The sequence below is a fragment of the Kitasatospora sp. NPDC001132 genome, from assembly GCF_053598415.1.
The window spans coordinates 113,056-169,169 of the sequence record NZ_JBSFKF010000012.1 but is presented as its reverse complement, the minus strand read 5'-3'; the positions used below and the strand labels follow the sequence as shown (position 1 = coordinate 169,169).

Here is a 56,114-nt window from a genome sequence, read left to right as displayed (position 1 = left end):
GCGCCGGCCGGGAGCGCCCTCACCAACCGCCGGGGTGCCGCGAGAGCCAGTCGGCATGCCGCTCCTTCAGCCGGTCGCGCTCCTCCGCCGTGGTCAGGTAGACGTCCGCGCCGCCGTCGTACGGGTGGTAGAGCCGCCGCATGCCGGTGTCGGTGACGATCACCCCGCCCTCCCGCTCGTCGGCGACCCGGCGCAGCAGCCGGTCCAGCTCGCCGCGCCGCCACCGGCGCCGCTCCACGAACACGTGGCAATAGGTGCGGAACTCCGGCGCCGGGTCGTCCGCCTGGAGCCACGTGCGCCAGTGCTTCGCGTCCCGGCGCATCCGGGGCACGCTCGTCCGGCCGCTCCACCGCGGTGTGAGGACGTACACCTCGGAACCGGCGAACAGCTCGTCCAGCACGGTGTTGTGGCGCTCCAGGACGATCGCGTACTCGCGCTCGTCGTCGGGGTACCGCTTGGACTGCGGCAGGCTGTGGAAGCGCACCCAGACGTCCCGCGTCCGGGTGCCGATCTCGTACCCGACGGGCTCCACTCCGGGCCACCGCCGCTCCCAGAGCGCCGTCAGTTCCTCGCGGTCCACCCGGTTGCTGCCCCGTTTCACCGGGCGAGTGTGCCACATCCGCCCCAGCGGTCCCGGCCTGGTGAAATTCCCTCGTCACGACCGCCCGGCTCCCGTAGCGTGGTTCGGTGGATCTTGAGGACAGAACGGGGCACCACACCATGAAGCAGCACCACGGCTGGGCCGACGAGCGCTTCGGCGCCGTCGCGGACGTCTTCGCCGCCAACTTCGCCGAGTTCCCCGAACTGGGCGCCGCCGTCACCGTGTTCGCGGGTGGCCGGAAGGTGGTCGAGTTGTGGGGCGGCACGGCCGACGACCGCACCGGCCGGGCCTGGACGCAGGACACCGTCGTCCCGGTGTTCTCCTGCGCCAAGGGCCCGGTGAGCATCTGCGCGCACCTGCTCGCCCAGCAGGGCCGGCTCGACCTGGACGCGCCGGTCGCCCGCTACTGGCCGGAGTTCGCCCGCCACGGCAAGGAGGCCGTCACCACCCGGATGATCCTCGGCCACCGCGCCGGCCTCCCGGCGCTGGACGCGGTGCTCTCCTTCGAGGAGGTCGCCGCCTGGGATCCGGTGATCCGGGCGGTCGAGGCGCAGCAGCCGCTCTGGGAGCCGGGCACGACCCATGAGTACCACGGCCACGTGTTCGGCTTCGCGGTCGGCGAGGTGATCCGCCGGATCACCGGGCTGACGCCGGGCGCGTTCCTGCGCAAGGAGATCGCCGAGCCGCTCGGGCTGCCCGTCTGGATCGGCCTTCCGGAGAGCGAACTCCCGCGCCTGGCCCGGCTGGTGGAGGCCGAGGGCCGCCGCCCGATGCCCGGCCCCGAGCACCTGCTCACCCGGATCGTCACCATGAACGGCGCGCTGGTCTTCCCCGGCCTGGACGTGCCGCACGGCTGGAACGACCCGGCCCTGCACGCGATCGAGCTGCCCGGCGCGGGCGCCGTCGCCTCCGCCACCGGCCTGGCGGGCCTCTACGCGGCGGCGGCCACCGGCCTGGACGGCTCGCCCCGCCTGCTCGCGCACGACACCGTGTCCGACGCGGTGCGCGAAGTCTCCTCCGGCGCGGGCTTCCTGGGCTTCGACATGGGTGCCCGCTGGGGCTCCGGCCTGCTGCTCGACTCCCCCGCCTTCCGCCCGCTGCTCGGGGCGCGCAGCTTCGGCAACGACGGCGCCGGCGGCCAGTTCGCCTTCGGGGACGACGAGTTCGGCGTCGGCTTCGGCTACGTCGCCAACCGGATGATCGGTCACGGCGACGCCCGGGCGAACCGCCTGATCGAGGCGGTGCGCGGGTGCCTGGGCTGACCGGCTTCCTCCCGCTCGTCACCGCTCTGGCCACCACCGGCGGCCTCGGCGAGCTGCGCTACGGCGCCTCGCTGCCCGAACTCGCCGCCCGCTACGGCGATCCGTGGGACGGCGGCGGCATCCACCGCGGCGACCGCTGGCCGCACGCCTTCGGCTGGGGCGACGTCCAGACGGTGTTCTGCCGCTGCCGCCGGCTCCGCTCGCTGTCCCTGCCGGTCTGGCACGGCGAGCTCGACCTCCCGCTGCCGGACGGCGGTTCGGTGACGCTCGACACCCACGTCGGCGAGGCCGACCTGATGGCGGCGCTGACCGCCACCGGCCACGGCTGGCGGACGGTGACGTACGAGAACCTCCCGGGCCAGCGGAACCTGGAGTTCTCGCCGGCCGAGGAGGTCCGGGTGGAGCTGGTGCTCACCGACCGCGACGGCTACGACCAGCCGCCGCTTCCGGAGTGGGTGCTGTACAAGGCGGTGCTGTGGGGCTTCGAGCACGTCGACTGCCCCGAGCCGGACCGCTCGCTCCCCGACGACGGCTGGGGCGCCGCCGGACGGTAGGGCCGGTCCTCGAACCGGCGGCGGGCCGCTCTTCGGGCTCGCGGCGGCGGGCCGTTCCGTCCCCTGTGCGGAACGGCCCTCCGTCCGGGTGCCCGCTACTTCAGCAGGAAGTCGTACACCGCCTGCCGTCCGGCCGGGTTCGCCGCCCGGTTCTGCACGGAGTGCGCCGCCCCCGGGACGATCACGATCTGCGGGTCGTGCGTCAGCTCCGCCTGCTGGTAGAGCCACTCGTTGGGCGTGGAGAGGTCCCGGTCGCCGCCGAGCAGCAGCACCGGCACGTTCGGCAGCTTGCGGTGCGCCGGCGGGGACGGCGGTACGGGCTCGCGCGGCCAGTCCAGGCAGACCAGTTGGCTGCCGAGCCCGGTCGCGGTCGCCGGGTCGTACGGCCAGGTCTGCACGGCCGTCAGCCGCTGCCGGGTGCGCTCCAGCGCGGCCGCCCGCCCCTCGACCGGGGTGTCCGTGGTGCCCCACGGGAAGTGCGAGTCGGCGCAGAGGGTGGCGGCGTGCAGGCCCTGGCTGAGCGCCTCGGCCGGGGCGGCGTCGCCCTGGTGGACGGCCTTGACGAAGGCCTGGAGCTTGGCCGGCTGCCCGGCGGCGGCCTCGTGCAGCACCTCGGGAACCCCGCCGTAGTTCGGGTCGGTGAACTCGTAGCTGGTGAGGGCGTCCAGGATCTGCGCCCCGCCGCCGTACCGCCGCACGACGGTGGCGAGGTCGGCGGCCGGGTCGGTGCTGCAGCCGGTGGCCTGGCAGGCGGCCCGCAGGACCCGGGCGGTGGCGGGCAGCGCGGCCAGGTCGAGGGGGTCGTCCCCCTGCTGCGGCACCACCGAGTCGAGCACCAGCCGGGCCACGTGCGAGGGGTGGGCGAGCGCGTACCGCTCGGCGACGAAGGTGCCGTAGGAGACGCCGTCCAGGGTGAGGCGCCGGTCGCCGAGGGCGCGGCGCAGCAGGTCGATGTCGGCGACGGTGTCCGCGGTGCTGTAGAACCGGGCCTCGGGGCCGAGGGCGGCGGCGCAGTCGGCGATCGACTGCCTGCGCGGCACGGCGAGGTCGGAGGAGCCCATGTCCTCCTGGAGGCCCGGGCACTGGAGCGCGTGGGCGCCGGTGCCGCGCTGGTCGTACATCACCAGGCGGTAGTCCTTGAGGACGGGCTCCAGCTTGCCGGCGATCCGTTTCATCAGCGGGACGCCGGGCTGGCCGGGGCCGCCGGTGAGGAACAGCAGGTCGCCCTTGGGCGCCGTGGTGTTGCCGGCGACGGCCACCGCGAGGTCGAGGCTCCCGGGGGTGGCGCCGCTGTGGTCGAGCGGGACGGTGAGGGTCCCGCAGGTGAACTCGGGCGCGTTCGGGCAGGGTGCCTGTCCGGCGATGCCGCCGCCGGGGCGGGCCTGGTCCGCCGGGGCGGCGAAGCCGACCGAGGGGGTGGCCAGGGTGGTGCCGGCGACCACCGCGACGGCGCCCAGCAGGGCGGCGACGCGGGCGCGCGTGCTCGTCATGTTCGTCCTTCCGCTCGCACCGCGTCCGGGCTGACACGGTCATGGAAGCAGCCTGCGCCCCGGGCGACTTCCAACGCGAGCGGTCATCGACGGATTCGCCCGGGAGCGAATCCCCGGAGCGGGAATGCACACCGATGGAGGACGGAAGGCGGCCTCCTCAGCCCAGCGCCCGCGGCAGCACCACCCGCACCCACTCCTCCGGTTGCGCCAGGTGCGGGGCGTGCCCCGCGCCCTGGTACAGATGGCGTTCCGCCTTGGGCAGGGCGAGGTCGATCAGGTCCAGGACCTCGCCGAACATCGGTGGGCTGTCGTCGCTCTGGGTCAGCAGCGCCGGTTCGCCGAACCGGGAGAGCCCGGCGAGGTCGAGGTCCAACGCGTCCGGGTCGCGCAACTCGTCGAGGTAGGTGGCCGCGTTGCGGACGTACGTGTGCCGCACCGGCGCGGGCAGCTGTTCCCAGGCGCCGGGGCCGAAGGCGAGGCTGTCCACGTACAGTTCGGCGGCGGCGGCCGACTCGGCCTGCTCCAGCAGCTCCCGGACGGCGGCGATCCGGCCGGAGAAGTCGGTGCCGATCGGTCGCAGGTCCGGGTCGGCGAGCAGGATGCCGGTGCCCGGCGGCTCGTGCACGGCGATCCCGCGCAGCAGGTCGGGCCGGGCCGCGGCGAGCCGCAGGGTGACCAGTGCGCCGTAGGAGTCGCCGTAGACGAAGGCCGGCGCGAGGCCCAACCCCTGGATCAGCCCGGCCAGGTCGGCCGCGTCCTCGTGCACCGACCCCTGGGTGAGCAGGTCCTCGCTGCGGCTGTGCCCCCGGCGGTCGTAGACGACCGCGGTGGTGGACTCGGCCAGGCCCGGCAGCACCCGTGCCCAGGAGTCCGCGTCGCTCCAGGAACCGTGCACCAGGACGACGCCGGGGCCCGCGCCATGGGCCTCGTAGTACAGCGCCACCCCGTTCACCCTGATCTCGGCCATCACGAGCCTCCCGGTCTCGGCGGTACTCCCCCACCAGCCTGACACAACCGTCCGGAAGGCTCCGGTCCTGCGCCCGTCGCGGTCACCCCGCGTCACCGGCCGCCTGGTGCGACTGCGTACGGCCCCGTACGGTCCCGTACGGTCCTGTGCGCCCCGTGCGCCCCGTGCGGCCGCGGTGCGGCTCCGCGCAGCTCCGTACGGCTCCGGTGCGGTGACCGCCCGTCGCGTGGCCCCGTCAGCTCATCGCCCGCACCGGCGGCTCGTCCCGCGTCCCGTCCTCCGCGACCACCGTGAACCGCTCCGGGCCGGACACCGACAGGTCCACCGGGTAGAGCGACGCGGTGTCGTTGACGTCCAGCACGGCGCTCTGCCGCCCGGTCGCCGCCTCCACCCTGGTCATCCGGCCCCGGGTCATCGCCCACACCGAGCCGCCGTCCACCACCAGACCGGTCACCTGGTCGTCCAGCCCGGCCGTCCACCGCTTGCCGCCGTCCGTGAGCGAGTACGCCAGCAGCCGTCCGGTGGCGGTCCGGCTCGGGTGCGGGCCGCCGCTGATGCCGATGTCGCCGGGCTTCTCCCCCGGCACGACGAACAGGTCCCCCACCACCACCCCGCCGAACAGCGGGCGGGCACTGAACTCGTCGAAGGCGTGCAGCCCGCCCAGCATCACGTCCAGGTCGTACTCGTCCCCGGCGACCGGTATCGCCGCCCGCTGCCGGCCGGTCCGGTCGTAGCTGAGCACCGCGTGGGTGCCGCGCTCGGCCTGGGCGTCCACCCAGACCGCGAGCGGGTCGACCGACACCACGGCGAGGTTCTTCAGCCCGCCCGCCGCGGGCAGCGCGATCCGCTGCTGCTCCCGGCCGTCCGCCGGGGCCAGCGAGCGCAGCACGGGCGCGGCGTCGCCGCACTGCGCGACGGTGACGGCGTCCGCGGGCCCGCCCGCGACCTGCAGCGGGGTGCAGCCGGGGTCGGCGGCGCCGCGCCAGAGGTCCCGGCCGTCCGCCAGCCGTACGGCGCGCCAGCCGGCCTTCTCCTGGAGGAGGGCCTGCTGCCCGGCCACCGCGACCACGTCCGGCGCCGCGTCGTCCCCGTCACGGGCGGGCGCGTCCACGGCGGCGGTCCAGCCCTGCCGGCCGTCGGCGAGGTCGAGGGCGGTGACGTCGGAGCACGGCTTGTCGTGCGGCGCGTGGCCGATCAGGCCGAGGGCGCCGCCGCGGCCCGCCCCGTCGGGCCCGGTGCCCCGGCTCATCGCGCACACCGTGTCCTCCCCGGGCGGGGCCCAGTGCCAGGCGACGGCCCCGGTGGCGCGGCGGTACGCCACCACCAGGTCCGGCCGGACCCGCACCACCAGGTCCCCGCTGGTCCAGCTGCCCACCGCGCGGATCGTGGACGGCCGGTCGAGCGGCGCCTTCCAGGAGTCGTTGAGGCCGTCACCGGCGAAGCCGACGAAGATCCCGATCCCCAACAGCGCGCCGACGGCGGCCGAGGGGAACCCGGCCCTGGGGTGGATCAGCGCCCAGACGAAGCCCGCGCCGCAGGGCATCAGCCCGAGGATGCTGATGATCCCCATGAACGCGAGGCTGTCGCCGCCGAACCCGTTCGCCGGGCCGAACAGCACCGCCAGGCCCATGCTCGCGAACATCGCCCCCAGCACCCCGCCGGAGACCACCATCCAGGTCTCCTTGTCCCAGGCGAACCTGGCTCTCCTCCTCGCCCGGACGACACTGTCCTCGGGCCGAACGGCCATGCCGGTCTCTCCCCTGCGACGCGCCGCCCACCGCGTCGGGGCGACGATCATCGGATCGTCGCAGAGCGCGCCATGATCCTGAACAAAGAGCAGGGAAAACCCAGGTTATGACCGGCACGTACCAGGTCCGACCGCCAGGATCGCGACGCATCCCCGGGGCCGAACCGAACACCACTCCTGGGCGCCGCCCGGCCGGGATCCGGGCGACGGCCGCTCGAACATCACGCGGCAGCAGCCGGGATCGGCGACCGCCCGCTCCCGGCAGGCGCGGCCGAGCCCGGTGAGGTACGCCGACAGGTCACTCCCGCGCGGAACCTGCAACGGACCGAACGGGCGGGCCGGCGCGCCAGCCGTCCGCCACGGCACGCCAACCCTTCGCCACGGAGCGACAGTTGGCCCGGGCGGCCGAAGCACCCGATCTCCGCGTCGGGCTGAGCCGACCGGGTAGACCTCGGCCCCGGACAGTACGCGCACGCCCGGTCGGCTCGTTCTGCCGTACATGCCGTCCTCGATCCCGACGCCATCGCCCTTGCCCGCGTTCGACACCAACCGGAGGTTCCCGTGGCAGTGATCGGCCGTGCGACGGCCGCCGTGGTCGCGCTCGGCATCCTGCTCGTCCCGGCGGCCGTCACGGCGGGCACCGACCTGCCGCCCGAGCCCGGTGCGGGCTGGTGGGAGGTGTCGGCCACCGCCGCCAACGTCCGGGTCGACCACTTCGGCGAGGAGACCGTCGTCGGACTCGCCCGTTCGGGTGACCGGGTCGAGGTGGTGGACACCTGGACCTCGCCGCTCGGCGCCCGCTGGGCGAAGGTCATGGTGGTGCGCAGCCGAATCTCCGGCTGGGTGCTGTGGTCCTTACTGGCGCACAGTGACCCGTCCTCGCAACCGTAGAATCCGCCTGTACACATCAGGAGGGATTTCGCGTGTTCCGAGCGCAGCGTCCGCGCACCGCAGAGCTGACCCCGTGGCAGGGAGAGGGGCCGGTCAACGGCGTCGCCCTGCTGCTGCCGGGAGGGTTCATCCGCAGCCGGCGCGCACCACTGAAGGTCGCCGAGCTCGGCCTGCGGGACCTCGCCACGGAGCTCACCGACCGCGGCCGGGCGCACGGGCTCGCGGTGCACCTGCTGCGCTACCGCCACGGCGGCTGGAACGGCGCCGACGCCGACACCGCCGTCGACACCCGCTGGGCGCTCGACGAACTCGCCCGGCTGCATCCGGGCGCACCCGTCGTGCTGATCGGCAACTCGCTGGGCGGGCGGGCCGCGTTCTGGTGCGCCGGGCACCCGTCGGTGGTCGGCGTCGCCGGGATCGCGCCCTGGCTGCCCAGCGGCGACCCGGTCGACCAGCTGGCCGGCCGGCGAGTGCTGATCGTCCACGGCACCGGGGACCACAGCTCCGCCGGCGCCACCCAGTCCCTGGAGTACGCGCTGCGCGCCCGGCCGGTCGTGCCGGACCTCGCGCGGTACGAAGCCCCCGGCGCCAACCACCTCCTGATCCGCGAGTCCCGCGACATCAGCGCTCTGACCACCGCCTTCACCCTCGCCACCCTGGGCGCCGAGCCCGCCCCCCTGATGGCGGGGGCGGTCTGCACCCGGCTCCCGGCGCGGGTGTAGCCCCTCCCCTTGCCCACTCCCCGGGCCTCCCCTGCCGATCGGCAGGGGAGGCCCGGCCGTCTTCCGGCAGGATTCTGCCGATCGGCACATGCGCGAACCGGGCCCCGACGACCAGTCTTGGAGGCACCACGACGGCGGCCATCCGGGCCACCGCGAAAGGAGGCCCCCACCATGTTCCGCGAGCGCACTCTCCACCTCCGCACCACCGAGCCGCACCTGAACAATCGCCAACCAAGGGCTACGCAGGGGACAGGGCCTACGACGGCGGCACCCTGCTCAAGGTCCACGCCCTGACGCTGCTCGGCTCGACGGACCTGCGCCGCACGGCCCTCCGTGCACTCGACGTCTTCGCCGAAGCCGCCGAGCTCGACCGCGAACGCACCCGCCGCTGGGCCCAACTCCACGCCGTCCAGGCCGCCTTCCAGGGCCAGCGCAGCGGCTTCCGGCGTGCCCGGGGCGGCCCCGAACTCGACCGGCTCATCCGCTACGCGGACGGGCTCGCCGAAGCCCTCACCCCGAGCTGAGAGCCCGCCCCGACCTGACCAGCCCGCGACGGCCCTCCGTCCCGACAGTGAAAGGAGCCGACTCCGACAGCACCGCGACCTCGTCCGCCGCCGCGCCTCCGGCTGCGCAGGCCCCGGCCCCGGAATCGTGTTGGCGGTCGGCGGCCCGTAGTGCCTATGGTCGGGGGATGACCACTCGAACCTTCCGCATCATGGTGCGCGGCGTCTTCGACGGCCTCACCGACGAACAGCGCGCCGAACTGCTCGCCGCCGCCCCCGAGCACGACGTGCTGCGGGCCGCCTTCACCCGCGAGGGCCACCTGAGCTACGACCTCTCCGCGCGGGCCGCCTTCACCTTCCGCTTCCTCGACGAGGGCGAGGCCGAGGAGGACATCCTGGAAGCCACCGAGCGGGCCGAGCAGTCGGCGCAGCAGTGGCTCGACGAACACGGCTACGGCTACAAGAACCTCCGCTCCCAGGCCGAGGACCTCTCCCAGGCGCCGCTCGGCAAGCGTCAGCGCCGCGCCGCCGGCACCGCGCACTGACCCGACCCCCTCCCCCTGCGCCACCTCCTTGACGGCTCCCCCTCGCGATATACTTGAGCAGTCAAGGAGGTGGCAATGACAGATCACTCGTACCGGACCGAGCAGACCGAGCCCGCCCGCACCACAACGGCCCCCGGCCCCGATCCGCTGGACACCGCCCTGCGGCTCGTCCGCGCCCAGACCGCCGTGGTCAAGCGCTTCGACGCGAGTCTCAGCGGCCTGCACGGCGTCAGCCTGGCCGACTTCACCATGCTGCTCCACCTCTCCCAGGCCCCCGGCGGCCGGATGCGCCGGGTCGACCTCGCCGAGGCCCTCGGGCTCACCGCCTCCGGCGTGACCCGTGGCCTCGCGCCGCTGGAGCGGATCAGCCTGGTCAGCCGCGAGGCCGCTGCCCGTGACGCCCGGGTCGCCTACGCCGCGCTCACCCCGACCGGCCGTGAGCGGCTCGCCGAGATGCTGCACACCGCCCGCCAAGTGGCCGCCGACCACTTCGCGGCCGAACAGTGGAGCGCCGAGGACCTCGGTCTGCTGTCCGCCCTGCTCACCCGCCTCGGCGGCACCGCCCCCGGCCAGCGCCTCGGCTGACCCGCCGATCCGCCCGCCCCACCGCGGGCCCGCACCGGCTACCCCTGCCCCACCCACCGCGCACCCCCACGTCCTAGGCTGGTCCCGCACCACCTGCACCGGTGGCACCACCCGCACCACCCGCACCGGTGGCACCACCCAAACCACCCCACCCCGCGAAGGGCGGCACCATGACCGACACCCCCGGCACCGGGCCCGGCCTGGAGCGCGGCCTCGCCGAGGCCCAACGCGACCACTGGCAGCGGACCTACAGCGCCAACCCGGGAATGTACGGCGAGCAGCCCTCCGCCCCGGCCGAGTACGCGGCCGAGGTGTTCACCGCCGCCGGGGCGCGGGACGTGCTGGAACTCGGCGCCGGCCACGGACGCGACGCACTGCACTTCGCCCGGGCGGGCTTCCGCGTGGCGGCCGCCGACTTCAGCCCGACCGGCCTGCGGCAACTGCGTTCCGCCGCGGCGGAGCAGGGCCTGGCCGACCGGCTCTCGGTCCTCACCCACGACGTCCGCGACCCGCTGCCCCTCCCCGATGCCTCCGTCGACGGGGTCTTCGCCCACATGCTGCTCTGCATGGCCCTCTCCACCGAGGAGATCGAGGCGCTCGTCGCCGAGGTCCGCCGGGTTCTGCGCCCGGGCGGCACCTTCGTCTACACCGTCCGTCACACCGGCGACGCCCACTACGGCGCCGGTACCGGCCACGGGGACGACGTCTGGGAGCACGGCGGCTTCGCCGTCCACTTCTTCCCCCGCGAGCTGGTCGACTCGCTCGCCGGCGAGGGCTGGAGCCTGACCGAGGTCCACCCCTTCGAGGAGGGCGACCTGCCCCGCCGCCTCTGGCGCGTCACCCAGGAGACCTCTCGATGAGCGCACCCGACACCGCCGCCCCCGACCTCACCGTCGACGGCACCGGCCTGCTCTGCGTCCAGCTCCTGCTCCGGCTGCGCGCCCGGATCGCGCACCTCCCCGCCGGCGCGGTGGTCCACATCCACACCACCGACCCCGCCGCCCCGCTCGACCTCCCCGCCTGGTGTCACCTGACCGGCCACGAGTACCTCGGCCGGGTCCCGTACGAGGCCACCGACCGCGAGGTGTACGCGCTGCGCCTCACGTCCGCCCCGGTCCGGACCCGCCCCGACCGCCCCTGGCACCCGGCCCCCGCAGCCGACTGACCGGCCTGCCCGTCCCCGTCGGCGGGCCTCACCGCCCGTCCCCGTCGCCCGGAAAACCCCGCGCGCCCGACGCCGCCACCGGGACAGACTGCGCCCATGCCCGCAGCCAGCCCCGCTCCCGTACCCCCGCCCCCACTCACCACCGCCAACCACCTCCTCGGCCACCCGCCCGAAGCCCGTCTCCTGCTGCTCAACTGCGACGACCTCGGCCTGGACGAGTCCGTCAACCTCGCCGTGATCGACGCCGTCCGGAACGGCATTGCCGCCTCGTGCAGCCTGATGACGCCCTGCGCCGCCGCGCCGCACGCGCTCGGGCTGCTGCGCCGGCACCCGGAGGTTCCCTTCGGCATCCACCTCACGCTGGTCTGCGAGTCCCCGGACCGCCGATGGGGCCCGCTCGCCGCCCGCGACCGAGTGCCCTCCCTCCTCGACGCCTCCGGCGAGTTCTTCGCCCCCACCCCCGCCGGGCGCGCCGCACTGCTCGCCCGGGCCCGGATCGACGACGTGGAGCGCGAGTTCCGCGCCCAGATCGACGCGGTGGCGGCGGCCGGCCTCGCCCCGACCCACCTCGACTTCCACTGCCTGGCCGACGGCGGCCGCGAGGACGTCCTCGACCTCACCCTCTCCCTCGGCGCCGAGTACGGCCTGGCGGTCCGGGTCTGGCTGCCGCCCGCGCCGGCCCGGATGCGCGAGCGCGGGCTGCCGGTGGTGGACCACGGTTTCCTCGACAGCTTCACCGTCCCCCTGGACGACAAGCCCGCCCACTTCGCCCGCCTGCTCGCCGCCCTCCCACCGGGCCTCACCGAGTGGGCCCTGCACCCCGCCCTACGCCCCGCGCCGCACCCCGGCCCGCGCCCCGCCCCGCACCCCGTCCCGGACGACGGTCGGCGCGTGCGGCACACCGACCACGCGTTCCTCGTCTCCCCCGAGGCACGCCGGCTGCTCACCGAGCACGGCATCACCGTCCTCGGCTACCGCACGCTCCAGGAGGCCTGGCAGCGAGCCCGGGAACGGCTCACGGCCGAGCCCCCCGGGCCGCCCGGTGTGCCACGATGAGGAGACCCGAACACCCCAGCGCCACAGGGAGGTTGACCGCCGTGGACCCGATCATCAGCTGCCGCTGGCAGGACCGGAACGGCGAGTGGGCCCTGACCGTCGGCCACAACGGCGACGGCTGGGAACTGCTCGCCTCGGCCCCCTACTGGTCCGAGTCGATCCCCTTCGCGAACCCGGACGAGGTCCGCCGACTCGCCCAGGCCCTGCTGGACCTGCCCGCCGAGCCCGAGCCGTACGAGTTCGAGTGGCAGCTCTCCCGCCCCGGTTCGACCGCCGCCCGGGGCGAGCAGCAGCCCCACTTCGCGACCTTCGCCGTCGGCCTCGACCCCACCGACGACCACCGCCCGTACCTCGCCTACCAGTCCTACTACGACCTGGGCCGGGCCACCGGACTCGGCCTGGAGGTGATCTGCGAGGACCCGCCGATCGACCACCTCCGCGCCCAGGCCCACGCCTTCCTGACCACCTACCCCGGCCCCGCCCGCCGGTAGGCCGCACCGCCGCTGCCGTCCCCCGCAGCCCCACGGCCGCGCACACCCCCGCGCACCGGCTCACCCCACGGCGCGCACCGCCCAGTCCACCTCAGCCGCCCAACTCTCGGGCACAGCCCAACCGTTGGCGACCGTCAGCAGCTCCAGGTACCGCTCCCGCCGAGGATCGGCCATCGCCCTCAGCCGCTCCGCCAACCGGTCGCGCGCCGCCCCGGCGTCCGTCGGCACCGCCCCCGCGCACCACTGTCCGTACCGCTCCACCAGCGCCACGACGACCGCCGCCGCCTCCGCCGACCCCGGCTCCACCCCGGCCGCGACCGCCGCTCCGGCCGACTCCCGCACCACCACCGCCAGCCCTGGCTCCGGCAGCCCCGTACCGCCCGCCGCCTCCGCAGAAGTCGCCTCCGCGGCCTCCGCCTCGGCGAGCCCCCGCAGCAGCGCCCGGAACCCCGCGTCCTCCGCCATCCGGGCCAACTCGACCCAGGCCTCGACCTGTTCGAGCGACGGGTCCTCCGGCAGCTCCGGCGTCAACGAGCGCGCCACAGAGGCGAACCACCCACCACGGCCCACCCCTCCGCCCTCGCCACCTCCGCCATCGCCCCGTACGGCGTCGCCCCCTCGGTCGTCGATCCCTCGGTCGTCGCCCCCTCGGTCGTCGATCCCGTCGAACACCGCCGCCAGGAACTCCCCGGCCAGGCGCCCCCGTTCGTCCTCCGTGAGCCGGGCCAACCGGTGCACGCGCGTCAACTCCTCAGGTGTCGACCCGAGCCTGGCCACCCCGAGCACCGTCCGCCGCAGCCGCAGCACCCGGATCTGGAGGTCGATCGCCTCCGCCTGCACGGCGGCGGCGTCGGCCGGCGTCAGTTCGCGCTCCACCACCCGCCGGATCGCGGGCAGTCCGAGACCGAGTTCCCGCAGGGTGCGGACCAGTTCCAGGCGCGCGACGGCGTCGGCGCCTTACCGCCGGTGGCCGGCCGGGTTGCGGCCGGTCGGCGACACGGTCCCCCGGCCCGAGTAGAAGCGGACGGTCTTGACCGTCAGCCCCGTCCGCCGGGCCAACTCACCGATGGTGTACGCCGTGTCGCCGTTCATGGCCACCACCCTGCTACCTCCCCCTACGGAAGGCGCAAGCCCCGGCCGGAGGCGACCCCGGCCGGGGCTGCGACACCCGAAGGACTTCAGGCAGTACGCCGCAGCAGCGCCAGGTACATCGCGTCCGTCCCGTGGAGGTGCGGCCACAGCTGCACGTCCGGCCCCTCGCCGAGCGCCGGGACGCCGGGCAGCAGCGGCCGCGCGTCGATCCACTCGACCCGGCCGCCCTCGCCCCGCAGCACGTCGTCCACGACCGCGCGGGTCTCCGCCAGGTGCGGCGAGCAGGTCGCGTAGCCGACCACGCCGCCGACCCGGGTGGCCTCGATCGCCGAGCGCAGCAGGTCCCGCTGGAGCGGGCCGAAGGCGGCGACGTCGGCGGGCCGGCGCCGCCAGCGCGCCTCCGGGCGGCGGCGCAGCGCACCGAGGCCGGAGCACGGCACGTCGACCAGCACCCGGTCGAAGCCACCGGACCGCCAGGCCGGGCGCGTCCCGTCCGCCGCGATCACGGTGTACGGGCCGGGGTTGCCGTCCAGGGCCCGCGCCACCAGCCGGGCGCGGTGCGGCTGCTTCTCGCTCGCCACCAGCCCCGCACCCCGCTCGGCGGCCAGCGCGCCGAGCAGCGCGGCCTTGCCGCCGGGGCCCGCGCAGCCGTCCAGCCAGAGCCGGTCCGGCCCCTCCAGCGGCGCGGTGGCCAGCGCCAGCGCGACCAGCTGGCTGCCCTCGTCCTGCACGCCCGCCCGGTTCTCCTGCACCGCCGTGACCGAACCCGGGTCGCCGCCCTCGGCGAGCCGCAGCGCGAACGGGGACCAGCGGCCCGGCTGGGCCTCCGGCAGCGCGTCGGCCAGCTCGCCGACGGTGGCCCGGCCGGGGCGGGCCACCAGCGTGACCTCGGGCCGCTCGTTGTCGGCCCGCAGCAGGTCCTCCATCGCGGTGCGCCCGGAGGCGTCCGGCTGCCAGCGGCCGAGCGAGTCCCAGAGCGCGGAGACCACCCAGCGCGGGTGCGAGTGCACGACCGCCAGGTGGTCCTCGGCGTCCTTGTCGTACGGCGGGGCGACCTGCTCGATCCAGGTGTCCAGGTCGTGGGCGCTGATCCGGCGCAGCACGGCGTTGACGAACTTGGCCTTGCCGTCGCCGAGCACCACCCGGGCCAGCTCGACGGTCGCCGAGACGGCCGCGTGGCTGGGGATGCGGGTGGTGAGCAGCTGGTGCGCGCCTAGCGAGAGCACGTCCAGCACCGGCGGGTCGACCTTGCCGAGCGGCCGGTCGATGCAGGCGGCGATGATCGCGTCGTAGGTGCCCTGCAGGCGCAGGGTGCCGTAGACCAGTTCGGTGGCGAGGGCGGCGTCGCGCCGGTCCATGCCCTTCTGCTCGGCCTCGCGCAGCAGCGAGGGCAGGATCAGGTTGGCGTACGCGTCGCGCTCGTCGACGGCGCGCAGCGCGCGGAACGCGACGATCCGGGCCGGGTCCTTCTTCGGACGGCGGTGCGGGCGGGGGGCGCGCTTGGCGCTGGGGGTGGTCACAGGTGCCTCAAGGTGCTGCGGTACTCAAACGAATCAGGTACACGAACGGATCAGGTACACGAACGGATCAGGTACACGAACGATCAAACGAACAGTACGGATCAAACGAACAGTAACGCCAAACCGGAGCGTCAGCCCCCGAAGCGCTCCCCCGCCTCCAGCCGCGCGCCGCGGGCCCAGTCGGCGGCCCGCATCTCCTTCTTCCCCTGCGGCCGCACCTCCCCGAGCTCGACGTCGTGGCTGCCGGTGCCGACCCGGACGCTGTTCTTGCCCACCATCGCGACCTCGCCCGGCGCCAGCTCGGTGGAGTCCGGCAGCAGCCTGACCGGGCCGGTGACCTTCAGCCGCTCGCCCCGGAACTCCGTCCAGGCGCCCGGCGCCGGCGCGCAGCCGCGCACCACCCGGTCGACCCGCAGCGCGGGGTGGTTCCAGTCGATCCGCGCGTCCTCGACGGTGATCTTCGGCGCGAGCGTGACGCCCTCGGCCGGCTGCGGCACGGCGTGCAGGGAGCCGTCCTCGATGCCGTCCATGGTGGCCGCGAGCAGCCGCGCGCCGGAGTGCGAGAGCCGGGTGAGCAGCTCGCCGCTGGTGTCGGCGGGGCGGATCTCCTCGGTGATCACGCCGTAGACCGGGCCGGAGTCCAGGCCCTGCTCGATCAGGAAGGTGGACGCGCCGGTGACCTCGTCGCCGGCCAGCACGGCGTGCTGGACCGGGGCCGCGCCGCGCCAGGCGGGCAGCAGCGAGAAGTGCAGGTTGACCCAGCCGTGCCTGGGGATCTCCAGGGTGCCGGGGCGCAGCAGCGCGCCGTAGGCGACCACCGGGCAGCAGTCGGGGGCGAGCTCGGTGAGCCGGGCGACGAAGTCGGGGTCGCTGGGCTTCGCCGGCTTGAGGACCTCGATCCCGGCCTCCTCGGCGCGCTGGGCGACGGGGCTGGCGACCAGCTTGCGCCCACGCCCGGCCGGGGCGTCGGGGCGGGTGACCACCGCGACGACCTCGTGCCGGTCCGAGGCGAGCAGGGCGTCCAGGGCGGGAACGGCGACCTCGGGGGTGCCGGCGAAAACGAGACGCATCAAGTGCCTTTCTGCGAACGGAAGTCGAAACGGAGGAGCGGACGAACAGAGAAGCCGAACGGCCTCAGCGGGCGGAGCCGAAGGTGCTGTGCGGCGAGACCTTGACCACCGGGGCCGGCCCGCCGCCCCAGTCCGTCTCCCGGATCGCCTTCAGCGCGGCCTTGCGCTGTTCGCGGTCGAGCCGGTCGATGAAGACGATTCCGTCCAGGTGGTCGGTCTCGTGCTGTATGCACCGGGCGAGCAGCTGGGTGCCCTCGACCGTCACCGGATCGCCGTACATGTTGAAGCCCTTGGCCACCACGCCGTAGGCGCGCTTGGTGTCGTAGCGCAGCCCAGGCAGCGACAGGCAGCCCTCGGGGCCGTCCTGCTCCTCCTCGCTCAGCGACAGGTCCGGGTTGATCAGGTGCCCGGTGACACCGTCCACGTGGTACGTGAACACCCGCAGGGAGACGCCGAGTTGGGGAGCGGCAAGACCGGCACCGGGGGCGCCCAGCATGGTGTCGGTGAGGTCGCGGACCAGCTTGCGCAGTTCCTTGTCGAAGGTGGTCACCGGCTGGGCGGTGGACCGCAGGACGGGGTCTCCGAAGAGACGGATCGGCTGGATCGCCACGGGGTACGGGCTCCTGTCCGTAGGGGCGCGGGCTGCGGTCGGCCGCTGGTTCACCCGCCAGTCTATGCAACCCGCGCGGCCGCCCGCCGGGGGCTTCCCCGGGCCCGGATCGGCGGCCGGCACGGCCGACTGTGCCGAGCCGCGTTACCCCGGCCCCCGCTTCGGCGTTGGTCAAGAGAGATTGACCGTGGCCGGGCACACGGGACACCGCGTCCCGGCCGAGCGAACCGTACGGAAGGTGGCACGTAGGCCATGGCCGAGCAGATCAACCACGACGCCCGGGCGCGGGCGAGCCTGCACCTGCTGGTGCGGGACATCGAGCGGGTGAGGCGGCAGGTCGACGCGCTGCGGACGCTCACCGCCCAGTTGGGCAACGTCTACCGTCCGCGCCGACCGAGCACCTCGGCCGGCTTCGTGGTGTACGGGCGGGCGCCGGCGCCGACCGTGCGCCTGGCGCAGGAGCTGCGTGAGAGCGTGGAGACGCTGGTGGCGGCGGCGGTCGAGTTCGACCGGGCGCTGGGCTTCTCCTGGGACTCGGTGGGCTCCGCCCTGGGGGTCACCAAGCAGGCGGTGCACCGGCGCTACGGGATGCGCCGCCCGACCAGCGAACTCCTGGCCGCGAGCGGCGCCGTCCCGGGCCAGAGCCGCCCGGACCGCTCCGAGGAACTGCCCGCCGGCGCCGAGCGCACCGGGCTGGCCGCGACCGTCCCGGCGGCCCGCCAGGGCGGCCTGGACCGCAGCAGCCTGGAGCGCGGCAGCCTCGACCGCGGAGCCCTGGAGCGGACAGCGATCGACCGGACCGCCATCGACCGCACCGCGATGGACCGCGGCACGACCGACCGCGGCACCCCCGTCGACCACCCCCAGCCGGACCGCCCCGGCATCCCGCTGCGCGGCTGACCGAACCGCCCGACCCGACCGAACCGACCAACCCGACCGAACCGACCAACCCGACCGACCCGCCGCACCAGGGCCGGGTGCCGAACCCGGGGCCGAACCGGGGCGGGGTGGCCCACTCACCCCGCCCCACCCGGCGCTATCCGATCTCGGTCGGATCGATCCGCACGTCCAGACTCGCGGGCCCCCGCACGGCGGTCCGGGTGATCTGCGCGGCCTTGAGGGCCGCGGCCAGCGCGGCGCCCTGCCCGGGCGAGACCCGCAGCAGCGCTCTCTCCCGGTCCTCCCCCCGCACCTGCGGCAGCGGCACCGGGCCGAGCACATCGGCGCCCTCCGGCAGCTTGACGATGTCCAGCAGGTCCGCCACGGCCTTCGGACTCCCCACCACCGAGGCCATCCGGGACACCGGCGGGAAGTGCAGCTGGGCACGTTCGTCCAGTTCCATGCCCGCGTGCCCGAACGGGTCCCAGCGCACCAGTGCCTGTACCGGACGGACGGTCGGTTCGGCGACGACCACCACCGTGCCGCCCTCCGCACCGGACCGCACCAGCGCGGCCGCCGTCAGCCAGCGGTGCAGCGCGTGCTCCCCCGCCCGCAGATCGGGGAACGTGAGGAGCGACCACCCGTCCAGCAGCAGGGCCGCTGCGTACCCGGGACCGTCCTCCACCACGGGCTCGGCCCCCGGAGTCGAGATGACCAGGGACGGTTCGTTCGGCACGGTGGCGAGCAGCGTGTCCCGTCCGGAGACCCGTACCGGCACCCCGGGGAAGGCCCTGCCCAGTTCCTCGGCCGTCCGGCGCGCCCCCACCACCTGCGCCCGGAGCCGGAACGAGCCGCACTCGGGGCAGTGCCAGTCCGTCTCGTCCCTCCCGCACCAGCCGCAGTGCAGCGGAGCGTCCGCCGAGACCGCTTCCAGCGGCCCCTCGCACTGCCGGCAGCGGGCGGGTTCACGACAGCGGTTGCAGGCCAGCCGGGGCACGTAACCCCGCCGGGGCACCTGGATCAGGACCGGACCGCCGGCGGCGAGCCCGTCCCGCGCGGCCTGCCACGCCACGGACGGCAGTCGCGCGGCCTGCGCCGCCGCGTCCCTGGCCTCGTCGCGGTCGGTGACCGTACGCACCGCGGGTGCCGTCTCCCGCACCGTCTCGCGATCCGCCACGATCGACCTGGCCCAGCCGCTGCTGACCAGTTGGGCACCCTCCACCGTCACCGAGTGGCCGCCGAGGAGCACCGCCGCGCCCGCCTCCGTCGCCCGGAGCAGCGCGACGTCCCGGGCGTGGGGATAGGGCGCGTGCCCGTCGCTGTGGCTGCTGTCGCCGTCCGACCAGACCACCACGAGGCCGAGGTCGCGGACCGGTGCGAACATCGTCGCCCGGGTCCCGATCGCGGCGTGTACGGACCCGCGGCTCACGGCCAGCCATCGCGTGTACCGCTCGCGGGGGCCGAGATCGGCGGCGAGAACGGCGTGCCGGCCCTCACCCAGCAGTTCGGTGAGCGCCCGGTCCACCCGGGCGGTGGCCCGCCCGTCGGGCAGCACGACCAGTGCGCCCCGGCCGCTCGCCAGGGTGGCCGCCACGGCCCGGGCGATCTCGTAGGGCCATCCGCGCCCGGGCAGCGCCGCCCAGACGGCCCGCGGCGAGCCCCCGTTCGCGAGTGCGGCCAGGAAGTCCGGCCCCGCGGGGTACCGGGACCAGCCGCCCGGGGCCGGCGGGTCCGGCCTGGGACGGGACGGCGGCGAGGGCTCCGCCTCCGCCTCGCCGTGCCGGGGCGGTACGGCGAGCTGGAGGACGTCGGCCAGGGTGCCCGCGTACCGGTCGGCGACCGTACGGCACAGGTTCAGCAGTTCGGGCGAGAGCACCGGCTCGGGCGAGATGACCTGCGCGATCGGCGCCAGGGCGTACGGGTAGTCGGTCTTCGCGAGCCGCTCGACGATGAACCCGTCGTGGAGCGTCCCGCCCTGCCGTTCCCCGTTGACCAGTCGGGCCCCGAAGCGGACCCGGACCCGGACTCCGGGTTGCGCGGCCTCGTCCATGACCGCCGGAACCTCGTAGTCGAAGAACTGGTCGATGCTCAGGACGCCCTTGTCGACCACGACCCGGGCGATCGGATTGTGTTCCGCCCGCTTGGCACCGCGCCACGTCCTGGGCTTGGCCCGCTTGACCGTCTCGCGGATGAACGCCAGCTGCTCTGGCTCCCCTGTGCTGCTCATCACTTCCCAGTACTACCAGGTCACACCGACAACGCACGAGGCGGCGCCCACCCCCGGACGGGGGCGGGCGCCGCCTCACTCAAGCTGTGCGTCAGTCCTGCACGGCCGCCTTCAGCTGCTCCACCCGGTCGGTGCGCTCCCAGGTGAAGTCCGGCAGCTCACGGCCGAAGTGGCCGTACGCCGCGGTCTGGGCGTAGATCGGGCGCAGCAGGTCCAGGTCGCGGATGATCGCGGCCGGACGCAGGTCGAAGACCTCGGAGACGGCCTTCTGGATGGCGAGGACCGGGACGGTCTCGGTGCCGAAGGTCTCCACGAACAGGCCGACCGGCTCGGCCTTGCCGATCGCGTACGCGACCTGCACCTCGGCGCGGCGGGCGAGGCCGGCGGCGACGATGTTCTTCGCCACCCAGCGCATCGCGTACGCGGCCGAGCGGTCCACCTTGGACGGGTCCTTGCCGGAGAAGGCGCCGCCGCCGTGGCGGGCCATGCCGCCGTAGGTGTCGATGATGATCTTGCGGCCGGTGAGGCCGGCGTCGCCCATCGGGCCGCCGATCTCGAAGCGGCCGGTCGGGTTGACCAGCAGGCGGTAGCCCTCGGTGGTCAGCTTGATGCCCTGCTCGGCCAGCGCCTTCAGCTCCGGCTCGACCACGAACTCGCGGATGTCCGGGGTGAGCAGCGACTCCAGGTCGATGTCGCTGGCGTGCTGGGTGGAGACGACCACGGTGTCGAGGCGGACGGCCTTGTCGCCGTCGTACTCGATGGTGACCTGGGTCTTGCCGTCGGGGCGCAGGTACGGGATGGTCCCGTTCTTGCGCACCTCGGTCAGGCGGCGGGAGAGGCGGTGCGCCAGGGTGATCGGCAGCGGCATGAGCTCGGGCGTCTCGTCGGACGCGTAGCCGAACATCAGGCCCTGGTCGCCGGCGCCCTGCTTGTCCAGGTCGTCCGTGTCGTCCCCCTGGGAGGCACCCTCGACGCGCGCCTCGTACGCGGTGTCGACGCCCTGCGCGATGTCGGGCGACTGGGCACCGATGGACACCGAGACACCGCAGGAGGCGCCGTCGAAGCCCTTCTTGGAGCTGTCGTAGCCGATCTCCAGGATCTTGTCCCGGACGAGCTGGGCGATCGGCGCGTACGCCTTGGTGGTCACCTCGCCGGCCACGTGCACCTGGCCGGTGGTGATGAGCGTCTCCACGGCGACCCGGGACGTCGGGTCCTCCCGCAGGAGAGCGTCAAGGATGGTGTCGCTGATCTGGTCAGCGATCTTGTCGGGGTGTCCCTCGGTCACGGACTCCGAGGTGAACAGGCGGCGAGACACAGCGCTCCCTGGGGTTGCAGCGGCTGCTGACTGAAGTTCCCCGGGGCGACCCGGGGAACTCCGGAAAGACTTGATTCCTGGAGTCTAACCGTCTGCTTCCGTCGAACGTCACCCGCTTCAGAATTTCTCGAGCGGCGCGCGACCGGTTCCGATCAGTTGCCGCCCGTTTCCAGCCGCTTTGCCACCAGGTCCCAGACCACGTCCGCCAGGGCCTCCTTCGGGCCCACCGGAACGGCCGTCTCACTGCCGTCCGAACCCAGGACCACGGCCTCGTTGACGTCCGTACCGAAGGCCTTGCCGTTGCCCACCTCGTTCACGACGAGCAGGTCACAGCCCTTGCGGGCGAGCTTGGCGCGGCCGTTGGCGAGCACGTCGTCGGTCTCCGCCGCGAAACCCACGACCAGTTGACCCGAACGGGCCCGGTGAGCCGACAGCTCGGCCAGGATGTCGGGGTTGCGGACCAGCACGACGGGCGGCTGTTCGACCCCCTCGACCTTCTTGATCTTGCCGGTCGCGTATTCGGCGGGCCGGAAGTCCGCCACCGCCGCGGCCATGACCACGGCGTCCGCGTCCCGGACCGCCTCCAGCGCCGCCTCCCGAAGCTCCAGCGCGGTCGAGACGTGCACCACGTCCACCCCGGCCGGGTCCGGCAGCTCGGCATTGGCCGAGAGCAACGTCACCCTGGCGCCACGCGCCGCGGCCGTCGCGGCGAGCGCGTAGCCCTGCTTGCCGGAGGAGCGGTTGCCCAGGTAGCGCACCGGGTCCAGCGGCTCCCGGGTGCCGCCGGCCGAGACCACCACGTGCCGGCCGGCCAGGTCGGTCGGCACCGGCCCGCCGCGGCGCAGCACGGCCCGGCAGGCGTCGAAGATCGCGGACGGCTCGGGCAGCCGGCCCTTGCCGGTGTCCTTGCCGGTCAGCCGTCCGACGGCCGGCTCCAGCACGATCACGCCCCGGCGGCGCAGCGTGGCCACGTTCTCCCGGGTGGCCGGGTGCTCCCACATCTCGGTGTGCATGGCGGGCGCCACCACGACCGGGCAGCGGGCGGTGAGCAGCGTGTTGGTCAGCAGGTCGTCGGCGAGGCCGTGGGCGGCCTTGGCGATCAGGTCCGCGGTGGCCGGGGCGACCACCACCAGGTCGGCCTGCTGCCCGATCCGCACGTGCGGCACCTCGTGCACGCGCTCCCAGGTCTCGGTGGCGGCCGGGCGCCCGGACAGCGCCGCCCAGGTCGCCTCGCCGACGAAGTGCAGCGCGGCCGCGGTCGGCACCACGGTGACCTGGTGGCCGGACTCGGTGAAGCGGCGCAGCAGTTCGCACGCCTTGTAGGCGGCGATCCCGCCGCTCACGCCGAGGACCACACGGGGGGCGTCCACAGTCACCTTCCAACCCTTCGTCCGAACAGGAACGCGCCCACCCTACGGCCCCTCGGCGATCACCCGCACCGTGGTGCCGCCCACAACGCCGAAGGGCCCGGCGGAAACGATTCCGCCGGGCCCTTCCGGAAATTCAGCGACCGCCTCAGGCAGCCTCGACCGCCTCGGCGGTCAGCATGCCCGCGTTGATCTCGCGCAGCGCGATCGACAGCGGCTTCTCGTGCACGTGGGTGTCGACCAGCGGGCCGACGTACTCCAGCAGGCCCTCGCCGAGCTGGGAGTAGTACGCGTTGATCTGGCGCGCGCGCTTGGCGGCGTAGATCACGAGGCTGTACTTGGAATCGGTGGCCTCGAGCAGCTCGTCGATCGGCGGGTTGATGATGCCCTCGGGCGCGGTCATGGAAGAGGACACGCTAAAACCTTCCGAAAGGGTGGAAAAGACAGACAGGTCAGGCTACACCGAGCAAGGCTAGCAGTTCGGCCGCTACCTGCTCGACGGAGGTGTTGACAAGGGTCGTGTCGAACTCGGTCTCGGCCGCGAGCTCGACCTTGGCCGCCTCCAGCCGCCGCTCGATCACGTCCTGCGACTCGGTGCCCCGGCCGGTCAGCCGGCGGACCAGCTCGTCCCAGCTCGGCGGGGCCAGGAAGACCAGCTGCGCCTCGGGCATCGACTCGCGCACCTGGCGGGCGCCCTGGAGGTCGATCTCCAGCAGCACCGGCTCGCCGCGCTCCAGCTTCTCCAGCACGGCCGCGCGCGGGGTCCCGTAACGGTTCCCGGCGAACTCGGCCCACTCCAGCAACTCGCCGTTGGCGACCAGCTTGTCGAACTCGTCGTTGTCGACGAAGTGGTACTGGACCCCGTTCTTCTCGCCGGGCCTCGGGTGGCGGGTCGTCGCCGACACCGAGAGCCAGACCTCGGGGTACATCTTCCTCATATGAGCGACGACCGTGCTCTTGCCGACCCCCGAGGGGCCGGAGAGCACGGTCAGCCGCGGACGCTCACTCATGCACCGATTATCCCGGATCGCGGGGGATCCTGGGACCACGGGGGCACGGTCAGGCGGCGCCACCGCCGAACTCCCGCTCCAGGGAAGCGATCTGGTTCGTACCGAGGCCGCGGACGCGGCGGCTCTCGCTGATGCCGAGGCGCTCCATGATCTGCTTGGCGCGGACCTTGCCGACGCCCGGAAGGGACTCCAGCAGGGCCGAGACCTTCATCTTGCCGATGACGTCGTTGTCGGCCTTGCCGGCCTTGATGACCTCGTGCAGGGAGGCGCCGGAGTGCTTGAGCCGGTTCTTGACCTCGGCGCGCTCCCGGCGAGCCTCGGCGGCCTTGGCGAGCGCGGCGGTGCGCTGTTCAGGGGTAAGGGGCGGAAGGGCCACGCCGTTCACCTCAGGGTGTGGATGGATGGATTGAGCTAGGACTGGTTCGGTACCGAGGACACCGTCCGCAAGGGGAACCACAAGGCCCTGACCTGCGGGAGCCACGGAAATCGCGGCTCGCCGATGACCTATCGCCGGACACTACCCGGATTGCGGCGCCACGTCAGGAAAAGAACACGAAAAGTCCTGGTCAGCCAAGGCCGACCAGGACTTTCCAGGGCAAAATGACCGCGATTGCGAGGCTTTGGCGGTGCCGATGTGACGGCGCTCACGTCGGCTCCGCGGCCACCGCGCGGTCCTGCGGACACTCCGCAGGGTCACCGCGCGGCTACCTGAACGACGGGTTCCGCTACTTGACGGCCGACTTGACGGCCGACCCGACCGCCGACCCGACCGCCTACGCGGTGGTCTACTCGGCGCCCTACCCGACGGCGTCCGCGAACTCCCCGACGAAGCGCTCCGCCGCCTCCCGCAGCGCCGGCACCGAGGGCCCGTGCTTGAGCACGTCCCGGCTGACGCTCGGCACCACGTTGATCACCGAACCGCCGAACACCCGCGGCAGGTCCGCCATGGTCGCGCCCTGGGCGCCGATCCCGGGCGCCAGCAGCGGGCCGTTGATGGCCAGTTCCACGCCCGCGTCGGCCAGCGTCGCGCCGACGACCGCGCCGAAGGAGCCGAGCGGCGCGGCGCCCTCGTTCTCGGCCGCCAGCTGGCGCAGCACCGAGGCCGCGACCGGCTCGCCGTCCGCGCCCACCGCGCGCTGCACCTCGGCGCCCTCCGGGTTGGAGGTGAGCGCCAGCGCGAACACGCCGCAGCCCTGCTCCCGGGCCAGGTCCAGGGCCGGGCGCAGCGAGCCGAAGCCCAGGTACGGGCTGACCGTCACCGCGTCCGAGAACAGCGGGCTCGCCGGCGACAGGAAGGCCTCGGCGTACGCGGCCATGGTGGAGCCGATGTCGCCGCGCTTGGCGTCCATCAGGACCAGCGCGCCGGCCGCCCTGGCCTCCTCGACGGTCTTCTCCAGCACCGCGACGCCCTTGCTGCCGAAGCGCTCGAAGAAGGCGGCCTGCGGCTTGAGCACGGCCACCCGGTCCGCCAGCGCCTCGACCACGGTGCGGCTGAAGGTCTCCAGCCCGGCGAGGTCGTCGCCGAGCCCCCACGCGGCGAGCAGGGAGGCGTGCGGGTCGATGCCGACGCAGAGCTGGCCGCGGGTGTCGAGGGCCTGGCGCAGCCGGGCGCCGAACGGGGCGAGGGTCATGTCGTCCTTTCCAGAACCGATGGGGGTGTTCACGCGCCGCGGACGGCGCTGCCGACGGCCTCGGCCAGGCTGCGGAAGCCGCCCGCGCGGACCTTGGCGGACAGGCCCTTGTGGATCTTCCGGCACCAGAACGGGCCCTCGTAGATGAAGGCGCTGTAGCCCTGGACCAGGTCGGCGCCGTGGACGATCCGCTGCCAGGCGTCCTCGGCGGTCTCGATGCCGCCGACCGAGACCAGGGTCAGCCGGCCCTCGGTGCGGGCGCGCAGCCGCTGGAGCACCTCCAGGGCACGGGCCTTGAGCGGGGCGCCGGACAGGCCGCCCATGCCGATCTCCTCGACCCGCCGGGCGTCGGTGCGCAGGCCCTCGCGGCCGATCGTGGTGTTGGTGGCGATGATGCCGTCCAGGCCCAGCTCCAGGGCGAGGTCGGCGACCGCGTCGACGTCCTCGTCGGCCAGGTCGGGGGCGATCTTGACCAGCAGCGGCACGTGGTGCGGCGTGGTGCGGTCGGCGGCCTCGCGGACGGCGGCGAGCAGCGGCCGCAGGTGGTCCACGGCCTGGAGGTTGCGCAGCCCGGGGGTGTTCGGCGAGCTGACGTTGACCACCAGGTAGTCGGCGTACTTGGCGAGCCGCTCGGTGGACTTCACGTAGTCGGCGACGGCGTCGGCCTCCTCGACCACCTTGGTCTTGCCGATGTTGACGCCGATCACCGGGGTGGAGCTGGTGTGCGGGCGGGCGGCCAGCCGGGCGGCGACCCGGGCCGAGCCCTGGTTGTTGAAGCCCATCCGGTTGATCAGCGCGCGGTCCTCGACCAGGCGGAACAGCCGGGGCGCCGGGTTGCCGGGCTGGGGCTCGCCGGTGATGGTGCCGATCTCGACGTAGTCGAAGCCGAGCATCGACAGGCCGTCGATGCCGACGCCGTTCTTGTCGAAGCCGGCCGCCAGGCCGAACGGACCGGGCAGGTCCAGGCCGAGGGCGCGGGTGCGCAGGGCGCGGTCCCGCGGGGCGAGCACCAGCCGCACCAGGGTGCGCAGGCCGGGCACCGAGGAGGCCAGGCGGATCCAGAAGAAGGCCAGGTGGTGGGCCTTCTCGGGGTCCATCTTCTTGAAGACCAGATCGAACAGAAGCTTGTACAAGGGTGGTTCAACTCCCGGACCAGAAGCCGTACTCGGGCATGGAAGTGGGGGGCACCCAAAGGCTCCGGTGCCCCCCACTGCGGTGGTGCTACTTGCGGCCGGCGTTGATCAGCTCGGCGTGCTCCTGGAGCGACATCACCCCGACCTCGTCGCGCAGCAGCCGGTCGATGCCCTGGACGGCCGCGCCCATCGCCTGGACGGTGGTCAGGCAGGGCACCGCGCGGGCCACGGCCGCGGTGCGGATCTCGTAGCCGTCGAGGCGCCCACCGGTGCCGTACGGCGTGTTGATGATGAGGTCGACCTCGCCGGCGTGGATCAGCTGGACGATGGTCCGCTCGCCGTTCGGGCCCTCGCCCTCGCTGTGCTTGCGCACCACGGTGGCGGGGATGCCGCCGCGCTGGAGCACCTCGGCGGTGCCGGCGGTGGCGAGCAGCTCGAAGCCGAGGCCGACCAGCGCGCGGGCCGGGAAGACCAGGTTGCGCTTGTCCCGGTTGGCGACGGAGACGAAGACCTTGCCCTTGGTCGGCAGCGCGCCGTAGGCGCCGGTCTGCGACTTGGCGTAGGCCGTGCCGAAGACCTTGTCGATGCCCATGACCTCACCGGTCGAGCGCATCTCCGGGCCGAGCACGGTGTCCACGCCGCGGCCGTGGACGTCGCGGAAGCGGCTCCACGGCATCACGGCCTCCTTGACCGCGATCGGCGCGTCGGCGGGCAGGGTGCCGCCGTCGCCCTCGGCCGGGAGCAGGCCCTCGGCGCGCAGCTCGGCGATGGTGGCGCCGAGCGAGATCCGGGCGGCGGCCTTGGCCAGCGGCACCGCGGTCGCCTTGGAGGTGAACGGGACGGTCCGGGAGGCGCGCGGGTTGGCCTCCAGGACGTAGAGGATGTCCCCGGCCATGGCGAACTGGATGTTGATCAGGCCGCGGACGCCGACACCGCGGGCGATGGCCTCGGTGGAGGTGCGCAGGCGCTTGATGTCGAAGCCGCCGAGGGTGATCGGGGGCAGCGCGCAGGCGGAGTCGCCGGAGTGGATGCCGGCCTCCTCGATGTGCTCCATGACGCCGCCGAGGTAAAGCTCGGTGCCGTCGTAGAGCGCGTCGACGTCGATCTCCACCGCGTCGTCCAGGAAGCGGTCGATGAGCACCGGGTGCTCGGAGATCAGACCGGCGTGCCGCTCCAGGTACGAGGCCAGCGAGGCCTCGTCGTAGACGATCTCCATGCCGCGGCCGCCGAGCACGTAGGACGGGCGGGCGAGCACGGGGTAGCCGATCTCGTCGGCGATCGCCTTGGCCTCCTCGAAGGAGAAGGCGGTGCCGTGCTTGGGGGCCGGCAGGCCGGCGTCGCGCAGGACGCGGCCGAAGGCGCCGCGCTCCTCGGCGAGGTCGATCGCCTCGGGCTGGGTGCCGACGATCGGCACGCCGTTGTCCTTGAGCGCCTGGGCCAGGCCCAGCGGGGTCTGGCCGCCGAGCTGGACGATCACACCGGCGAGCGGGCCGGCCTGCTGCTCGGCGTGGACGATCTCCAGCACGTCCTCCAGGGTGAGCGGCTCGAAGTAGAGCCGGTCGGAGGTGTCGTAGTCGGTGGAGACGGTCTCCGGGTTGCAGTTGACCATGACGGTCTCGTACCCGGCGTCGGCGAGCGCGAAGGAGGCGTGCACGCAGGAGTAGTCGAACTCGATGCCCTGGCCGATGCGGTTCGGACCGGAGCCCAGGATGATCACGGCGGGCTTGGTGCGCGGGGCGACCTCGTTCTCCTCGTCGTAGGACGAGTAGAAGTACGGGGTCTTGGCGGCGAACTCGGCGGCGCAGGTGTCGACGGTCTTGAACACCGGGCGGATGCCGAGGGCGTGGCGCACCTCGCGGACGACGTCCGGCTTCAGGCCGCGGATCTCGCCGATCTGCTGGTCGGAGAAGCCGTGCCGCTTGGCGTGGCGCAGCAGCTCGGGGGTGAGCTCGGCGGCCTCGGCCAGCTCGCCGGCGATCTCGTCGAGCAGGAAGAGCTGGTCGACGAACCACGGGTCGATCTTGGTGGCCTCGAACACCTCCTCCGGGGTGGCGCCGGCCCGGATGGCCTCCATCACGGTGTTGATCCGGCCGTCGGTCGGCACGACCGCCTTGGCCAGCAGCTCCGCCTTGTCGCCGAGGGGGCCGGTCCAGGAGAACTGGGAGCCCTTCTTCTCCAGCGAGCGCAGCGCCTTCTGGAGCGCCTCGGGGAAGTTGCGGCCGAGGGCCATGGCCTCGCCGACGGACTTCATGGTGGTGGTCAGCGTGGCGTCGGCGCTCGGGAACTTCTCGAACGCGAACCGCGGCACCTTGACGACGACGTAGTCGAGGCTCGGCTCGAAGGAGGCCGGGGTCTCCTCGGTGATGTCGTTCGGGATCTCGTCCAGGGTGTAGCCGACGGCCAGCTTGGCGGCGATCTTGGCGATCGGGAAGCCGGTGGCCTTGGAGGCGAGCGCCGAGGAGCGGGAGACGCGCGGGTTCATCTCGATGACGATGACCCGGCCGTCGTCGGGGTTGACGGCGAACTGGATGTTGCAGCCGCCGGTGTCGACGCCGACCTCGCGGATGACGGCGATGCCGATGTCGCGCAGGATCTGGTACTCGCGGTCGGTGAGCGTCATCGCCGGGGCGACGGTGATCGAGTCACCGGTGTGCACGCCCATCGGGTCGAAGTTCTCGATGGAGCAGACGACCACGACGTTGTCGTTCTTGTCGCGCATCAGCTCCAGCTCGTACTCCTTCCAGCCGAGGATGGACTCCTCCAGGAGCACCTCGGTGGTCGGCGAGAGGGTCAGGCCCTGGCCGGCGATGCGGCGCAGGTCCTCCTCGTTGTGGGCGAAGCCGGAGCCGGCGCCGCCCATGGTGAAGGAGGGGCGCACGACGACCGGGTAGCCACCGAGCGTGTCGACGCCGGCCAGCACCTCGTCCATGGTGTGGCAGATGACCGAGCGGGCGGACTCGCCGTGGCCGATCTTGGCGTTGACGGCCTCGACGACGCCCTTGAAGAGGTCGCGGTCCTCGCCCTTGTTGATCGCCTCGACGTCGGCGCCGATCAGCTCGACGCCGTACTTCTCCAGCGTGCCGGCGCCGTGCAGCGAGATCGCGGTGTTGAGCGCGGTCTGGCCGCCCAGGGTCGGCAGCAGCGCATCGGGGCGCTCCTTGGCGATGATCTTCTCGACGAACTCCGGGGTGATCGGCTCGACGTAGGTGGCGTCGGCGATCTCCGGGTCGGTCATGATCGTGGCCGGGTTGGAGTTGACCAGGATGACCCGCAGGCCCTCGGCCTTGAGGACCCGGCAGGCCTGCGTACCCGAGTAGTCGAACTCGGCGGCCTGGCCGATCACGATCGGGCCGGAGCCGATCACCAGGACGGACTTGATGTCGGTGCGCTTAGGCACGCTGGGCCTCCATGAGCTTCACGAAACGGTCGAAGAGGTAGGCCGCGTCGTGCGGGCCGGCAGCAGCTTCGGGGTGGTACTGCACGCTGAAGGCGGGGACGTCGAGTGCCTGGAGGCCCTCGACCACGTCGTCGTTGAGGCAGACGTGGGAGACCTCGACCCGCCCGTAGGGCGTGTCGCTCACCGTGTCCAGCGGGGCGTTCACGGCGAAGCCGTGGTTGTGGGCGGTCACCTCGACCTTGCCGGTGGTGCGGTCCTGCACCGGCTGGTTGATGCCGCGGTGGCCGTACTTGAGCTTGTAGGTGCCGAAGCCCAGGGCGCGGCCGAGGATCTGGTTGCCGAAGCAGATGCCGAAGAACGGCGTCCCGCGCTCCAGCACGCCCTGCGCGACGGCGACCTGGTGGTCGGCGGTGGCCGGGTCGCCCGGGCCGTTGGAGAAGAACACGCCGTCCGGCTGGACCGCGTAGAGGTCCTCCAGGGTGGAATTGGCCGGCAGCACGTGCACCTCGATGCCGCGCTCGGCCATCCGGTGCGGGGTCATCCCCTTGATGCCGAGGTCCAGCGCGGCGACGGTGAAGCGCTTCTCGCCGATCGCGGGGACGACGTACGCCTCGGTGGTGGCCACCTCGGCGCACAGGTCGGCGCCCTTCATCTCGGGCGACTCCTGCACCCGGGTGAGCAGGGCGGCCGGGTCGGCCAGCGCCTCGCCGGAGAAGATGCCGCAGCGCATCGCGCCGCGCTCGCGCAGGTGGCGGGTCAGCGCGCGGGTGTCGATGCCGCTGATGCCGACGATGCCCTGGGCGACCAGTTCCTCGTCGAGCGAGCGGCGGGAGCGCCAGTTGGAGGCGACCCGGGCGGGGTCGCGCACGACGTAACCGGCGACCCAGATCTGCTTGGACTCGTCGTCCTCGTCGTTCCAGCCGGTGTTGCCGATCTGCGGGGCGGTCATCACGACCACCTGGCGGTGGTACGACGGGTCGGTGAGGGTCTCCTGGTAGCCGGACATGCCGGTGTTGAAGACCGCCTCGCCGAAGGTCTCGCCGATGGCGCCGTAGGCCTGGCCGCGGAAGGTCCGGCCGTCCTCCAGGACGAGCACGGCAGGCACTCGTTCCCGCCATTGGCGCTGCGTGGTGGGGGCAGGTGCGGTCATTGCGCGGCCTCTTCCGTCTTCGTCTTCGTACGTGTTGCGAGCTGAGCGATCGCCTCGACCCAGGCGGCGTGCTCATCGGGGTGGTCGGCCCGGAAGCCGGAGTCGAGCTCGATGGTGCCCATGGGGGTCCCCCCGGCCGAAGGCTGGGGGAGCGTCCAGGTGACGACGAGCAGCCCGGAGGGGACGACCTTGCCGGCGATGCCGGAGTCCGTGCGGGCACCGGTCAGGTGCTCGGCCGGGATCCAGAAGTCGACGTCACCGGGGCGCTGCACCAGCAGACCGTCCTCGCCGAGGGTGAGGTCGGCGCGGCTGCGGGTGCCCAGGCCGTGGGCGACGACCCGGTCGAGCCAGTTCCCGGCGGTGGTCGTGCCGTGGTACCGGCCGCTGGTCTCCAGGATCGTGCGCCCGGCGCGGGTCGGCACGGCCGGCAGCGGCGGCATGCCGGACTGCAGGGTGCGCCGCCAGTTCCAGCCCTGGCGCATCAGCCAGTAGACGAGGCCGATCACGATCAGCAGCCCGACGGACCAGCCGATGTAGCCGGGCCAGTTGGTGACCTTCGCCTGCTCCTGGGCGAGCGCGGCGTGGTCCATCACCGGGTGCCGTCCTGCTCGACGAGCTCCCCGGCCAGCACCGTGGCGCGGCCCCGCAGGAAGGTGGCGTGCACCCGTCCGGGCAGGTCAAGGCCCTTGTAGGGGGTGTTGCGGCTACGGGTGGCGAAGCTGTCCGGGTTCACGGCTCCACGGTACGCGGGATCGAACAGGACCAGGTTGGCAGGCTCACCCACCGAGACCGGCCGGCCCTGGCCGGTGAGACGGCCGATCCGGGCCGGGCGGTGCGACATCCGGTCCGCGACGCCCTCCCAGTTCAGCAGGCCGGTGTCGACCATGGTCTGCTGCACGACGGACAGCGCGGTCTCCAGGCCGACCATGCCCATCGCGGCCACGGCCCACTCGCAGTCCTTGTCCTCGTCCGGGTGCGGCGCGTGGTCGGTGGCGACGGCGTCGATGGTGCCGTCGGCCAGCGCCGCGCGCAGCGCCTGGACGTCCTCGGCGGTGCGCAGCGGCGGGTTCACCTTGTACACCGGGTCGTAGGTGCGGACCAGCTCGTCGGTGAGCAGCAGGTGGTGCGGGGTCACCTCGGCGGTGACGTCCCAGCCCTTGGACTTGGCCCAGCGGACGATCTCGACCGAGCCGGCCGTGGAGAGGTGGCAGACGTGCAGCCGGGAGCCGACGTGCGCGGCGAGCAGCACGTCGCGGGCGATGATCGACTCCTCGGCGACGGCCGGCCAGCCGCCGAGCCCGAGCTCGCCGGAGACCTGGCCCTCGTTCATCTGGGCGCCCTCGGTGAGCCGGGGCTCCTGGGCGTGCTGGGCGACGACGCCGTCGAAGGCCTTGACGTACTCCAGGGCGCGGCGCATCAGCACCGCGTCGTCCACGCACTTGCCGTCGTCGGAGAAGACCCGGACATTGGCGGCGGACTCGTGCATCGCGCCGAGCTCGGCGAGCTTCTTGCCCTCCAGGCCGACGGTGACGGCGCCGACCGGCTGCACGTCGCAGTAGCCGGCCTCCTGGCCGAGCCGCCAGACCTGCTCGACCACGCCGGCGGTGTCGGCCACCGGGGTGGTGTTGGCCATCGCGTGGACGGCGGTGAAGCCGCCCATCGCGGCGGCCTGGGTGCCGGTGAGGACGGTCTCGGCGTCCTCGCGGCCGGGCTCGCGCAGGTGGGTGTGCAGGTCGACCAGGCCGGGCAGGGCGATCAGGCCGGTGGCGTCGATCTCGATGTCGGCCTCGACCGTCAGGCCGGTGCCGATCGCCTTGATCACGCCGTCGGCGAGGTGGAGGTCCTGCGGGTCGCCGCCCAGGATCTTGGCGTTGCGGATCAGGTAGCTCGTCACTGGGAGGTCTCCACGGAGTCGGTGCGGGAGGAGTCGGTGGGGGTGGGGGTGTCGGCGAAGACGGCGCCGCCGAGGAGCAGGTAGAGGACGGCCATCCGGACGGAGACGCCGTTGGCGACCTGCTCGATGGCGGTGCAGCGCGGCGAGTCGGCGACCTCGGCGGTGATCTCCATGCCGCGGACCATCGGGCCGGGGTGCATCACGATCGCCCGGTCCGGCAGCTGGGCCATCCGGCGGCCGTTCATGCCGTAGCGGCGGCTGTACTCGCGCTCGGTCGGGAAGAACGCGGCGTTCATCCGCTCGCGCTGCACCCGCAGCATCATCAGCGCGTCCGTCTTGGGCAGCACGGCGTCCAGGTCGTAGCTGATCTCGCAGGGCCAGTTCTCGACCCCGATCGGCAGCAGCGTCGGCGGGGCGACGAAGGTGACCTGCGCGCCCAGCGTGTTCAGCAGGTGGACGTTGGAGCGGGCGACCCGGCTGTGCAGGACGTCGCCGACGATGGTCACCCGGCGCCCGGCGAGGTCGTTGCCGCTGCCGGGGTTGAGGTGGCGGCGCATGGTGAAGGCGTCGAGCAGCGCCTGGGTGGGGTGCTCGTGGGTGCCGTCACCGGCGTTGATGACGCTGCCGTGCAGCCAGTCGGACTGGGCCAGGCGGGCCGGCGCGCCGGAGGCGTGGTGGCGGATGACCACCGCGTCGGCGCCCATCGCCTGGAGGGTCAGCGCGGTGTCCTTGAGGCTCTCGCCCTTGGAGACCGAGGAGCCCTTGGCGGAGAAGTTGATGACGTCGGCCGACAGGCGCTTCTCGGCGACCTCGAAGGAGGTCTTCGTCCGGGTGGAGTCCTCGAAGAAGAGGTTGACGACGGTGCGGCCGCGCAGCGTGGGCAGCTTCTTGACGGCCCGGCCGGAGAGCTGGGCCAGCTCCTCGGCGGTGTCCAGGATCAGCAGCGCGTCGTCGCGGCTGAGATCGGCGGCGGAGACGAGGTGGCGCTTCACGCGGGTCACTCCGGGAGGTGCGGTTCGGAAGGCTGGGAGGCCAGGGCCTGCGAGGAGCGGACGGCGAAGTCGCGGTCGCCGACCAGGACGGCGTCCACGCCGTCGCTGTCGGACAGGCGCACCTGCACGGCCTCGCGCAGCGAGGTGGGGAGGTTCTTGCCCACGTAGTCGGCGCGGATCGGCAGCTCGCGGTGGCCCCGGTCGACCAGGACGGCGAGCTGGACGGCGCGCGGGCGGCCGATGTCGTTCAGCGCGTCGAGCGCGGCGCGGATGGTGCGGCCGGAGAAGAGCACGTCGTCGACGAGGATGACGAGCTTGCCGTCGATGCCACCGGGCGGGATCTCGGTGTGCTCCAGGGCGCGGGCGGGCTTCAGCCGCAGGTCGTCCCGGTACATGGTGATGTCCAGGGTGCCCAGCGGGATCTCGCGCCCGGTGATCTGGGCCAGCCGGCCGTGCAGGCGGCGGGCGAGGTGGACGCCCCTGGTGTGGATGCCGAGCAGCACGACGTCCTCCGCGCCCTTGGCGCGCTCGACGATCTCGTGCGCTATCCGGGTGACGACCCGGGCGATGTCCGCGCCGTCCAGCACCTGGTGCGGTGGCCGGGGCGTCGGTTCATGGTGTGTGGTCATGCCGAAGCGGACCTCCTTCCCCGCCTCACGGGACGGGTCTTAAAGGATGTCTGGGATGGCCCCCGCCGGCCGGGCGTGGGCTTCGGGTCATCCTACCAGCGCGCCGGATCGCAAACAGAAGTCCATCATTCCGCTTCCCGGGGTTAACACTCCGGACGCGCCGACGATGCGGGCCATTCGCACGACTGCCCCATTCGGCTTGACGCATCTACCTTACTCTACGTAACCTCACAGTGAGTTACGAGACGGACGTCGGACCCACCGGTAACGACGTCGGCAATCGCCCGTGACCCACCACTGAACGCGAAGCAATCTCGTCCGGGGAGATCAATGTCCAGCGACTACGCGAAGCAACTCGGAGGCAAGCTCCGAGCGATCCGCACCCAGCAGGGGCTCTCCCTGCACGGTGTCGAGGAGAAGTCCCAGGGGCGATGGAAGGCAGTCGTCGTCGGCTCGTACGAGCGTGGTGACCGTGCGGTCACCGTGCAGCGACTGGCCGAGCTGGCGGAGTTCTACGGCGTCCCGGTGCAGGAGCTGCTGCCCGGCGGCACCCCCGGCGGCGCGGCCGAGCCGCCGCCGCGCCTGGTCCTGGACCTGGAGAGACTGACCCAGGTCCCCTCCGAGAAGGCCGGCCCGCTGCAGCGCTACGCGGCGACCATCCAGAGCCAGCGCGGCGACTACAACGGCAAGGTGCTGTCGATCCGCCAGGACGACCTGCGCACCCTGGCCGTCATCTACGACCAGTCCCCGTCGATCCTCACCGAGCAGCTGATCTCCTGGGGCGTGCTGAACCCCGACGCGCGCCGTGCGGTGCGCGAGGAGGACGCGAGCTGAGGCTCACCGCACCGGCTCCCGCCAGCGGATCGAGGGACGGCCCAGCACTCGTTTCCGTAGTGCTGGCAAGCAGAAACGTCACGGCGCGGCTCCCCGGTTCGGGGGCCGCGCCGCGGTGTTGTCGCACCGCGGCGGCGCGGCGCGGGCGTCAGCAGACCGTGCCCAGGCTGTAACCGGGCTGCGCGGCCACGCCGTCCAGCCGGACCGGCCGGTCGGCCGGCGCCCACTCCTGGCCGCCGCTCGACCAGGCCCAGGAGGCCGGCAGGTACTCCCCGCAGGTGGCCGCCGAGCCCTGTGAGCCGTGCAGCACCGCGACGCCCGGCAGCTCCAGGGCCAGCCCGGTGCAGAGCACCGCGCAGACCAGCTCCAGGTCCTCGTCGTTGATCCGGACCACGCCGTCCTCCCACTGGAGCACCCGCGCCGCGGCGGTCAGCGTCCCGCCGGGCGCGTCCACCCGCAGGCGCAGCTCGTACACGCCGGCGCCCGCGCCGACCAGCATCCGCCGGAACACCTCGCCCCCGCGCTGGTAGGCGGCGCCCACCCAGGCGGCGTGCTCCTCGTCGGGCGCGCCCGCGCCCCCGTACAGGCCCCCGTCGAGCAGCAGGTCGGCGTGGCGGAGCGTCAGCCCGTTCTCCCGGGCGCGCACCAGGCGCGGCACGAAGTCCCCGGCCAGCTCCTCGCCCTGGTAGGACAGCAGCTGGGTCTGCAGGGCCGGGTTGACCAGGTAGCGGTCACGGGCGGCGGGCTCGGCCGGGTCCAGCCCGTGCAGCACGCAGAACTCCTCGAAGTCCTGCGGGTGGAACATCCGGGCCCGGACGGAGTCGAACCGCTCCAGCGCCTCGGCCAGCAGGTCGGCGGTGTCGGCCAGGTAGCGCTCGTGGTCGGGGGCGTCCGAGATCCCCCAGGCGCGGGCCCGGGCGAAGTCCGCCGCGCTGGTGAGCACTCCGATGACGAACGCCTGCTCGGCCCCCTCGGCCGGCCGCGGCCGGTGCGGAGCCCGCACCACGGGCCGCGAGCCGCCCGAGGTGCAGTCGGAGTTACGGCGGGCGCGCCCCTTTTGGCTCATCGATGGCTCCTGGCTTCGGCGGTCGGGTGAAGTTGACGGTCGGCGACGAGCTCGCCGCTGACCGTCTTCCTCCCCATCCGCGCGCGCCGCACACGTACGGCGTGTCACAGGAATGTAACCACCGGTAATACGGACCCCTCCGGGGCCTCGGGTCAGGCCGGCCGGGGCGCCCGGGCCAGCTGGCGGGACTGGGCGACCAGCCGGCCGGACTCGTCCCAGACCTCCGCGTCCTCCTCGAAGTAGCCGCCGGCCAGGTTGCGGGTCGCGTGGGTGACGCGAAGCCAGCCGGGCGCGGGCTTGGCGCGCAGGTGGACGGTCAGCTCGATGGTGGGGGCCCAGCCCGGCATGCCGAGGTCGAAGGTGACCGGCGGCAGCGCGTCGGCGACCAGCAGGAGCAGCAGCGGGTCGGGCTCGCGGCCGTCGGCGAGCCGGAACCAGCCCTGGATCCGCCCGTTGCCGGAGGGCTGTCCGAGCGCCCAGCCGACGGTGGCCGGGTCCAGCCGCAGGTCGAACCGCTCCAGCAGGGCGGCCTGGGCGATCAGCTCCTTGGGCGCGTGTTCGACGCCGATGCACTGGTCCGGCGGCGGCAGCTGCGGCGGCTGCGCGCTGGTGCGCACCTCGCCGTCGGCGGCGGCGAGGTCGCCGTGGCTTGCCACCACGCGCAGCCGCTCGACGCCGTCCTGGCTGAGCGAGGCGGTGCCGGTGGACAGGCCGCGGCCGGTGCGCAGCACCTCGGTGCGGACGGTGGCCGGGCCGGGGGTGGAGGCGGACAGGTAGTAACCGCTGATCGACACCGGGTCCGGGTGCGCCTCGTGCTCCAGCGACAGCGCGTGTCCGGCCACGGCGAGCAGCAGTCCGCCGTTCACCCCGCCGCCGATCTGCCAGCCGGCGCCGAGCTCGGCCTCGTAGCGGCCGGCCTCCTCGGGGTGCCTGGTCAGGGCGATGCCCTGGTCGAACTCGCTGCGGGTCGCCGTGGTCATGTGGCGGGACCTGCCCTTCACGCGTGGTTCCGGACGTCAAGTTACTGACAAGTAGGTCCACAGCCTACGCCGACCGGGGGAAACGCGGAACGGCCGCCGGACACCTGTTCGGGTCCGGCGGCCGTTCACGGGGGCGCCTGTTACCGGCGGATGCCCGGCTTCAGCTCCAGGAAGCGGGCGAGCATGCCGTTGACGAACGCCGGGGAGTCGTCCGTGGAGAACTCCTTGGCGATCTCGACGGACTCGTCCAGGACGACCGCGTCCGGGACGCCGTCCTCCCAGATCAGCTCGTACGCACCGAGCCGCAGGACGTTGCGGTCCACGATCGGCATCCGGTCGAGGGTCCAGCCCACGGCGTACTGCTCGATCAGGTCGTCGATGCGGCGGGCGTGCTGGACGTACCCCTCGATGAGCTCCATGGTGTACTCACCCACCTGCGGGGTGCCCTCGTCGGGCTTGGGCTCGCGGGCGCGGGCCACCCAGTCGGCGAGGACCTGCTGCGGGTCGACCCCGCGGTGGTCGGCCTCGAAGAGGATCTGGAAGGCCCTGGTGCGGGCCTTGCTGCGTGCGGCCGACACGGACTTACTTCACCCGGCCGAGGTAGCTGCCGTCGCGGGTGTCGACCTTGACCTTCTCGCCGGTGGTGACGAAGAGCGGGACCTGGATCTCGGCACCGGTCTCCAGGGTGGCCGGCTTGGTGCCACCGGTGGAGCGGTCGCCCTGGACGCCCGGCTCGGTGTTGGCGATGGTCAGCTCGACGGCGGCCGGGAGCTCGATGTACAGGACCGAGCCCTCGTTCTGCGCGACGAGGGCCTCGAAGCCCTCCAGCAGGTACTTGGCGGCGTCGCCGACGACCGACGGCTCGATGGTCAGCTGGTCGTAGGTGTCCATGTCCATGAACACGAAGTTCTCGCCGTCCTTGTACGAGAACTGCATGCCGCGCTTGTCGACGTTGGCGGTCTCGACCTTGGTGCCCGCGTTGAAGGTCTTGTCGACGACCTTGCCCGTCAGGACCTCCTTGAGCTTGGTACGCACGAAGGCCGGGCCCTTGCCGGGCTTGACGTGCTGGAACTCGACGACGGACCAGAGCTTGCCGCCCTCCAGCTTGAGGACCATGCCGTTCTTGAGATCGTTCGTGGAAGCCACGGGCGCACTTACTCCTGGATATAGCTGTCAAGGAACCAAGGGGTGCGTCCTGCCGCCCACGGCCCGGGGGCCGCGGTCACAGGGCGAGGAGCTCCTTGGTGGTGATGGTGAGCAGCTCGGGCCCGCCCTCTTCGAGGGGGCGCACGACGAGCGTGTCCTCGATCCGGACTCCGCCCTTGCCCGGGAGGTGGACCCCTGGGCCGACGGTGACCGGTACGCGGCTGTCCAGTTTACCCATGTCCGCCGGACCGAGTCGCGGGGCCTCCCGGATCTCCAGCCCGATGCCGTGGCCCACCGGGTGCGGGGAGGCCTCGGTGTGGCCGGCCGCCTCCAGGACCTGCCGGGCGGCCCGGTCGGGTACGCACTGCTCCACCCCTGGTCCGAGCGCCTCCCGCCCGGCCCGCTGGGCCCGGAAGACCAGCCGGTGCAGCTCCACCTGCCAGGGTGCGGGAGCGGCGCCGATCACGAAGGTGCGGGCGGTGGAGACGCCGTAGCCGCGGTACTGGGCGCCCATCACCACGGTCAGGAAGTCGCCCTCCTCCACCCGGCGGTCGGTCGGCTGGTGGGCGGCCTGGCCGGAGTGGCTGCCGGTGCCGACCGAGACCGGGAAGGCCGCCCGGTCGGCGCCGTGGTCGATCATCCGGCGCTCCAGCTCCATCGCCAGGTGCCGCTCGGTGCGGCCGACCAGGATCGACTCCAGCAGCTCGCCGAGCGCCTGGTCGGCGATCTCGGCGGCGATCCGCAGGTCGGCGATCTCGCGTTCGTCCTTGACCACCCGCAGCCGCTCCACGGTCCGGCCCAGGTCCATCAGCCGCGCCCCCTCGGTCAGGCCGCCGACCGCCCGGTGCCGGCTGACGGTCAGGTCGTGCTCCTCCACCGCCAGGCCCGCCACCCCCGAGCGCGCGGCGGCCGACGCGGCGGCCAGCGCGGTGTCCGACCCGCCCGCCACCGGCAGCCGGGTGACGTCCGGGGCGATCAGGTGCTCGCCGGTGTCGTCCGGCGGCAGGTCGTCCGGCAGTGCGAGCAGGGCCCGCTCTCTGGTCAGCAGCAGACTCGCCCCGCAGGGCGCGCAGCCCGTCAGGTACCGCACGTTCGCCGCACGGGTGATCAGCGCCGCGTCGGCCCCGGCCGCACTGCAGTGCTCCCTCACCCGCTCCCGCCGCCCCGCGTACGCATCCGCCATGCGTCGAGCCTACGAACCCCCGGCCCGAACCGCCCGCCGAGCGCCCCCGACAGAACCCCCGGTGCCCCCTGCACGCCCCCGCGCGACCGCGCCGCGCACCCCGCTCCCCGCTCCCCCACCCGGGCGCGTCGTTCGGCGCCGACCCGGTGTCCGGGAACGGGCGGGCCGCGGGCGCCTCCCCGGGTTCGGGGAGGCGCCGTTCCACGTGTTCGGAGGCCGGCGGCCGCCCGGTCACGGGCTGTCAGGCGTCCAGCGCTTCTCGACCCGGGCGAGCTTCCAGTACCCGATCGCGATCGCCCAGACGACCACGAACAGCCCGGCGATGGCGTAGCCGACGTTGTCCAGCGAGATGTCCGCGATGAACCCGGTGACCGGGTCGGTCAGGTCGAGCTTCTCGTGCAGCACCCCGACCAGCTCGATGGTGCCGATGATGAAGGCCACCGCGATCGACAGACCGGTGATGGTCAGGTTGTAGTACACCTTGCGCACCGGGTTGGCGAAGGCCCACTGGTACGCGAAGTTCATGAACGTCCCGTCCAGGGTGTCGAACAGGCTCATCCCGGCCGCGAACAGCAGCGGCAGGCAGACGATCGCGTACCACGGCAGCCCGGAGGCCGCACCCGAGCCGGCCATCACCATCAGGGTGACCTCGGTCGCGGTGTCGAAGCCCAGGCCCAGCACCATGCCGACCGGGAACATCTGCCCCGGCCGGGTGATCGAACGGGTCGCCCGGTTCAGCACCCGGGCCATGAGGCCGCGCGAGTCGAGGTGCGCCTCCAGCTCCTTCTCGTCGAACCGCCCGGCCCGCATCGAGCGGAACACCTTGAGGATGCCGAGCAGCGCCGCCAGGTTGAGCGCGCCGATCAGGTAGAGGAAGGCGCCGGAGGCCGTCGTCCCGACCACGCCCAGCCACTTGTGGGTGGGCGACTCGTCGTCCATCAGCGTGTTCGCCAGCTGCGCCCCGCCCGCCACCAGGGCGGCCATCAGCACCACCATCGAGGAGTGCCCGAGGGCGAACCAGAAGCCCACCGAGACCGGCCGCTTGCCGTCCGCCATCAGCTTGCGGGTGGTGTTGTCGATCACCGCGATGTGGTCGGCGTCGAAGGCGTGCCGCATGCCGAGGGTGTACGCGGTGATACCCAGGCCCACCCCGAAGACCTGGGTGCCGACCGCGTACCGCTCGGGTGCGACCAGGAAGATCAGCGTGCCGAAGGCCGCCACGTGCATGGCCACGATCACCGCCATCAGCCCGGCCGTACGGACGGTGTCCTCGCGCCGCCATCTGAAGGTGGGCAGCGCGGCGGGGCCGGGTCCGGTCCCGGCGGAAACGGTTTCGGGCAGGGTCATGCGGATCACGCTCCAGCACCTCGTGGAAAACCTCGTGAGCTGCCGTGGCCGGTCTCCTGGCTGACGGGAACACCCGCACCCGCCTTCCCAGGCGCACGAGGCGCCCAGTGGCTTCATGGGTGCGGACGACGCTCCTCCGTGGACGGAGGAGCGACCCGATCACAGTGGCGAGGGCCGCTCCGGGCTGGGACCCCTGAGGGTCCGTCACCGGTCTTCCCGAGCACCACGGCGGGGAACACCGTAGGGCCCCGCCCCGACCCATGCAAGGCTGCGCACCTGCGCAGGTGTCCAGGATCACAGGCCCCTGCCTGCGAGAATGTCCGCATGCATCTCGTACCGGAGGACCGCGCGGGCCACCGCACCATCGACGGACACCGGGTCTGCGAGGCCATCGCCGCGATCGGCGAGCCCGCGCACGTCCGGTCCTGGGCCGAGCGGTTCTCCCTGCTCGCGGACCCCGGCCGGCTCGCCCTGCTGCTCGCCCTCCATCGGGCCGGCCCGCTCGCCGTCAGCGATCTCGCCGTCGCCACCGGCATGCGCGACCCGGCCGTCTCCCAGGCCCTGCGGCTGCTCCGCACGGCCGGCGTGGTCACCGGCGACCGGGACGGACGAGTGGTGCGCTACCGGCTCGTGGACGAGGCCATGCGCCCCCTGCTCGACGAGTGCGCCGCCGCCGAGCACCACGAGCCCAGCGCGGCCGCGGGCTGACCCGCACTCGGAACCGCGCCGCGGCCCGACCGGATGAGTACGATCATGCTGTGCCGTCCCACCCCCACGCCTGGCCCGCCGACCGCTGGAACACCCGACCGGTCAGGGCCCGCGTGCTGGCGGTCGCCCGCACCCTCACCTCGGCCACCCGGGTCCTGGACGTCCTCACCCTGCTGAGCCCTGACGGCATCGAGCGCTACTTCACCGTCAACCCCGGCTCCGCCTTCGCCGACCGCGCCCTGGACGAGTACCTGCACGGCCTGTCCGGCTTCACCGTGCTGGACTGGGAGGACGCCGTCCGCCGCCGCTTCGACCTTGCCGTCGCCTGCGCCGTCCACTCCTCCATGCACCGCCTGGACGCCCGCCTCGTCGTCCTCCCGCACGGCGCCGGCTACAACCGCCTGGTCACCGAGTCCACCGGCGACACGGTCAGCGCCGCCGGCCTGTCCCGCAACGAACTCACCCACCGCGGACGGGTGTTCGTCGACGTCCTGGGCCTCTCCCACCCCGAGCAGCTGGACCGGCTGCGGGACTCCTGCCCCGAGGCGCTGGACGTCGCCCAGGTCGTCGGCGACCCGTGCTTCGACCGGATGCTCGGCAGCCGGCGCTCCCGCGACGGCTACCGCGCCGCGCTCGGCGCCGTCGGCGGCCGACGGCTCGTCGTCGTCAGCTCCACCTGGAGCGAACACTCGTTATTCGGCCGCCACCCCGACCTGCCCCAGCGGCTGGTCCGCCAACTGCCAGCCGACGAGTACACGGTGGCCGTCGTCCTGCACCCCAACGTGTGGAGCCGCCACGACCCCGAGGCGCTGCTCGCCGCCGCCTGCCGGATGGGCCTGCGCCTGATCCCGCCCCACCAGGGCTGGCAGGCCGCGCTCGTCGCCGCCGACTGCGTGATCGGCGACCACGGCTCGGTCACCGTCTACGGCGCCGCCCTGGACCACCGCACCCTGCTCGTCGCCACCGGCGCCGCCGAACTCGACCCGCGCTCCCCCGGCTACGCCTTCGGCCAGGCCGCGCCCGTCCTCGACCCCGACGGGGACCTCACCGCCCAGCTCGAACTGGCCCTGGCCCGGGACCCGGCCGACCTGAGCGACATCACCGACCGGTCGCTCGCCCACCGCGGCGAGTCCGCCCGCCTGCTGCGCCCACTGCTCTACTCCTTCCTGAAGGAGCTGGACGAACCCCGGGACGAACCGGCCCTGCCGCCCTACCCCAAGCCCGTCCCGCACCCCGCCGCCACCGAGGGACCCACCGCGTACGACGTCGAGGGCCGGAGCGAGGGCACCGACGTCAGCCTCCGGCGCTACCCCTTCGACCCGGACGGCCACACCCCGCGCGGCTTCCACGCCCTCACCGACGACCACCCCGGCGACGCCCTGCGCTACACCGCCGAGGTCCTCGCCCGCACCGAGGTGCACGCCGAACTCCCCGCCGCCCGCTGGCTCGCCGACACCGCCGCCGAACTCCCCGGCCTCGCCGTCGCGGTGGCCGCCCTCGGCCCGGCCCGCCACCTGCTCCGGCTGCGCACCGGCCTGCTGCTGGAAGCCCGCGCCGAACCGGACTGGAACCGCCCCGACCCGGCGATCGACCCGCTGCTGCTCGGCTCGGCCGTGGCCTGCTGGCTCGCCGAGGGCGGCGCCCCGGCCGCCCTCCCCGACCACGGGCTCACCGTCCGCACCGGCGAGCACCGCACCCGGGTGTCGTTCCGCACCGGGCCCTGAAACGCGTCTAGCCCTGCAGCTCCCGCAGCCGCGCACGGCTGCGCTCGGCCAGCTCCTCGTCGCCCCGCTCCTCGGCGAGGGAGGCGAGCAGGGTGTGGGCCTGCGCCTCCTTCGCGTACTGGCTCCGATGCCTGGCCTGCCGGGCGCAGTCCTGGGCCTGGGCGAGGGCGAGGTCCAGCTGCCCCAGCGCCCGGTGGGCCCGGGCCCGGACCAGCGGCAGCTTCATCAACATGTCGACGTCCTGCGTCCGCTCGGCCTGATCAGTGGCCCCGGCCAGCACGGTCAGCGCCTCCTCCGCGCGCCCGTCCGCGATCAGCGCCTGCGCCAGGTTGTAGCTCTGGACGATCTCGCCGTGCTCGTCGCCCCGGTTCTCCGCGAGGGCCAGGGTGAACCGCTCCACCGCGTCGCCGGGACGGCCGTCGGCCAGGCAGAGCAGACCGTCCGTCTCGTACAGCACCCCCAGCACCTGCCGGTCGGCCACCAGCGGCACCTGCTCCGTGGCGAGCGCCAACTGCTCGGCGGCGAGCCGGAATTCCTTCCGCTCGTGGTAGGCCCGGGCCAGCTGGTTGCGCATCCGGACCACGGCGGCGGGCTGGTTGTCCCACTGCGCCGACTCGACGCCGATCCGGTGGGTGGCGATCCAGTCCTGGTAGAGCTTGCGGTCGTGGTACAGCAGCCAGAGCGACTCGCAGAGCCGCCACACCTCGCCGTGCCACCCCTGCTCGGCCGCCGACTCCACCACCGCGCGGAAGTTGGCGCGCTCGGCGTACAGCCACTCCAGCGCGGCGGTGTCGGAGGGGAAGCGGGGCAGCTCGTCACCGCTCGGGTCCTGGAGGCGGAGCCGTTTCGCGGCCATCGCACGGTCGGCGACCGACGCCCGGCCCCGGTAGTACGCCACGACAGCGGCGAGGAGGGCCCCGCGGTCGGGCAGCTCCTGGGTCCGGCCGTAGGCGTGCAGCCGCACCACGTCGTGGGCCCGGTAGCGGTTCTCACCCTCGTCGTCGTCCACCACCTCGTCCAGCAAGTGGACGTCACGCAGTTCCGCGATCGCATGCTCGGCCCGCTCGACGCCGACCGCGCGCGCCAGTTCGGCGGACACGAAGGGGCCGGGGTGTACGCCGATCAGGTGATAGAGCGCCCGGCCCCGCGCCGACAGCCGCTCGTAGACCAGGTCGTAGGTCGCGCCGAGATCGCTCTCCTCGTCCTCCAGCATCGCCAACCCGCCTTCCCGGTCCTGCAGTTCGGCCACCACCCGGCCGACCGGCAGGCTGTCCCGGTCCAGCAGTTGGCTCCCGACCGCGTTCAGCGCGAGCGGCAGCCCGCCGCACAGCTCGACCAGCTCCGCCAGTTCCCCGTCGGTGCCCCGCCCGGAGCCCACCCAGCCGCGCACCAGTTCGGCGCCCGCCGTCGCACTCAGCGGCCCGAGCCGGCGCACCTCGGCACCGTCCGCCCGCAGCGCGGGCAACCGCCGTCGGCTCGCGACCACCACCAGTCCACTGGACGGGAGCAGCGCGCGGACCTCCGCGGCGTGCTCGACGTTGTCCAGGAAGAACAGGCACCGGCGCTCGGCGGTGGCGGTGCGGAACGCCGTGAACCGCTCGGCCTCCACGACCGGGGGCTCGATGCCGAGGGCACGCAGGAAGCCGGCCAGCAACCCGGGCAGGTCCACCCCGCCGTGGTGCCGGTAGGCCTTCAGGTCGGCGTAGAGGTCCCCGTCAGGGAAGTGCTCCCGGTGGTCCCTGGCGAACTTGGCGATCAGCTCGGTCTTGCCGACCCCGCCGAGGCCGGTGAACACCACGACCCCGAGCCCGTCCTCCTCGGCCCGACCCAAAGCCCGGGTCAGCGCGGCGAGTTCCGGCTCCCGGTTGACGAAGGGACCGCGTGGCGGGCGGATCTGACGCGGCCTCGGCAGCGGCTCCCGATCGTGGAAGTGCACCGATCCGATGGTCCCGGCCTGCACCACGTGGCCGCCCACCGTGGCACCCGACACGGTGTTGGACACCTCGCGCCGCTCCATCCGCCTGCTCCCTCCGACCGGCCGGGCCCCAGCCTACGGGCTGGGCACCCGACCGGAGGGAGCTTCAGGTCACCGGGGGGTGATCTCGCCCATCTCCGCCCAGCCGTCCATGCCGGGGATCTCGGTCGAGACGATCCGCGGCTTGGCGGCCACCGCGTACGACAGCTCCTCCATGGCCTTGGTGAAGTGCGCCGACTCCACGTGCGCCTTGCCCGCCTCGCCGTCGCGGAACGCCTCGACCAGGACGAACTCGTTGGGGTCGTCGACGCTGCGGGACCACTCGAAGAAGAGGTTGCCGGGCTCCTGGCGGGTGGCCTGGGTGAACTCGTCGACCAGGCTCAGCCAGTCGTCGGCGCGCTCCGGGCGGACCGGGAACTTGACCGTAATGAAGATCATGGGACTTCCTTTCGCTCCACGTTCACACGTGGCCGTACGGACAGGGCACGCGTCACGGCGCGCGCGACACCCATCGTCGCAGGTCAGCGGCGCTGCCTACGACACGGGGCGGCACGCGTCCCGGGGCAGCGCGCGTCCCGGCCGGTTCCGCTCACGCCGCCTGGCAGGTCGGGCACCAGAACAGGTTGCGGGCGGCGTGCTCCTCCGTCCGCACGTCGGTGCCGCAGACCAGGCAGGGCATGGCGGCCCGCCGGTAGACGTACACCTCGCCACCGTGGTCGTCCACCCGGGGCGCGCGGCCCATCGCCTCGGGGGTGTGCTCGGGGCGGACGGTGTCGATCCGCCCGGCGGTGGCGCCCTCCCGCATCAGGGCGACCAGGTCGGCCCAGACCGCGTCCCACTCCCGACGGGTGATCTCGCGCCCGGCCCGGTGCGGGGCGATGCCGTGGCGGAACAGCACCTCGGCCCGGTAGACGTTGCCCACTCCGGCCAGCACCTTCTGGTCCATCAGCAGCGCGGCGACGGTCGTGCGGCTGCCCGATATCCGGCGCCAGGCGGCCTCCGGGTCGGCGTCGGCGCGCAGCGGGTCGGGGCCCAGCCGGGCGGCGACGGCGGCCTTCTGCTCCTCGGTGACGAGCGCGCAGGTGTTGGGACCGCGCAGGTCGGCGTAGCCGTCCTCGTTCTCCAGCCGCAGCCGGACCAGCCCGACCGGCTCGGGCGCCGGGCCGGTGCCGAAGGTGAAGCCGCCGTAGAGGCCGAGGTGGACGTGCACCCAGGCGCCCTCCTCGAAGCCGAGGAAGAGGTGCTTGCCGGTGGCCTCCGTCGCGGTGAGCAGCTGCCCGTCGATCACCTTGGCCTCGTCGGCGAACCGGCCCTGAGGGCTGGAGACCCGCACCGGGCGGCCGCCGAAGGCCTTCCGGTTCTCGGCGGCCAGGCGGTGGATGATGTGGCCTTCGGGCACGGGCGTCAGCTCCTCCGGGTGCTGCGGCTGGACCCGTCCATCATCGCAGCCGGGTCCGACAGGCCCCGCCGCGCCGCAGGTCAGCGGACCGGGACGCCCATCAGCCGGGCCAGGATGACGCGGTCCAGCTCGGCGGCCGTCCCGGCGACGTCCAGGTAGGAGTTGTCGATGATCGGCAGCCCGGAGTTGTACCAGCCGGCCATCCGCCCGTGGATGCGGGCCACCTCCTCGTCCCCGAGCCGGCGGTTGCCGCTGCGCCGGGCGTTGCGGTGCAGCACCGAGTCCAGGCTGGGCAGGAGCACGACCGGGATCATGCCGGGGCCGATGTGCCGCTTCCAGCCGCCGAGGCCGATCGCCGGGCGGTCCGGGAAGACGGCGTCGTCGATGATGCAGGAGATGCCGTTGGCCAGGTAGTTGCGGCAGGCAAAGCCGCAGGTGCGGCGGGCCAGCCGGTACTGCGCCTCGGAGGCGTCGTTCCAACCGGACTGCGGGTTGGCGAAGCCGGACTGCACCCACTCGCGGACGTCGTCCAGGCTGATGTGCGCGGTCGGTCCCGCCCGCCGCTCGGCCCAGTGGCGGGCGACGGTGGTCTTGCCGGCTCCGGCCGGTCCGATCAGCAGGACGGCGATCGGACCGCTGGGCGCGTGCTGCTGCGGCGGATGGGCGGGCAGTTGGACGGGTGCGCCGGACGGCAGCACGAAGTGCCCGGTGCCGCCGGCGGGCACCGGCGCGGTCGGTGCCGGTGCGGCCACGGGGGCCGGAGCCGGATGGGCGGCGGGCCCGGGAGCGGCGGGGGCCGTGGGCGCCGGGTGGACCGGCGGCACGGACGGCGGGGAGAGCGGCGCCCCCGACGACGTCCCCGACGACACCGCCCGTGCACCGCCCCCCGGCGGCACCGGCGGAGCCACGGGACGCGGCGGGACCTGCCCGCCTCCGGTGTACTGCGTCACGACACCTCCCCACACCTCTCAGCGTGGACACTACACGGCGGCCCGGCGGCGGGCACAGTCCGCCGTCGGGCCACCGCCCTTGCCCTCAGCGGGTGGTGAGCCGTTCGGCCAGCGCGCGCAGCGCGAGCTCGTACGAGCCGAGGCCGAATCCGGCGATGGTGCCGGAGGCCACCGCGGCGATCACCGATGTGTGCCGGAAGGTCTCCCGGGCGTACGGGTTGGAGATGTGCACCTCGATCAGCGGCGCGGTGCGCTGGGCCGCGGCGTCCCGCATCGCGTACGAGTAGTGGGTGAACGCGCCGGGGTTGATCACCACCGGCACCTGCCCGTCGGCGGCCTCGTGCAGCCACTGCACCATCTGCTGCTCGGAGTTGGTCTCGTGGACCTCGACCTCGAAGCCGAACTCCTTGCCCAGCTCGGTGCAGCGCTCGACCAGGCCGGCGTACGAGGTGGCGCCGTAGACGTCCGGCTCGCGGCTGCCCAGCCGGCCCAGGTTGGGGCCGTTGAGGACCATCACCCTGGTCACGCCGAGACCTCCGCGTACGCGGCGACCAGCAGCGACGGGTCGGGGCCCTCCAGCACGGAGGTCTTGCCCAGGCCGTCCAGCACGATGAAGCGGATCAGGTCGCCGCGCGACTTCTTGTCGATCTTCATCGCGTCCAGCAGCTTCGGCCAGGCGTCCGCCCGGTAGCTCAGCGGCAGGCCGACCGAGGCCAGCACGGTGCGGTGCCGGTCCGCCGTCTCGTCGTCCAACCGCCCGGCCAGACGGCCGAGTTCGGCGGCGAAGACCATGCCGATGGAGATCGCCGCGCCGTGCCGCCACTTGTAGCGCTCGTTGCGCTCGATGGCGTGGCCCAGGGTGTGGCCGTAGTTGAGGATCTCCCGGCGCCCGGACTCCTTGAGGTCCCCGGAGACCACGTCGGCCTTGACCTGGACGGCCCGGCGGATCAGCTCGACGGTGTGCGGCCCGGCCGGCGTCTTCGCGCCCTCCGGGTCGGCCTCGATCAGGTCGAGGATCACCGGGTCGGCGATGAAGCCGCACTTGATGACCTCGGCCAGGCCGGAGACGTAGTCGTGCCGGGGCACGGTCTCCAGCGTGGCGAGGTCGGCCAGCACGCCCACCGGCGGGTGGAACGCGCCGACCATGTTCTTGCCCTCGGCGATGTTGATGCCGGTCTTGCCGCCGACCGCCGCGTCGACCATGCCGAGCAGCGTGGTGGGCATAGAGATCCAGCGCACCCCGCGCAGCCAGGTCGCCGCGACGAACCCGGCCAGGTCGGTGGTCGCGCCACCGCCCAGTCCGACGATCACATCGCTGCGGGTGAACCCGGTCTGCCCCAGCACCGACCAGCAGTACGCGGCGACCTCGGCGCTCTTCGCCTCCTCGGCGTTCGGCACCTGCAGCACGATGGCCTCGTAGCCCTCGCTGGCCAGGTCCTCACGGATCGCGTCCGCCGTGGCGGCCAGCGCCTCCGGGTGGATCACCGCCACCCGCTTCGCCCGGGTACCGACCAGCGGCGCCAGCTCACCCAGCAGCTGGTGCCCGATCAGCACCTCGTACGCGTCATGGCCGGCACCGGCGCCGACGTTGATCCTGACGGTCGTGTCACTCATGGGGGGTCTTCAGCTCCAGTGCTTCCAGTACGGCGTCCGCGACCTGCTCCGGGCTGCGCCCGGCGGTGTCGACGACGGCGGTGGCCACCTCCAGGTAGAGGGGGCGGCGGGCCTCCATCAGCTCACGCCAGCGGGCCCGCGGGTTGACGGCCAGCAGCGGGCGCGGGGCGTCCAGGCCGACCCGCTTGACCGCGTCGGCGAGCGGGACCTCCAGGAAGGCCACCGGCAGCCCGTGCAGCAGCGCGCGGGTGGCCTCGGCCATCACCGCGCCGCCGCCCAGCGCCAGCACCCCGTCGTGTCCCTCGGCGGCCGCGCGCACGGCCTGCGCCTCCAGCGCGCGGAAGTGCGGCTCGCCCTCGTCGACGAAGATCTCCGGGATCGGCTTGCCGGCCGTCGCCTCGATGTCGGCGTCGGTGTCCCGGAAGCCCACGCCCAGGCGCTCGGCCAGCACCCGCCCGACAGTGGACTTGCCGCTGCCGGGCGGGCCGACCAGCACCACCAGGGGTGTGGTCATCGGACGATCAGGTGGTCGAGGTAGCCCTGCACGTTGCGGCGGGTCTCGGAGACGTTGTCGCCGCCGAACTTCTCGCTGACCGCGTCCGCCAGCACCAGCGCGACCATCGCCTCGGCGACGATGCCCGCGGCCGGCACCGCGCAGACGTCCGAGCGCTGGTGGTGCGCCTTGGCCGGCTCGCCGGTGCGCACGTCCAGGGTCTGCAGCGCCCGCGGCACGGTCGCGATCGGCTTCATCGCGGCGCGCACCCGCAGCACCTCGCCGGTGCTCAGGCCGCCCTCGGTGCCGCCGGAGCGGCCGGAGGTGCGCTTGACGCCCTCGGCGGTCGGGACGATCTCGTCGTGCGCCTGGGAGCCCGGGACCCGGGCCAGCTCGAAGCCGTCGCCGACCTCGACGCCCTTGATCGCCTGGATGCCCATCAGCGCGGCGGCCAGCCGCGCGTCCAGCCGGCGGTCCCAGTGCACGTGCGAGCCGAGGCCCACCGGCACGCCGTACGCCAGCACCTCGACCACGCCGCCCAGGGTGTCGCCGTCCTTGTGGGCCTGGTCGATCTCCGCGACCATCGCCTTCGAGGCGTCCTCGTCCAGGCAGCGCACCGGGTCGGCGTCCAGCCGGGCCTCGTCCGAGGGCAGCGGCACCACGCCGGCCGGCGCCTTGGCGGCGGCCAGCTCGACCACGTGGCTGACGATCTCGATCCCGGCCACCTCGCGCAGGTAGGCGCGGGCGACGGCGCCCAGCGCGACCCGGGCGGCCGTCTCACGGGCGCTGGCGCGCTCCAGGATCGGCCGGGCCTCGTCGATCGAGTACTTCTGCATGCCGGCCAGGTCGGCGTGGCCGGGCCGGGGGCGGGTGAGCGCCTCGTTGCGGGCCAGGCCCGCCAGCACCTCGGGGTCGACCGGGTCGGCCGACATGACCTGCTCCCACTTCGGCCACTCGGTGTTGCCGACCATGATCGCGACCGGGCTGCCCATGGTCAGACCGTGCCGGACGCCGCCGAGGAAGGTCACCTCGTCCTGCTCGAACTTCATCCGCGCCCCGCGGCCGTAACCGAGCCGGCGGCGCGCCAGCGCGTCGGCCACCACGTCGGTGGTGACCGGTACACCGGCGGGCAGGCCTTCCAGCGTCGCGACGAGTGCGGGACCGTGCGACTCCCCCGCCGTCAGCCAGCGCAACGTACCCAACGGAGCTCCTTCATCAGCGGACCGGACCTCGGCACCGCCGGGGCCCGCCCCGGGCGTGCCTTGTCCCTGAATCCTTTCATGCCCCAGCAGCACCCGGCGGCACAGTCCGCGTGACGGACAGCAACCGGCCACCATCCGGCCGGAACGCCCTCCCGGAACCCGCCGAAGGTCCGGACGGTCCGCGGGGCCCGCCCCCGGGCTCAGTGACCGGCGAGCGCCTTCTCCCCCGCCGCGCGCATCGCCGCCAGCGGCCCGGGCGTCCGCCCGGTGAAGGCCTCGCTCTGCAGCACGGCCTGGTGCACCAGCAGGTCCAGCCCGCCCAGGACGGTCGCCCCGCGCGCGGCGCAGGCCGCGGCCAGGGCCGTCGGCCACGGGTGGTACAGCACGTCGAAGAGCGCGCCCGGCTCGGCGGGCAGCGCCCCGGCGAACGCGTCGGTCGCGCCGACCGGCGTGGTGGAGACGGTCAGCGGCCGGGCCAGCGCCTCGGCGCCGCGCTCCCAGTCGGCGGTGCGGACGGCCACGCCGAGCCGGTCGCCCAGCACGGCCATCTCCCGGGCCCGCTCGGCACCGCGCACGTAGACCGTCACCTCGCCGGTGCAGATCTGGGCGAGCGCGGCCAGCGCCGAGGAGGCGGTGGCCCCGGCACCCAGGACGGCCGCCTCCGGCACCTCGGCGATCCCGCGCTCGCGCAGCGCGTTGACCAGCCCGGGGACGTCGGTGTTGTCCCCGGTGCGCCGACCGTCGGCGGTGAACACCACGGTGTTCACCGCGTCCACCGAGCGGGCCGTCGCGCTGACCTCGTCGAGCAGCGGGATGATCGCCCGCTTCAGCGGCATGGTCAGCGACAGACCGGCCCACTCGGCCTCGTCCAGCGCCGCGACGAACCCGGGCAGCGCGGCCTCGTCGACCTCGAAGCGGTCGTAGCGCCAGCCGTCCAGCCCGAGCGCCGCGAAGGCCGCCCGGTGCAGGTCCGGCGAGAGCGAGTGGGCGATCGGCGAGCCGAGTACGGCCGCCCGGTGCTTGCTGGTCAACGCTGCCTCTCCGCGAACTGTCGTACGGCCGTGGCTACTTCTTGGTGGTGCAGTGGCCGCGCGCCTCGTCGAAGCTCTGCCCGGCCGCCTGGCAGTACTCCTTGACGTTGGCGTAGTGCTCCTTGCTCGTCTCGGCGAACCGGGTGTCGGTCGGGGACATCGCGATGAAGTACAGCCACTTCCCGTCCGCCGGGTGCAGCACCGCGCTGAGCGCTTCGTCGCCGGGGTTGGAGATCGGCCCGGGCGGCAGGCCCGGGTTGATGTAGGTGTTGTACTTGTTGGCCGCGTCGTCCATGTCCTTCTTGTCGAGCTCCTTGCGGTTCAGCGAGTACTGGAGCGTGGTGTCCATGCCGAGCCGGTGGTTGATCTCGCCGCCGGCGGCCAGCCGGTTCTGGATGGTCTTGGCCATCTTGGCGAAGTCCCCCGGGTTGTTGCCCTCGCGCTGGAGGATGCTCGCCTCGATGAGCACCTCGTAGCCGGTCTTCAGGCCCACCGAGGCGGCCTGGGCGTCCAGGCCCGCGTACTTCTCGGTGGCGTTCTTCACCATCTGCTTGAGCAGGTCCTCGGGCTTCATGCCCTCGGAGACGTTGTAGCGGGTCGGCCAGAGGAAGCCCTCGATGTTGCCGTTCGCGTACGGCGGCAGGCCGAGGTCGTTGACCTGGGCCTTGGCGACGCCCGCCGTGGTGCCCGGCTGCAGCTTCAGCTTGGTGTCGATGAGGGTGTAGATCTCGGTGGAGTTCTTGCCCTCGGGGACGACGATCGCCGCGCCGCCCGCCTGGGCGAGCAGTTCCTTGAGCGCGGCGGCGGCCGGCATCTCCTTCTTCAGCTGGTAGTAGCCGTACTGGACGGTGTTGCACTTGGGCTCGGCCTTGCACGCCTCGCTGTACGCGTCGACGCTCTTGACCACGCCGGCGTTCTTCAGCACCAGGCCGATCTGCCCGGCGACCGCGCCCTTCTTGACCTCGATCTGGACGGAGCCGGTGCCCTCGCCGGTGAAGTCCGGCGCCGGGCCGAAGTGGTCCTGGTAGAAGCCGTAGCCCCACCAGCCGGCCCCGCCCATGGCGCCGAGCAGCACCAGGGCGACCAGCAGGCAGGCGCCGCCGTTGCGGCGGCCCGACTTCTTGCCCTTCTCCTTGCGCTTCTTCTGGGCCTCGCGGGAGTCGTCCTGCTCCCCGAGGAAGCCGGCCTCCGCGGCCTCGGCGTGCTCGTCGGGGTAGCCGGCGTCCTCGTGGCGGCCGTCCTCGTGGCCGTCCCGCTCGTCCGTGCCGCCCTCGTGCGCGGCGCCGACCGGATCGGCGCCGGCTTCCAGCGCGGCGGCCTCGGCCTCCCAGTCGATCCCGTCCGGGCCGGGGCCGGAGGCCGGCGCGGGCTCCGGGGCGGGCTGCTGCCTGGCCCGACGGCGCGGCGCCTGCGGCTGCTGGGACGGCTGCTGCTGCGGGACCTGTTGCTGGGGCGACGGCTCCTGCTGGACCTGCTGCTGGGGGAACTGCTGCTGGGGCGCCTGCTGACCACCGGGGAAGCCCTGCTGCGGGTAGCCCTGCTGCGGCATCTGCTGCTGGGGCTGGGGCGCCTGCTGCTGCGGGTAACCCTGCTGCATCGGCTGCTGCGGCTGCTGCATCGGCTGCGCGTACCCCTGCTGGGGGTAGCCCTGCTGCGCCATCTGCTGCGGATAGCCCTGCTGACCGCCCGGGTAGCCCTGCTGCGGCATCTGCTGCTGGGGCATCTGCTGCTGGTAGCCCTGCTGCGCCATCATCTGCTGCTGCGTCTGCGGCGTCATCTGCTGCTGCGCGTACCCCTGCTGCACGTCCCCGTACGGCTGCTGGACCGGCTGGCCCTGCTGCGGGTACTGCTGCTGCCACTGGCCGTCCTGCTGGCCGGGGACCGGCTGCCGGCCGTCGTACCCGGGATCACCGGGGTGCCACGGCTCGCCCTGGGGGTTGTAGCCCCCACCCAGATCGGTCATCGATCCCCTTAACCGACGGTGACGACCGGAGGATCGAACCGGCCGTCCGGGACGACGCCGTCCCGGCTGAATCTCGAACCGGCGTGCTAGCGCAGCGCCTGGAGGGAGACGTTACCGTACCGCAGCCTTACCCCCGCCGGGCGCCCGCGCCGTCGGTGGACGATCTCACCGGCGGCGCACAGCTCCGTCACGGCGTCCCCCCACCGGCGCCGGAGGGCGCCCCGGCTCCGCCCGCGGTCCCCGGCCCCGAGGCCGCCGGGGAGTCCGGGCCGGCAGGCGTGCCCGAGGCCGGGGCGCCCGAGGCCGGGGCGCCCGAGGCCGGGGCGCTCGACTTGGCCGTCGCCCGGTTGGCGTTGAACTCCGCCACGTTGCGTTGCTGCACGTCGAAACTGTCGGTGAAGCGGGTGTCCCCCGGCTTCACGGTGACGAAGTACAGCCAGTCCCCCGGCGTCGGGTCCAGCGCTGCCATGATCGCCTGCCGCCCGGGGTTGGAGATCGGGCTCGGCGGCAGCCCGGGGTGCAGGTAGGTGTTGTACGGGGAGTCCAGCCTGGTGTCGGTCACCGAGGTGTTCAGGGTCGAACGGCCGAGCGCGTAGTTGATGGTGGAGTCCAACTGCAGGGGCATGCCCCTGGCCAGCCGGTTGTAGATCACCCGGGCCACCTTGCCCATGTCCTCGGTGTTGTCGGCCTCGCCCTGGACCAGGCTGGCCACGGTGACCAGCCCGTACACGCTCTGCCCCAGGTTCTGGGCGACCACGGTGGAGTCGTCCCGGCTGAACTCCTTGCCGGCCCGCTCCACCATCTGCTTCAGCAGGTCGATGGCGGTGGTGCCCTCGGTGACGCTGTACGTCGCCGGGAACAGGTAGCCCTCCGGGCTGCCGTTGGTGAAGTCCGGCAGGCCGAGTTCGGCGCCCTGCTCCTGGGCGGTCCGCTGGGCGGTGCCCGGGGGCAGGTTCAGCTTCTTGTCGATGGCCTCGTAGATCTGGTAGCCGCGCCAACCCTCGGGAATGGTCAGGCCGTTGGCGTTGGCCGGGTCGATCAGGACCGCCAGCGCCGCCGCGGCCGACATCTTCAGCTTCAGTGTGTACGTCCCCGGCTGGATCCGCCCGGCCGCGGCCGCGCTGCCCTTCGCGGCCCGGGTGAAGGCGAGCGAGCTGGCCACCACCCCGTTGCGGACCAGCGCGGACGCGATCTGCGACAGGCCCGCGCCCTCCGGCACCGAGACCTGCACGCTGCCGGTGCCCTGCCCGGCGAAGTCGGCGGCGGCCGGGGGCCTGCGCTGCGCCTGGACCCAGGTGTACCCGGTCAGCCCGATCCCACCGAACACCGCGATCAGCGCGAAGGCGGTGAGCCCGCAGGCCAGTCCGTCGCGCCGACGGTGCGGATCCGGCGCATCGAAGCGCGGACGGGGCGCACCCGGCGGGCGACCCTCCGGCTCCAGCACCGGCGCACCCAGGTGCCCGGGGGTGAGCCCTGGGTGGAAGTCCTGGTCGGTCATGACTCGCGCCCCTTCGGCGGTCCCGAACCGGTCCGGATCGATGCGGACCGATCCGGACCGGACAGGGAAACGAACGAGAAGGGGCCCGTGCGGACGCGTCCGCACGGGCCCCTCGACGGGACGTTAGACCAGGCCGGTCAGCCGACCGCCTCGACGCTCTCACCGGGCGGGCGTCCGCTCACCCGTTCGGACTCAAGGGCGGTCTGGAGGATCACCACCGCGGCGGCCTGGTCGACCACCGAGCGGCCCTTCTTCGCCTTGACCCCGGACGCGCGCAGCCCGTGGGTCGCGGTGACGGTCGACATCCGCTCGTCCACCAGCCGCACCGGCACCGGGTAGACCCGGTTGGCCAGCCGGGCCGCGTACGCCCGGACCTTCTCCGCCGCCGGGCCCTCCTTGCCGCTGAGCGAGCGCGGCAGGCCGACGATCACTTCCATCGCGCCGTACTCGTCGACGATGGCGGCGATCCTGGCCTGCGACTTCACCCCGGCCGGGACGGTCTCCAC

Annotated in this window: 53 protein-coding genes, 2 pseudogenes and 1 riboswitch (1 of these 56 running past the window's edge); of the genes and pseudogenes, 15 read left to right on the top strand and 40 right to left on the bottom strand. The window is 73.4% G+C overall.

The features are described 5' to 3' along the window. Positions 1 to 19: 19 nt before the first annotated feature. Positions 20 to 601: a DUF3885 domain-containing protein gene (locus tag ACWDBE_RS18940; protein WP_449808576.1), complete on the bottom strand. Its 582-nt coding sequence runs from the start codon at positions 599 to 601 to the stop codon at positions 20 to 22. 119 nt (positions 602 to 720) lie between these two features. On the opposite strand from ACWDBE_RS18940, the gene ACWDBE_RS18935 reads away from it, so the two are divergent. Both ACWDBE_RS18935 and ACWDBE_RS18930 read left to right on the top strand, forming a co-directional pair. Further along, the gene (locus tag ACWDBE_RS18935; protein WP_449789442.1) at positions 721 to 1,863 is read left to right on the top strand and encodes a serine hydrolase domain-containing protein; all 1,143 of its coding nucleotides are present in this window, start codon (positions 721 to 723) and stop codon (positions 1,861 to 1,863) included. Next, positions 1,851 to 2,417, top strand: a complete 567-nt coding sequence (locus ACWDBE_RS18930; RefSeq protein WP_449789443.1) for a hypothetical protein — start codon at positions 1,851 to 1,853, stop codon at positions 2,415 to 2,417. Before ACWDBE_RS18935 ends, ACWDBE_RS18930 begins: the two co-directional genes overlap by 13 nt. 95 nt (positions 2,418 to 2,512) lie before the next feature. Here ACWDBE_RS18930 and ACWDBE_RS18925 read toward each other — a convergent pair whose 3' ends face one another. The 3 genes from ACWDBE_RS18925 to ACWDBE_RS18915 all read right to left on the bottom strand — a co-directional run bounded on the left by ACWDBE_RS18925 (position 2,513) and on the right by ACWDBE_RS18915 (position 6,621). Next, positions 2,513 to 3,907 (bottom strand): alpha/beta fold hydrolase, encoded by a 1,395-nt coding sequence (locus tag ACWDBE_RS18925; protein WP_449808575.1) that lies wholly within the window; start codon positions 3,905 to 3,907, stop codon positions 2,513 to 2,515. A 157-nt stretch (positions 3,908 to 4,064) separates the two neighbouring features. After that, positions 4,065 to 4,874 carry an alpha/beta fold hydrolase gene (locus ACWDBE_RS18920; RefSeq protein ID WP_449789445.1) on the bottom strand — a complete coding sequence of 270 codons (810 nt, stop codon included), beginning with the start codon at positions 4,872 to 4,874 and terminating at the stop codon, positions 4,065 to 4,067. A 235-nt stretch (positions 4,875 to 5,109) separates the two neighbouring features. Continuing rightward, on the bottom strand, positions 5,110 to 6,621 hold the full coding sequence (locus ACWDBE_RS18915) for an outer membrane protein assembly factor BamB family protein (protein WP_449789446.1): 1,512 nt from the start codon (positions 6,619 to 6,621) through the stop codon (positions 5,110 to 5,112). 561 nt (positions 6,622 to 7,182) lie between these two features. Between ACWDBE_RS18915 and ACWDBE_RS18910 the strand changes: the two genes are divergently transcribed. The 9 genes and pseudogenes from ACWDBE_RS18910 (at position 7,183) to ACWDBE_RS18870 (ending at position 12,579) form a co-directional block, all read left to right on the top strand. Continuing rightward, the gene (locus ACWDBE_RS18910; RefSeq protein WP_449789447.1) at positions 7,183 to 7,512 is read left to right on the top strand and encodes a hypothetical protein; all 330 of its coding nucleotides are present in this window, start codon (positions 7,183 to 7,185) and stop codon (positions 7,510 to 7,512) included. 32 nt (positions 7,513 to 7,544) lie between these two features. Continuing rightward, the gene (locus ACWDBE_RS18905) at positions 7,545 to 8,234 is read left to right on the top strand and encodes an alpha/beta hydrolase (protein ID WP_449808574.1); all 690 of its coding nucleotides are present in this window, start codon (positions 7,545 to 7,547) and stop codon (positions 8,232 to 8,234) included. A gap of 233 nt (positions 8,235 to 8,467) precedes the next feature. Then, positions 8,468 to 8,758, top strand: a pseudogene (locus ACWDBE_RS18900) (aminoglycoside phosphotransferase family protein); the annotation flags it as partial. 167 nt (positions 8,759 to 8,925) lie between these two features. Continuing rightward, the gene (locus ACWDBE_RS18895; protein ID WP_449789449.1) at positions 8,926 to 9,282 is read left to right on the top strand and encodes a DUF6204 family protein; all 357 of its coding nucleotides are present in this window, start codon (positions 8,926 to 8,928) and stop codon (positions 9,280 to 9,282) included. Positions 9,283 to 9,357: 75 nt separating this feature from the next. Next, complete coding sequence (locus ACWDBE_RS18890; protein WP_449808573.1) at positions 9,358 to 9,867, top strand: MarR family winged helix-turn-helix transcriptional regulator; 510 nt, start codon at positions 9,358 to 9,360, stop codon at positions 9,865 to 9,867. Between the two features lie 170 nt (positions 9,868 to 10,037). Then, positions 10,038 to 10,727 (top strand): class I SAM-dependent methyltransferase, encoded by a 690-nt coding sequence (locus ACWDBE_RS18885; protein ID WP_449808572.1) that lies wholly within the window; start codon positions 10,038 to 10,040, stop codon positions 10,725 to 10,727. Then, complete coding sequence (locus ACWDBE_RS18880; protein ID WP_449789452.1) at positions 10,724 to 11,032, top strand: sulfurtransferase TusA family protein; 309 nt, start codon at positions 10,724 to 10,726, stop codon at positions 11,030 to 11,032. Before ACWDBE_RS18885 ends, ACWDBE_RS18880 begins: the two co-directional genes overlap by 4 nt. A 96-nt stretch (positions 11,033 to 11,128) precedes the next feature. Further along, positions 11,129 to 12,088 carry a ChbG/HpnK family deacetylase gene (locus ACWDBE_RS18875; protein WP_449808571.1) on the top strand — a complete coding sequence of 320 codons (960 nt, stop codon included), beginning with the start codon at positions 11,129 to 11,131 and terminating at the stop codon, positions 12,086 to 12,088. A 41-nt stretch (positions 12,089 to 12,129) separates the two neighbouring features. Beyond that, on the top strand, positions 12,130 to 12,579 hold the full coding sequence (locus ACWDBE_RS18870; RefSeq protein ID WP_449789454.1) for a hypothetical protein: 450 nt from the start codon (positions 12,130 to 12,132) through the stop codon (positions 12,577 to 12,579). 468 nt (positions 12,580 to 13,047) lie between these two features. Here ACWDBE_RS18870 and ACWDBE_RS18865 read toward each other — a convergent pair. The 4 genes and pseudogenes from ACWDBE_RS18865 to def all read right to left on the bottom strand — a co-directional run. Continuing rightward, positions 13,048 to 13,671: pseudogene (locus ACWDBE_RS18865) on the bottom strand (MerR family transcriptional regulator); the annotation flags it as partial. An 86-nt stretch (positions 13,672 to 13,757) separates the two neighbouring features. Then, on the bottom strand, positions 13,758 to 15,191 hold the full coding sequence (locus ACWDBE_RS18860) for an RsmB/NOP family class I SAM-dependent RNA methyltransferase (RefSeq protein WP_449789455.1): 1,434 nt from the start codon (positions 15,189 to 15,191) through the stop codon (positions 13,758 to 13,760). 131 nt (positions 15,192 to 15,322) lie between these two features. Next, positions 15,323 to 16,261, bottom strand: a complete 939-nt coding sequence (gene fmt / locus ACWDBE_RS18855) for a methionyl-tRNA formyltransferase (RefSeq protein ID WP_449789456.1) — start codon at positions 16,259 to 16,261, stop codon at positions 15,323 to 15,325. A gap of 64 nt (positions 16,262 to 16,325) precedes the next feature. Further along, positions 16,326 to 16,871, bottom strand: coding sequence for a peptide deformylase (gene def, locus ACWDBE_RS18850; protein ID WP_449808570.1), 546 nt, complete (start codon positions 16,869 to 16,871; stop codon positions 16,326 to 16,328). Between the two features lie 252 nt (positions 16,872 to 17,123). Here def and ACWDBE_RS18845 point away from each other — a divergent pair, with 252 nt between their 5' ends. Continuing rightward, positions 17,124 to 17,771, top strand: a complete 648-nt coding sequence (locus tag ACWDBE_RS18845; RefSeq protein ID WP_449808569.1) for a hypothetical protein — start codon at positions 17,124 to 17,126, stop codon at positions 17,769 to 17,771. 136 nt (positions 17,772 to 17,907) lie between these two features. Here ACWDBE_RS18845 and ACWDBE_RS18840 read toward each other — a convergent pair whose 3' ends face one another. The 14 genes from ACWDBE_RS18840 to pyrR all read right to left on the bottom strand — a co-directional run bounded on the left by ACWDBE_RS18840 (position 17,908) and on the right by pyrR (position 34,495). Continuing rightward, on the bottom strand, positions 17,908 to 19,977 hold the full coding sequence (locus ACWDBE_RS18840; RefSeq protein ID WP_449808568.1) for a primosomal protein N': 2,070 nt from the start codon (positions 19,975 to 19,977) through the stop codon (positions 17,908 to 17,910). Between the two features lie 91 nt (positions 19,978 to 20,068). Beyond that, positions 20,069 to 21,292: a methionine adenosyltransferase gene (gene metK / locus ACWDBE_RS18835; protein ID WP_392874811.1), complete on the bottom strand. Its 1,224-nt coding sequence runs from the start codon at positions 21,290 to 21,292 to the stop codon at positions 20,069 to 20,071. A gap of 152 nt (positions 21,293 to 21,444) precedes the next feature. Next, complete coding sequence (gene coaBC / locus ACWDBE_RS18830; RefSeq protein WP_402406603.1) at positions 21,445 to 22,662, bottom strand: bifunctional phosphopantothenoylcysteine decarboxylase/phosphopantothenate--cysteine ligase CoaBC; 1,218 nt, start codon at positions 22,660 to 22,662, stop codon at positions 21,445 to 21,447. A gap of 145 nt (positions 22,663 to 22,807) precedes the next feature. Then, positions 22,808 to 23,074, bottom strand: coding sequence for a DNA-directed RNA polymerase subunit omega (rpoZ, locus tag ACWDBE_RS18825; RefSeq protein ID WP_030056185.1), 267 nt, complete (start codon positions 23,072 to 23,074; stop codon positions 22,808 to 22,810). A gap of 37 nt (positions 23,075 to 23,111) precedes the next feature. Then, the gene (gene gmk, locus ACWDBE_RS18820) at positions 23,112 to 23,669 is read right to left on the bottom strand and encodes a guanylate kinase (RefSeq protein WP_392874805.1); all 558 of its coding nucleotides are present in this window, start codon (positions 23,667 to 23,669) and stop codon (positions 23,112 to 23,114) included. A gap of 49 nt (positions 23,670 to 23,718) precedes the next feature. Continuing rightward, complete coding sequence (mihF, locus tag ACWDBE_RS18815; RefSeq protein WP_030056187.1) at positions 23,719 to 24,045, bottom strand: integration host factor, actinobacterial type; 327 nt, start codon at positions 24,043 to 24,045, stop codon at positions 23,719 to 23,721. Positions 24,046 to 24,466: 421 nt separating this feature from the next. Then, on the bottom strand, positions 24,467 to 25,300 hold the full coding sequence (gene pyrF, locus ACWDBE_RS18810) for an orotidine-5'-phosphate decarboxylase (RefSeq protein WP_449789460.1): 834 nt from the start codon (positions 25,298 to 25,300) through the stop codon (positions 24,467 to 24,469). A gap of 29 nt (positions 25,301 to 25,329) precedes the next feature. Further along, positions 25,330 to 26,433, bottom strand: coding sequence for a quinone-dependent dihydroorotate dehydrogenase (locus ACWDBE_RS18805; RefSeq protein WP_449789461.1), 1,104 nt, complete (start codon positions 26,431 to 26,433; stop codon positions 25,330 to 25,332). An 88-nt stretch (positions 26,434 to 26,521) separates the two neighbouring features. After that, positions 26,522 to 29,830, bottom strand: a complete 3,309-nt coding sequence (gene carB, locus ACWDBE_RS18800) for a carbamoyl-phosphate synthase large subunit (RefSeq protein WP_449789462.1) — start codon at positions 29,828 to 29,830, stop codon at positions 26,522 to 26,524. Continuing rightward, on the bottom strand, positions 29,823 to 30,980 hold the full coding sequence (gene carA / locus ACWDBE_RS18795) for a glutamine-hydrolyzing carbamoyl-phosphate synthase small subunit (RefSeq protein WP_449808567.1): 1,158 nt from the start codon (positions 30,978 to 30,980) through the stop codon (positions 29,823 to 29,825). Before carA ends, carB begins: the two co-directional genes overlap by 8 nt. Then, positions 30,977 to 31,570, bottom strand: a complete 594-nt coding sequence (locus tag ACWDBE_RS18790) for a PH-like domain-containing protein (protein WP_449789565.1) — start codon at positions 31,568 to 31,570, stop codon at positions 30,977 to 30,979. The genes carA and ACWDBE_RS18790 overlap by 4 nt, the downstream gene beginning before the upstream one ends. Further along, on the bottom strand, positions 31,570 to 32,874 hold the full coding sequence (locus ACWDBE_RS18785; protein ID WP_449789464.1) for a dihydroorotase: 1,305 nt from the start codon (positions 32,872 to 32,874) through the stop codon (positions 31,570 to 31,572). Before ACWDBE_RS18785 ends, ACWDBE_RS18790 begins: the two co-directional genes overlap by 1 nt. After that, a complete protein-coding gene (locus ACWDBE_RS18780) occupies positions 32,871 to 33,866 on the bottom strand; it encodes an aspartate carbamoyltransferase catalytic subunit (protein WP_392874788.1) in 996 nt (331 codons plus the stop codon). Before ACWDBE_RS18780 ends, ACWDBE_RS18785 begins: the two co-directional genes overlap by 4 nt. A 5-nt stretch (positions 33,867 to 33,871) precedes the next feature. Further along, a complete protein-coding gene (gene pyrR / locus ACWDBE_RS18775) occupies positions 33,872 to 34,495 on the bottom strand; it encodes a bifunctional pyr operon transcriptional regulator/uracil phosphoribosyltransferase PyrR (protein ID WP_449789465.1) in 624 nt (207 codons plus the stop codon). A 330-nt stretch (positions 34,496 to 34,825) separates the two neighbouring features. Here pyrR and bldD point away from each other — a divergent pair, with 330 nt between their 5' ends. Then, on the top strand, positions 34,826 to 35,329 hold the full coding sequence (bldD, locus tag ACWDBE_RS18770; protein WP_030056198.1) for a transcriptional regulator BldD: 504 nt from the start codon (positions 34,826 to 34,828) through the stop codon (positions 35,327 to 35,329). Between the two features lie 148 nt (positions 35,330 to 35,477). Here bldD and ACWDBE_RS18765 read toward each other — a convergent pair whose 3' ends face one another. The 6 genes from ACWDBE_RS18765 to ACWDBE_RS18740 form a co-directional block, all read right to left on the bottom strand. Further along, complete coding sequence (locus ACWDBE_RS18765; protein WP_449789466.1) at positions 35,478 to 36,395, bottom strand: hypothetical protein; 918 nt, start codon at positions 36,393 to 36,395, stop codon at positions 35,478 to 35,480. A 152-nt stretch (positions 36,396 to 36,547) separates the two neighbouring features. Continuing rightward, entirely contained in the window at positions 36,548 to 37,375 is an 828-nt protein-coding gene (locus tag ACWDBE_RS18760) for a thioesterase family protein (protein WP_449789467.1), read from the bottom strand. Positions 37,376 to 37,515: 140 nt separating this feature from the next. Then, positions 37,516 to 37,953 (bottom strand): transcription antitermination factor NusB, encoded by a 438-nt coding sequence (nusB, locus tag ACWDBE_RS18755; RefSeq protein WP_402406573.1) that lies wholly within the window; start codon positions 37,951 to 37,953, stop codon positions 37,516 to 37,518. 4 nt (positions 37,954 to 37,957) lie between these two features. Continuing rightward, entirely contained in the window at positions 37,958 to 38,521 is a 564-nt protein-coding gene (efp, locus tag ACWDBE_RS18750) for an elongation factor P (protein ID WP_449789468.1), read from the bottom strand. A gap of 76 nt (positions 38,522 to 38,597) precedes the next feature. After that, positions 38,598 to 39,704: an aminopeptidase P family protein gene (locus ACWDBE_RS18745; RefSeq protein ID WP_449789469.1), complete on the bottom strand. Its 1,107-nt coding sequence runs from the start codon at positions 39,702 to 39,704 to the stop codon at positions 38,598 to 38,600. 231 nt (positions 39,705 to 39,935) lie between these two features. Further along, positions 39,936 to 41,051, bottom strand: a complete 1,116-nt coding sequence (locus tag ACWDBE_RS18740) for a HoxN/HupN/NixA family nickel/cobalt transporter (RefSeq protein WP_449789470.1) — start codon at positions 41,049 to 41,051, stop codon at positions 39,936 to 39,938. Between the two features lie 29 nt (positions 41,052 to 41,080). Further along, a riboswitch (cobalamin riboswitch) is annotated at positions 41,081 to 41,294 on the bottom strand. An 81-nt stretch (positions 41,295 to 41,375) separates the two neighbouring features. Here ACWDBE_RS18740 and ACWDBE_RS18735 point away from each other — a divergent pair. Continuing rightward, positions 41,376 to 41,759 (top strand): ArsR/SmtB family transcription factor, encoded by a 384-nt coding sequence (locus tag ACWDBE_RS18735; protein WP_449789471.1) that lies wholly within the window; start codon positions 41,376 to 41,378, stop codon positions 41,757 to 41,759. Positions 41,760 to 41,809: 50 nt separating this feature from the next. Further along, on the top strand, positions 41,810 to 43,483 hold the full coding sequence (locus ACWDBE_RS18730) for a hypothetical protein (protein ID WP_449808566.1): 1,674 nt from the start codon (positions 41,810 to 41,812) through the stop codon (positions 43,481 to 43,483). A 7-nt stretch (positions 43,484 to 43,490) separates the two neighbouring features. On the opposite strand, the gene ACWDBE_RS18725 is transcribed toward ACWDBE_RS18730, so the two are convergent. The 12 genes from ACWDBE_RS18725 to ruvX form a co-directional block, all read right to left on the bottom strand. Beyond that, positions 43,491 to 45,485, bottom strand: coding sequence for an AAA family ATPase (locus ACWDBE_RS18725; protein WP_449808565.1), 1,995 nt, complete (start codon positions 45,483 to 45,485; stop codon positions 43,491 to 43,493). An 84-nt stretch (positions 45,486 to 45,569) separates the two neighbouring features. Next, the gene (locus ACWDBE_RS18720) at positions 45,570 to 45,896 is read right to left on the bottom strand and encodes a putative quinol monooxygenase (protein ID WP_449789474.1); all 327 of its coding nucleotides are present in this window, start codon (positions 45,894 to 45,896) and stop codon (positions 45,570 to 45,572) included. 151 nt (positions 45,897 to 46,047) lie between these two features. Continuing rightward, entirely contained in the window at positions 46,048 to 46,857 is an 810-nt protein-coding gene (locus tag ACWDBE_RS18715; RefSeq protein WP_449789475.1) for an Fpg/Nei family DNA glycosylase, read from the bottom strand. 80 nt (positions 46,858 to 46,937) lie between these two features. Then, positions 46,938 to 47,807: an AAA family ATPase gene (locus tag ACWDBE_RS18710; protein WP_449808564.1), complete on the bottom strand. Its 870-nt coding sequence runs from the start codon at positions 47,805 to 47,807 to the stop codon at positions 46,938 to 46,940. An 85-nt stretch (positions 47,808 to 47,892) separates the two neighbouring features. After that, positions 47,893 to 48,321: a type II 3-dehydroquinate dehydratase gene (gene aroQ / locus ACWDBE_RS18705; protein ID WP_392875774.1), complete on the bottom strand. Its 429-nt coding sequence runs from the start codon at positions 48,319 to 48,321 to the stop codon at positions 47,893 to 47,895. A gap of 8 nt (positions 48,322 to 48,329) precedes the next feature. Then, complete coding sequence (aroB, locus tag ACWDBE_RS18700; RefSeq protein WP_449808563.1) at positions 48,330 to 49,421, bottom strand: 3-dehydroquinate synthase; 1,092 nt, start codon at positions 49,419 to 49,421, stop codon at positions 48,330 to 48,332. After that, a complete protein-coding gene (locus tag ACWDBE_RS18695) occupies positions 49,414 to 49,935 on the bottom strand; it encodes a shikimate kinase (RefSeq protein WP_402406547.1) in 522 nt (173 codons plus the stop codon). Before ACWDBE_RS18695 ends, aroB begins: the two co-directional genes overlap by 8 nt. Further along, complete coding sequence (gene aroC, locus ACWDBE_RS18690; RefSeq protein WP_392874742.1) at positions 49,932 to 51,116, bottom strand: chorismate synthase; 1,185 nt, start codon at positions 51,114 to 51,116, stop codon at positions 49,932 to 49,934. Before aroC ends, ACWDBE_RS18695 begins: the two co-directional genes overlap by 4 nt. 200 nt (positions 51,117 to 51,316) lie before the next feature. Then, positions 51,317 to 52,147 carry a shikimate dehydrogenase gene (locus ACWDBE_RS18685; protein WP_449789478.1) on the bottom strand — a complete coding sequence of 277 codons (831 nt, stop codon included), beginning with the start codon at positions 52,145 to 52,147 and terminating at the stop codon, positions 51,317 to 51,319. A 34-nt stretch (positions 52,148 to 52,181) separates the two neighbouring features. Beyond that, positions 52,182 to 54,110, bottom strand: a complete 1,929-nt coding sequence (mltG, locus tag ACWDBE_RS18680) for an endolytic transglycosylase MltG (RefSeq protein WP_449808562.1) — start codon at positions 54,108 to 54,110, stop codon at positions 52,182 to 52,184. Positions 54,111 to 54,297: 187 nt separating this feature from the next. Further along, positions 54,298 to 55,608 (bottom strand): endolytic transglycosylase MltG, encoded by a 1,311-nt coding sequence (mltG, locus tag ACWDBE_RS18675; protein WP_449808561.1) that lies wholly within the window; start codon positions 55,606 to 55,608, stop codon positions 54,298 to 54,300. 137 nt (positions 55,609 to 55,745) lie between these two features. After that, positions 55,746 to 56,114, bottom strand: the 3' portion of a protein-coding gene (ruvX, locus tag ACWDBE_RS18670) for a Holliday junction resolvase RuvX (protein ID WP_392874730.1). The gene runs 111 nt beyond the window's last position; 369 of the gene's 480 nt are visible here — the last part of the coding sequence; its start codon lies beyond the right edge, outside the window — the gene reads right to left on this strand; its stop codon occupies positions 55,746 to 55,748.

Coding starts and splice junctions, on each gene's coding strand:
- aroB (WP_449808563.1), bottom strand. CDS start 49,421: ATGAGTGACACGACCGTCAGGATCAACGTCGGCGCCGGTGCCGGCCAT.
- ACWDBE_RS18885 (WP_449808572.1), top strand. CDS start 10,038: ATGACCGACACCCCCGGCACCGGGCCCGGCCTGGAGCGCGGCCTCGCC.
- ACWDBE_RS18875 (WP_449808571.1), top strand. CDS start 11,129: ATGCCCGCAGCCAGCCCCGCTCCCGTACCCCCGCCCCCACTCACCACC.
- ACWDBE_RS18760 (WP_449789467.1), bottom strand. CDS start 37,375: ATGACCACGGCGACCCGCAGCGAGTTCGACCAGGGCATCGCCCTGACC.
- mltG (WP_449808561.1), bottom strand. CDS start 55,608: ATGACCGACCAGGACTTCCACCCAGGGCTCACCCCCGGGCACCTGGGT.
- ACWDBE_RS18895 (WP_449789449.1), top strand. CDS start 8,926: ATGACCACTCGAACCTTCCGCATCATGGTGCGCGGCGTCTTCGACGGC.
- bldD (WP_030056198.1), top strand. CDS start 34,826: ATGTCCAGCGACTACGCGAAGCAACTCGGAGGCAAGCTCCGAGCGATC.
- ACWDBE_RS18890 (WP_449808573.1), top strand. CDS start 9,358: ATGACAGATCACTCGTACCGGACCGAGCAGACCGAGCCCGCCCGCACC.
- ACWDBE_RS18920 (WP_449789445.1), bottom strand. CDS start 4,874: ATGGCCGAGATCAGGGTGAACGGGGTGGCGCTGTACTACGAGGCCCAT.
- ACWDBE_RS18845 (WP_449808569.1), top strand. CDS start 17,124: ATGGCCGAGCAGATCAACCACGACGCCCGGGCGCGGGCGAGCCTGCAC.
- gmk (WP_392874805.1), bottom strand. CDS start 23,669: ATGAGTGAGCGTCCGCGGCTGACCGTGCTCTCCGGCCCCTCGGGGGTC.
- ACWDBE_RS18720 (WP_449789474.1), bottom strand. CDS start 45,896: ATGATCTTCATTACGGTCAAGTTCCCGGTCCGCCCGGAGCGCGCCGAC.
- carA (WP_449808567.1), bottom strand. CDS start 30,980: ATGACCGCACCTGCCCCCACCACGCAGCGCCAATGGCGGGAACGAGTG.
- ACWDBE_RS18765 (WP_449789466.1), bottom strand. CDS start 36,395: ATGAGCCAAAAGGGGCGCGCCCGCCGTAACTCCGACTGCACCTCGGGC.
- ACWDBE_RS18935 (WP_449789442.1), top strand. CDS start 721: ATGAAGCAGCACCACGGCTGGGCCGACGAGCGCTTCGGCGCCGTCGCG.
- ACWDBE_RS18735 (WP_449789471.1), top strand. CDS start 41,376: ATGCATCTCGTACCGGAGGACCGCGCGGGCCACCGCACCATCGACGGA.
- ACWDBE_RS18745 (WP_449789469.1), bottom strand. CDS start 39,704: ATGGCGGATGCGTACGCGGGGCGGCGGGAGCGGGTGAGGGAGCACTGC.
- ACWDBE_RS18840 (WP_449808568.1), bottom strand. CDS start 19,977: ATGAGCAGCACAGGGGAGCCAGAGCAGCTGGCGTTCATCCGCGAGACG.
- ACWDBE_RS18695 (WP_402406547.1), bottom strand. CDS start 49,935: ATGACCACACCCCTGGTGGTGCTGGTCGGCCCGCCCGGCAGCGGCAAG.
- ACWDBE_RS18880 (WP_449789452.1), top strand. CDS start 10,724: ATGAGCGCACCCGACACCGCCGCCCCCGACCTCACCGTCGACGGCACC.
- fmt (WP_449789456.1), bottom strand. CDS start 16,261: ATGCGTCTCGTTTTCGCCGGCACCCCCGAGGTCGCCGTTCCCGCCCTG.
- ACWDBE_RS18925 (WP_449808575.1), bottom strand. CDS start 3,907: ATGACGAGCACGCGCGCCCGCGTCGCCGCCCTGCTGGGCGCCGTCGCG.
- aroQ (WP_392875774.1), bottom strand. CDS start 48,321: ATGGTCCTCAACGGCCCCAACCTGGGCCGGCTGGGCAGCCGCGAGCCG.
- ACWDBE_RS18740 (WP_449789470.1), bottom strand. CDS start 41,051: ATGACCCTGCCCGAAACCGTTTCCGCCGGGACCGGACCCGGCCCCGCC.
- mltG (WP_449808562.1), bottom strand. CDS start 54,110: ATGACCGATCTGGGTGGGGGCTACAACCCCCAGGGCGAGCCGTGGCAC.
- pyrR (WP_449789465.1), bottom strand. CDS start 34,495: ATGACCACACACCATGAACCGACGCCCCGGCCACCGCACCAGGTGCTG.
- pyrF (WP_449789460.1), bottom strand. CDS start 25,300: ATGACCCTCGCCCCGTTCGGCGCCCGGCTGCGCCAGGCCCTCGACACC.
- ACWDBE_RS18915 (WP_449789446.1), bottom strand. CDS start 6,621: ATGGCCGTTCGGCCCGAGGACAGTGTCGTCCGGGCGAGGAGGAGAGCC.
- ACWDBE_RS18790 (WP_449789565.1), bottom strand. CDS start 31,570: ATGGACCACGCCGCGCTCGCCCAGGAGCAGGCGAAGGTCACCAACTGG.